The organism is Micromonospora sp. CPCC 206061 (genome assembly GCF_036906915.1).
Classification (GTDB): domain Bacteria; phylum Actinomycetota; class Actinomycetes; order Mycobacteriales; family Micromonosporaceae; genus Phytohabitans.
The window spans coordinates 1-43,440 of the sequence record NZ_JBAKHX010000072.1; the positions used below are offsets into that span (position 1 = coordinate 1).

Annotated in this window: 38 protein-coding genes and 1 tRNA gene; 17 read left to right on the forward strand and 22 right to left on the reverse strand. The window is 71.4% G+C overall.

Annotation, left to right across the window (positions count from 1 at the left end; genetic code table 11):
* Positions 1–67: 67 nt before the first annotated feature.
* A complete protein-coding gene (locus V6V89_RS32420; RefSeq protein WP_442935263.1) occupies positions 68–1,885 on the reverse strand; it encodes a metallophosphoesterase family protein in 1,818 nt (605 codons plus the stop codon).
* 4 nt (positions 1,886–1,889) lie between these two features.
* Here V6V89_RS32420 and V6V89_RS32425 point away from each other — a divergent pair.
* Both V6V89_RS32425 and V6V89_RS32430 read left to right on the forward strand, forming a co-directional pair.
* Positions 1,890–1,966, forward strand: a tRNA-Thr gene (locus V6V89_RS32425).
* A 132-nt stretch (positions 1,967–2,098) separates the two neighbouring features.
* Positions 2,099–2,593, forward strand: a complete 495-nt coding sequence (locus tag V6V89_RS32430; protein WP_334623351.1) for a DUF2231 domain-containing protein — start codon at positions 2,099–2,101, stop codon at positions 2,591–2,593.
* An 80-nt stretch (positions 2,594–2,673) separates the two neighbouring features.
* Here the strand turns inward: V6V89_RS32430 and V6V89_RS32435 are convergent, their stop codons facing one another.
* Entirely contained in the window at positions 2,674–3,099 is a 426-nt protein-coding gene (locus tag V6V89_RS32435; RefSeq protein WP_334623387.1) for an NUDIX domain-containing protein, read from the reverse strand.
* A gap of 124 nt (positions 3,100–3,223) precedes the next feature.
* Here V6V89_RS32435 and V6V89_RS32440 point away from each other — a divergent pair, with 124 nt between their 5' ends.
* A complete protein-coding gene (locus V6V89_RS32440) occupies positions 3,224–4,855 on the forward strand; it encodes a fatty acid--CoA ligase (protein WP_334623352.1) in 1,632 nt (543 codons plus the stop codon).
* Positions 4,856–4,866: 11 nt separating this feature from the next.
* Here the strand turns inward: V6V89_RS32440 and ku are convergent, their stop codons facing one another.
* Positions 4,867–5,904 carry a non-homologous end joining protein Ku gene (ku, locus tag V6V89_RS32445; protein WP_334623353.1) on the reverse strand — a complete coding sequence of 346 codons (1,038 nt, stop codon included), beginning with the start codon at positions 5,902–5,904 and terminating at the stop codon, positions 4,867–4,869.
* Between the two features lie 128 nt (positions 5,905–6,032).
* Here ku and ligD (V6V89_RS32450) point away from each other — a divergent pair, with 128 nt between their 5' ends.
* Both ligD (V6V89_RS32450) and ligD (V6V89_RS32455) read left to right on the forward strand, forming a co-directional pair.
* Positions 6,033–6,980, forward strand: a complete 948-nt coding sequence (gene ligD, locus V6V89_RS32450) for a non-homologous end-joining DNA ligase (protein ID WP_334623354.1) — start codon at positions 6,033–6,035, stop codon at positions 6,978–6,980.
* A complete protein-coding gene (gene ligD, locus V6V89_RS32455; RefSeq protein WP_334623355.1) occupies positions 6,970–7,869 on the forward strand; it encodes a non-homologous end-joining DNA ligase in 900 nt (299 codons plus the stop codon). Before ligD (V6V89_RS32450) ends, ligD (V6V89_RS32455) begins: the two co-directional genes overlap by 11 nt.
* 4 nt (positions 7,870–7,873) lie before the next feature.
* On the opposite strand, the gene V6V89_RS32460 is transcribed toward ligD (V6V89_RS32455), so the two are convergent.
* A complete protein-coding gene (locus tag V6V89_RS32460) occupies positions 7,874–9,514 on the reverse strand; it encodes a DNA repair helicase XPB (RefSeq protein ID WP_334623356.1) in 1,641 nt (546 codons plus the stop codon).
* A gap of 320 nt (positions 9,515–9,834) precedes the next feature.
* Here V6V89_RS32460 and V6V89_RS32465 point away from each other — a divergent pair, with 320 nt between their 5' ends.
* Positions 9,835–10,506, forward strand: coding sequence for a L,D-transpeptidase family protein (locus V6V89_RS32465; RefSeq protein ID WP_334623357.1), 672 nt, complete (start codon positions 9,835–9,837; stop codon positions 10,504–10,506).
* Here the strand turns inward: V6V89_RS32465 and V6V89_RS32470 are convergent.
* Positions 10,503–12,845 (reverse strand): helicase-associated domain-containing protein, encoded by a 2,343-nt coding sequence (locus V6V89_RS32470; RefSeq protein ID WP_334623358.1) that lies wholly within the window; start codon positions 12,843–12,845, stop codon positions 10,503–10,505. The two genes, V6V89_RS32465 and V6V89_RS32470, sit on opposite strands and share 4 nt — an antisense overlap.
* 61 nt (positions 12,846–12,906) lie before the next feature.
* Here V6V89_RS32470 and V6V89_RS32475 point away from each other — a divergent pair, with 61 nt between their 5' ends.
* Both V6V89_RS32475 and V6V89_RS32480 read left to right on the forward strand, forming a co-directional pair.
* On the forward strand, positions 12,907–13,527 hold the full coding sequence (locus V6V89_RS32475) for an HAD family hydrolase (protein ID WP_334623359.1): 621 nt from the start codon (positions 12,907–12,909) through the stop codon (positions 13,525–13,527).
* Between the two features lie 34 nt (positions 13,528–13,561).
* Positions 13,562–13,948, forward strand: coding sequence for a cold-shock protein (locus V6V89_RS32480; RefSeq protein ID WP_334623360.1), 387 nt, complete (start codon positions 13,562–13,564; stop codon positions 13,946–13,948).
* A gap of 1 nt (position 13,949) precedes the next feature.
* On the opposite strand, the gene V6V89_RS32485 is transcribed toward V6V89_RS32480, so the two are convergent.
* From V6V89_RS32485 to V6V89_RS32520, 8 genes are all read right to left on the reverse strand, one after another.
* Complete coding sequence (locus tag V6V89_RS32485) at positions 13,950–14,726, reverse strand: 1,4-dihydroxy-6-naphthoate synthase (RefSeq protein ID WP_334623361.1); 777 nt, start codon at positions 14,724–14,726, stop codon at positions 13,950–13,952.
* A 365-nt stretch (positions 14,727–15,091) separates the two neighbouring features.
* Positions 15,092–16,321 (reverse strand): CysS/YqeB C-terminal domain-containing protein, encoded by a 1,230-nt coding sequence (locus tag V6V89_RS32490; protein ID WP_334623362.1) that lies wholly within the window; start codon positions 16,319–16,321, stop codon positions 15,092–15,094.
* Positions 16,318–17,151 (reverse strand): alpha/beta fold hydrolase, encoded by an 834-nt coding sequence (locus V6V89_RS32495; RefSeq protein ID WP_334623363.1) that lies wholly within the window; start codon positions 17,149–17,151, stop codon positions 16,318–16,320. The genes V6V89_RS32490 and V6V89_RS32495 overlap by 4 nt, the downstream gene beginning before the upstream one ends.
* A gap of 10 nt (positions 17,152–17,161) precedes the next feature.
* Positions 17,162–18,226 carry a galactose-1-phosphate uridylyltransferase gene (gene galT / locus V6V89_RS32500; protein WP_334623364.1) on the reverse strand — a complete coding sequence of 355 codons (1,065 nt, stop codon included), beginning with the start codon at positions 18,224–18,226 and terminating at the stop codon, positions 17,162–17,164.
* On the reverse strand, positions 18,223–18,993 hold the full coding sequence (locus V6V89_RS32505) for a DeoR/GlpR family DNA-binding transcription regulator (protein ID WP_334623365.1): 771 nt from the start codon (positions 18,991–18,993) through the stop codon (positions 18,223–18,225). The genes galT and V6V89_RS32505 overlap by 4 nt, the downstream gene beginning before the upstream one ends.
* On the reverse strand, positions 18,993–20,960 hold the full coding sequence (locus V6V89_RS32510; protein WP_334623366.1) for a beta-galactosidase: 1,968 nt from the start codon (positions 20,958–20,960) through the stop codon (positions 18,993–18,995). The genes V6V89_RS32505 and V6V89_RS32510 overlap by 1 nt, the downstream gene beginning before the upstream one ends.
* A 60-nt stretch (positions 20,961–21,020) precedes the next feature.
* The gene (locus V6V89_RS32515; RefSeq protein ID WP_334623367.1) at positions 21,021–21,647 is read right to left on the reverse strand and encodes a response regulator transcription factor; all 627 of its coding nucleotides are present in this window, start codon (positions 21,645–21,647) and stop codon (positions 21,021–21,023) included.
* Positions 21,640–22,767, reverse strand: coding sequence for a GAF domain-containing sensor histidine kinase (locus V6V89_RS32520; protein WP_334623368.1), 1,128 nt, complete (start codon positions 22,765–22,767; stop codon positions 21,640–21,642). Before V6V89_RS32520 ends, V6V89_RS32515 begins: the two co-directional genes overlap by 8 nt.
* A gap of 124 nt (positions 22,768–22,891) precedes the next feature.
* Here V6V89_RS32520 and V6V89_RS32525 point away from each other — a divergent pair, with 124 nt between their 5' ends.
* Both V6V89_RS32525 and V6V89_RS32530 read left to right on the forward strand, forming a co-directional pair.
* On the forward strand, positions 22,892–23,566 hold the full coding sequence (locus tag V6V89_RS32525) for an SDR family NAD(P)-dependent oxidoreductase (protein ID WP_334623369.1): 675 nt from the start codon (positions 22,892–22,894) through the stop codon (positions 23,564–23,566).
* Entirely contained in the window at positions 23,563–24,579 is a 1,017-nt protein-coding gene (locus V6V89_RS32530) for an S-adenosylmethionine:tRNA ribosyltransferase-isomerase (RefSeq protein WP_334623370.1), read from the forward strand. The genes V6V89_RS32525 and V6V89_RS32530 overlap by 4 nt, the downstream gene beginning before the upstream one ends.
* On the opposite strand, the gene V6V89_RS32535 is transcribed toward V6V89_RS32530, so the two are convergent.
* Positions 24,576–25,481, reverse strand: coding sequence for a glycosyltransferase family 2 protein (locus V6V89_RS32535; protein WP_334623371.1), 906 nt, complete (start codon positions 25,479–25,481; stop codon positions 24,576–24,578). The genes V6V89_RS32530 and V6V89_RS32535 overlap by 4 nt on opposite strands.
* A complete protein-coding gene (locus tag V6V89_RS32540; protein ID WP_334623372.1) occupies positions 25,478–26,413 on the reverse strand; it encodes a sulfotransferase in 936 nt (311 codons plus the stop codon). Before V6V89_RS32540 ends, V6V89_RS32535 begins: the two co-directional genes overlap by 4 nt.
* 58 nt (positions 26,414–26,471) lie before the next feature.
* On the opposite strand from V6V89_RS32540, the gene V6V89_RS32545 reads away from it, so the two are divergent.
* Positions 26,472–27,242, forward strand: a complete 771-nt coding sequence (locus V6V89_RS32545) for a WecB/TagA/CpsF family glycosyltransferase (protein ID WP_334623373.1) — start codon at positions 26,472–26,474, stop codon at positions 27,240–27,242.
* Here V6V89_RS32545 and V6V89_RS32550 read toward each other — a convergent pair.
* From V6V89_RS32550 to V6V89_RS32575, 6 genes are all read right to left on the reverse strand, one after another.
* Complete coding sequence (locus tag V6V89_RS32550) at positions 27,239–28,210, reverse strand: glycosyl hydrolase (RefSeq protein ID WP_334623374.1); 972 nt, start codon at positions 28,208–28,210, stop codon at positions 27,239–27,241. The genes V6V89_RS32545 and V6V89_RS32550 overlap by 4 nt on opposite strands.
* Positions 28,207–29,655 carry a lipopolysaccharide biosynthesis protein gene (locus tag V6V89_RS32555; RefSeq protein WP_334623375.1) on the reverse strand — a complete coding sequence of 483 codons (1,449 nt, stop codon included), beginning with the start codon at positions 29,653–29,655 and terminating at the stop codon, positions 28,207–28,209. Before V6V89_RS32555 ends, V6V89_RS32550 begins: the two co-directional genes overlap by 4 nt.
* A 413-nt stretch (positions 29,656–30,068) precedes the next feature.
* On the reverse strand, positions 30,069–30,944 hold the full coding sequence (locus V6V89_RS32560) for a sulfotransferase (protein ID WP_442935262.1): 876 nt from the start codon (positions 30,942–30,944) through the stop codon (positions 30,069–30,071).
* The gene (locus V6V89_RS32565) at positions 30,941–32,179 is read right to left on the reverse strand and encodes a hypothetical protein (protein WP_334623376.1); all 1,239 of its coding nucleotides are present in this window, start codon (positions 32,177–32,179) and stop codon (positions 30,941–30,943) included. The genes V6V89_RS32560 and V6V89_RS32565 overlap by 4 nt, the downstream gene beginning before the upstream one ends.
* A 64-nt stretch (positions 32,180–32,243) precedes the next feature.
* A complete protein-coding gene (locus tag V6V89_RS32570) occupies positions 32,244–33,581 on the reverse strand; it encodes an O-antigen ligase family protein (protein ID WP_334623377.1) in 1,338 nt (445 codons plus the stop codon).
* A 5-nt stretch (positions 33,582–33,586) separates the two neighbouring features.
* A complete protein-coding gene (locus V6V89_RS32575; protein WP_334623378.1) occupies positions 33,587–35,287 on the reverse strand; it encodes a Wzz/FepE/Etk N-terminal domain-containing protein in 1,701 nt (566 codons plus the stop codon).
* Between the two features lie 180 nt (positions 35,288–35,467).
* Between V6V89_RS32575 and V6V89_RS32580 the strand changes: the two genes are divergently transcribed.
* Complete coding sequence (locus tag V6V89_RS32580) at positions 35,468–37,351, forward strand: CBM96 family carbohydrate-binding protein (RefSeq protein ID WP_334623380.1); 1,884 nt, start codon at positions 35,468–35,470, stop codon at positions 37,349–37,351.
* Here the strand turns inward: V6V89_RS32580 and cysC are convergent.
* The gene (cysC, locus tag V6V89_RS32585; protein ID WP_334623381.1) at positions 37,308–38,837 is read right to left on the reverse strand and encodes an adenylyl-sulfate kinase; all 1,530 of its coding nucleotides are present in this window, start codon (positions 38,835–38,837) and stop codon (positions 37,308–37,310) included. The genes V6V89_RS32580 and cysC overlap by 44 nt on opposite strands.
* A 174-nt stretch (positions 38,838–39,011) precedes the next feature.
* Here cysC and V6V89_RS32590 point away from each other — a divergent pair, with 174 nt between their 5' ends.
* From V6V89_RS32590 to V6V89_RS32610, 5 genes are all read left to right on the forward strand, one after another.
* A complete protein-coding gene (locus V6V89_RS32590; protein WP_334623382.1) occupies positions 39,012–39,707 on the forward strand; it encodes a B3/B4 domain-containing protein in 696 nt (231 codons plus the stop codon).
* Positions 39,708–39,749: 42 nt separating this feature from the next.
* A complete protein-coding gene (locus V6V89_RS32595; protein WP_334623383.1) occupies positions 39,750–40,664 on the forward strand; it encodes an ABC transporter ATP-binding protein in 915 nt (304 codons plus the stop codon).
* Positions 40,657–41,517 carry an ABC transporter permease gene (locus tag V6V89_RS32600; protein WP_334623384.1) on the forward strand — a complete coding sequence of 287 codons (861 nt, stop codon included), beginning with the start codon at positions 40,657–40,659 and terminating at the stop codon, positions 41,515–41,517. Before V6V89_RS32595 ends, V6V89_RS32600 begins: the two co-directional genes overlap by 8 nt.
* A gap of 175 nt (positions 41,518–41,692) precedes the next feature.
* A complete protein-coding gene (locus V6V89_RS32605; RefSeq protein ID WP_334623385.1) occupies positions 41,693–42,604 on the forward strand; it encodes an ABC transporter ATP-binding protein in 912 nt (303 codons plus the stop codon).
* 2 nt (positions 42,605–42,606) lie between these two features.
* Positions 42,607–43,323 (forward strand): ABC transporter permease subunit, encoded by a 717-nt coding sequence (locus tag V6V89_RS32610; RefSeq protein ID WP_334623386.1) that lies wholly within the window; start codon positions 42,607–42,609, stop codon positions 43,321–43,323.
* Positions 43,324–43,440: the final 117 nt, after the last annotated feature.

The window sequence follows — 43,440 nt, forward strand, 5'->3', positions numbered from 1 at the left end:
ACCGCAGTCGCTCCGGTCGCTGCGCTCCCTCCGCTTTGTGCGGTCTGCGGGCGGCGGCGCGCTCACACTACGGCGTGATGGTGATGGGCTCTTCCGCCAGACGCACGCGTAGGTCTTCGTTGGGCTCCAGCCAGGACGCGTCGGCTGGGGCGTCTGGGTTGGGGCGCCACGAACGGCAGATGCGGTCGACCGCGACCGGGTAGATCGTGACAGTGCGGTCGGCGCCGACGTGCAGCCGCAGGAACGCCTTGGAGTCTTCGATGCCCTGGCCGGCGAAGAGCTCGTTGAGGTTGACACCCATCGCTCCGGCCGTGACCAGGTATGCCGCCACCAGCTCACTCGCCACGAACCCCATGATCGGGCCATAGACGACCAGCGCGGCGACCACCGGCATCGGCCAGGGCCAGTCGACGAACGGGACCTGGAGCCACACCCACGTGCCCGCCGCGCCGAGGCCGATGTGCGTGAACCCGTGCGCCATGCCGAGCAACCAGTGCCGTGTAGAGCGTTTACCGCCCGCGGCGGGTGGCTTGGCGAAGAGGATGGCCCCCGCCATGACGAGCAGCAGCACGAGCGCCAGGGGGATGCTGAAGATGCGCTCTTCGAGGGCGCCGCTGCGGTAGGCCACGCCGGTCATCGCCAGCATCATCATGGAGTGCAGGATGCCGAGCATCACGGAGAAACCCGGGTTGCGGAACGGCAACCGCTGGAAGATCCCCCACCCGTACCGGCTGGACCGCGCCTCGCTCGGGTAGCAGCCGGCGAGGCGGTACGGCCGGCTGCGGCTGGCGCGGCGGGCCTTGGTGTCCGGCGGCGGCACCGTGATCTCTCCGGGCAGCTTGTGCGTCGGGTACAGGTAGGCACCGCCCCCGCCACACGTGACGAGCTGCCGATCGGCTCCCTCATATCGGGCGTAGTGGTGCAGGTCGCCAGCCACGATCAGTCGCACCTGGGCACCGGTCGGCGCGACGACCGTGCGGATGAAGTAGTCGACCGCGTCGTAGGACTCCGGGTTGTCGACGGCCTTGACCCACGTGGGCGCCGGCACGACCAGGATCACCCGGTGGTGGGGCCGCAGCTGCGTCGCCGCCTGCTCAAAGTAGATCAGCTGTGGGTCGTCGAGGTATGCCCCGAACTGCTCGTCGATGCCGTACAGCCACCAGTCGCCGGGCAGTTCGGTGGCGAAGTACGAGCGGTGTTGCGCGGTCTGCCAGCCGCCGATGGCGCCGTCCTTGCGGCGCGCGAAGAGCCGCAAGAAGGCGGTCAGCCCGTCGTACCAGTCGTGGTTGCCGGCGATGGCGAAGAGGGTCGGGCGCGGCCCTGACTCTGGCGGGCATGGCAGCGCCGCCTGGTAGGGCCCCTTGCAGCGGTCTTCGTACGCGGCGCCGCTCGCCGTCGGGTATACCTGGTCGCCACCCATGACGAGGATGTCGCCGCGCGGCAACCGGTGACCGTCGACGTCGAGCTCGCGTTGGGCGAGCAGGTAGGCGACCGAGTAGGTGGCGTTGAACCCGTCGCCCAGGTCGGCCACGTAGTCGAGCCACACCTCCTCGCCAGTGCCCGTGACCTTGTGGACGTTGCCCGGCAGTGCGTTTTGCAGCTCGCGCTTGTCCAGGTATGCCCCGAAGAGGATCGCCAGCAGCGTGCGCAATCCGGTGCTCAGCAGCAGGAGCGGGGCGAGCCAGGGCACGGGCGGGCGGGGGGTGAAGCCGAGCTCGAGCGGGTCGAGGGTGCGGGGGCGCGGCCGGCTGGTGGGTGCGGCTTCGACCGGGGCGGCAAGGTCTTCCGTCACGGGTGGCAGCGTAGTCGCGACCCCTGTCGATCTGTCGGGCTGGTCGGGTAACCGATTCGATCGGGGGAAGGTGGGTGCCGTACACTTGACGATCGTTGCCGCCTTAGCTCAGTCGGTCAGAGCGACGCACTCGTAATGCGTAGGTCGACGGTTCGATTCCGTCAGGCGGCTCCATGCCGAACAAGGCCTCGGGAAACCGGGGCCTTGTTCGCTTTCGGTGATGATCGTCGCGCTGGGCGTATGTTTGGTCGATAGCGACCCGGGTACCGCTGACCTTGGCAGCGGGCCAAGCAGGGAGCGATCGCCATGGAGACTCGGCTCAAGATTTCCGGACACCCGGTGCACCCGATGCTGATGACGCTGCCGTTAGGTCTCTTCGTGTGCGCCGCGCTGTTCGACTTCGCCGCGGTCACCGGCGGCCTCGCGTTCCTCGGCCAGGTCGGCTACTGGACGATCGTGGCCGGCCTCTTCGCGGCGGTGCTCGCCGCAGGTGCCGGCATGGTCGATCTCTGGGACGTGCCGGGTGGTGCCGGCAAGCGCCGCTCCGTGGCTTATTTGCTGGTCAATCTCGTGATGGTGGCGCTGTATGCGCTCGTCTGCATGGTGCGGGTGGAGACCCAGACCAGCGCGCCGGGAGTCGCCGCGTTCCTGCTTGAGCTGCTTGCGCTGGCCGCTGGCGGATACGGGGCCTGGCTGGGCGCCACGATGGTGCGCCAGTTCAGGATCGGCATCGAGACCGAGGCCGAGGCCGAACCCGAGTTCGATGCCCTCGAAGCGCTCGGTGAGGGCCGGACTTACTGACTGGTTTGCCCGCAAGCCCGCTGACCTGCCGGCCTTCTGCGCGAAGATGTTCGAGGAGATCGCCGAGGGCAAGCACTGAGCTACTTGAGGACCATCTGGCCGGTGCGTTCGTAGGCGGCCAGGTCGGCGAGCGTCTCCGTCACGGTCGACGAGAGCGGCGCGGGCAGGCTGTCCAGCGCGAAGAAGCCCGCGTCGGTCGTCTCGTCGGTGACCCGGACCAGCTCGCCGGCCCACTGGTCGATCCGGAAGGTGACCACGAAGAGCTGGTACGTGTCGGCGTACATGTTGGTGAAGGTGTATGCCGGGCCGGTGTAGAAGCCGAACGGGGTGACCGCGCCCGCCTGGAGGCCGGTCTCCTCGTAGACCTCGCGTACCGCGCAGTCGGCGATCGACTCACCCAGCTCCATGGCCCCCGCCGGCATTGCCCAGACGCCGTTGTCGGCGCGGCGGATCAGCAGCACCCGCCCCTCGTCGTCTCGGACGACGCCGCGCGCACCGACGAACATCAGCGTGCGGTCACCGGCGAGGGCGCGCAGTTGACCGAGGTACGACTCCGCCCAGGAAATGCTCGCCACGCACCGATCCTAGATCTCTTCCGGAGTGTGACGAGGGCCACTAGATTCGGTAACCATGCGCAGCACGATGATGGACGTCCCGTTGCTGGTCTCCCGGATTCTCGACCACGGCAGCACCGTGCACGGCGGCGCCGAGGTGGTCACCTGGACCGGCGCCGAGGGGCGCCGCATGACGTACCGCGAGGTGGGAGCGGCCGCGGCGCAGCTCGCTCACGGCCTTCGCGACGACCTCGGGGTGACCGGCGACCAGCGGGTCGCCACGTTCATGTGGAACAACGCCGAGCACCTCATCGCCTACTTCGCCGTGCCGAGCATGGGCGCCGTGCTGCACACGCTCAACCTGCGGCTCTTTCCCGACCAGCTCGCGTACATCGCCAACCACGCCGAGGACCGCGTGGTGATCGTCGACAGCACGCTGGTCCCGCTGCTGGCGAAGGTGCTGCCCCAGATGTCCACGGTGGAGCACGTCGTGGTGGTGGGCGGCGGCGATCCAGCGCCGCTCGGCGACCGGGTGGCCGTACACCGGTGGGACGACCTGCTGCGCGACAAGCCGACGCGGTACGACTGGCCGGAGGTCGACGAGCGCGACGCCGCCGCCCTCTGCTACACGTCCGGCACCACGGGAAACCCGAAGGGCGTCGCCTACTCGCACCGCTCCATCTGGCTGCACTCGATGCAGATCAACGCGCCGGAGGGGTTCGGTCTCGGGCCGGCCGAGCGCGAGCTGGCGATCGTGCCGATGTTCCACGCGATGTCGTGGGGCATCCCGTTTGCCGCGTTCATGTCGGGGGCGACTCTGATCATGCCGGACCGGTTCCTGCAGGGCGGCCCGATCGCGGAGATGATCGCCGCCGAGCGCCCGACCAAGGCGGGTGCGGTGCCCACTATCTGGACCGACCTGCTGGCATACCTCGACAGCCACGACGTCGACGTCTCCTCGCTCCACGAGGTGATCGTCGGTGGTTCGGCGTGCCCTCCGGCGCTGATGCACGCGTTCGCCGACCGGTACGGCATCCAGATCATCCACGCCTGGGGCATGACCGAGATGTCGCCGCTCGGCTCGGTGTCCCGCGAGCCGGCCGGCGCCACCGGCGACGACGCCTGGGCCTACCGGTACACGCAGGGGAGGGTGCCGGCGGGCGTCGCGGCGCGGATCGTCGGCCCGCTCGGCGAGATCATGCCCGCCGACGGCGCGTCCGTCGGCGAGTTGGAGGTCCGCGGTCCGTGGACGACGGCACGGTACCTGGGTGACGACGAGCCCGACCCCGAGAAGTTCCGCGACGGCTGGCTGCGCACGGGCGACGTGGGCACGCTGTCGCCCGATGGCTTCATCACGCTGACCGACCGGGCCAAGGATGTGATCAAGTCCGGCGGTGAGTGGATCTCCTCGGTCGAGCTGGAGAACGCCCTCATGGCGCACCCCTCGGTGCTGGAGGCATGCGTGGTGGGCGTGCCCGACGAGCGCTGGGGAGAGCGGCCGCTCGCCACGGTCGTGCTGCGCGAGGGCGCCACCGCCTCGGTCGACGACCTGCGTGACTTCCTCGGCACCCAGGTCGCGAAGTGGCAGCTGCCGGAGCGGTGGGCGTTCATCGAAGCGGTGCCCAAGACCAGCGTGGGCAAGTTCGACAAGAAGCGGGTGCGGTCGAACTACGCCGGTGGCGAGCTGGAGGTCACCGAGGTCGAGTAGCCGGGTGCTCGTCAGGCGGACTTGCGCGCGGTCTTCTTGGCGGGCGTGGCCTTCTTGGCGGTGGTCTTCTTCGCCGGCTCGGCCGACTTGGCGGCGGCCGCTGTCTTCTTGGCAGGTGCCTTCTTCGCCGGTTGCGCCTTCTTCGCCGGCGTCTTCTTCGCGGCGGCCGACTTCGTAGCCTTGGCGCCCTCCTTACCGGCATCGGCGGTGGTAGCCGATTTCTTGGCCGACCGGGCCGACGTGATCGGGGTCGGCTCGCCTGAGCCTTCGCCGCGTGCCGCCTTGGCACGCTCGACCGATGCGCGCAGCGCTGCCATCAGGTCGACCGCCGCGGCCGGCGCCTCCTCGACCTCCTCCGGCTGGACGACCTCGCGCCCCTCCACCTTGGCTTCGATGACCTCCTGCAGCGCCTCGCGGTAGTTGTCGGTGTAGTCGGTCGGCTCGAATTCGCCGGCCATCGAGTCGATCAGCGACCCGGCCATCGCGAGCTCGGGCGGCCGCACCTGGATGTCTTCGTCGAGGAACCCGAAGTCCGGCTTACGGATCTCGTCGGGCCACAGCATCGTGTTGAGCAGGAGCACGCCCTCACGCACCCGGAGCGTGGCGAGCTGCTCGCGCTGGCGCAGGGCGACCTTGACGATCGCCACCCGGTCGGTGTCGGTGAGCGCGTCGCGCAGCAGCACGTACGGCTTGGTGGCGGCGCCTTCGGGCTCCATGAAGTACGCCTTGTTGTACAGGATGGGGTCGACCTGGTCAGCCGGCACGAACTCCAGCACGTCGATCGCGTGCGAGGTGCTCAGGGGCAGCTCAGCGAAGTCTTCGTCGGTGAGGATGACCATCTCGCCGCCGCCGATGTCGTACCCCTTGGCGATGTCGTCGTAGGTGACCTCTTCGCCGCAGACCGAGCATGTGCGCTTGTACCGGATGCGCCCGCCGTCTTCGCGGTGCACCTGGTGGAATCGGATGTCTTTTTCTTCTGTGGCGGAATAGAGCTTGACCGCGATCGATACAAGACCGAAAGATACGGCGCCCTTCCAGATTGCCCGCATGTCGCTCCCCTACCCCGTGAGCTGGTCAGGAACCCCCGCCGCGCCTCGTGCAACAGCCCGTTGCTCACCAGCATCGCATCGGGTGGAACGGGACGCGAGAGTTTCCGTCGGCGATCTATGGTGAGGAAGTGCCAGGTGCACCGTTCCGGCCGATGCTTGCCACCACGAGCGAGCGGCTGCCGGGCGGGCAAGGCTGGACGTACGAGTTCAAATGGGACGGCGTGCGCGCCATTGCCGATATCCGTCAGGGGTCGGCGCGGTTCTGGGCCCGGTCCGGCGCGGAGGTGACGGCGGCGTATCCCGAGCTGGCGCCGCTCGCCCGGGTCCTCGACGACGCTGTGCTCGACGGCGAGGTCGTGCTCCTCGACGAAAAGGGCCGGCCGTCGTTCGTCGCGCTGGCCGAGCGGATGCACGTGCGCGACCATGCCCGTGCGGCCCGGCTCGCCGCGACCATTCCGGTGACGTACATGATCTTTGATCTGCTCCGCTGGCGCGGCGCCGACCTGACCGGATGGCCCTACCAGGACCGCCGCGCGGCGCTGGAGGCCCTCGGGCTTGCCGGATCGCGCTGGGCCGTGCCGCCCAGCTTCTCCGACGGGCCAGCGACCGAGGCGGCGGCGAAGGAAAACCAGCTCGAAGGCATCGTCGCGAAGCGACTCGACTCGGTGTACCGGCCCGGCGCCCGATCACCCGACTGGCTAAAGGTCAAGTCGGACGTCACGGTGGAGCTCGTGGTGGGCGGCTGGCGGCCCGGCGCACGCCGGATCGGCGGCCTGCTCGTCGGCGTACCGCGCCCCGATGGGCGGCTCGACTTTCGCGGACGGGTCGGCGGTGGCATCGGGGTCGCCGCCGAGCAGGCGCTCCTCGACGTGCTCGAACCCCGGCGCGCACCGACGTCACCCTTCGCGGCAGGAGACGTGCCGCGCGAGGATGCCCGCGGCGCGATCTGGGTAAGACCGGACATCGTGGTGGAGGTGAAGTACGGCCAGCGCACGCCGGACGGGCGGATGCGGTTTCCCCGCTTCCTGCGGCTGCGTCCCGACATGACCCCGGAGGATGTGACGGATGCCGCGTGAGCAGCGGATCAGGGTGGAGGTCGACGGCCGGAGCCTGGAGCTGTCCAACCTCGACAAGGTGCTCTTTCCGTCGGTCGGCTTCACCAAGGGCGAGGTCATCGACTACTACACACGGATCGCCCCTGTGCTGCTGCCGCACCTGCGAGACCGGGCGCTCACCCGCATCAGGTTCCCGAACGGCGTGGACGGGGCGTCGTTCTTCGAGAAGAACGCGCCCGGCGGCACGCCGGACTGGGTGCGGCTGGAACGGCTGCCCGTGCCCGGCTCCACGAAGTCCCGCGAAATGCTCGACTACGTCGTCGCGGACGACCTGCCCACGCTGGTCTGGCTCGCCAACCTCGCCGCTCTCGAACTGCACACTCCACAGTGGCGAGTCGGCGCAAACCCCGATCTGATGGTCGTCGACCTCGACCCTGGTGCGCCGGCCGGTTTACGGGAGTGCTGCGCGGTGGCCGTGCTCATGCGCGACCGGCTCGCCGACGACGGGCTCGACGCCTACCCGAAGACGTCCGGCAAGAAGGGCATGCAGCTCAGCTGCCCGATCGCGGGCACGCAGTCGGCGGAGGAGGTGTCGGGGTACGCGAAACGGATCGCCGAAGAGCTGGAGCGTGGCAACGCGAAATGGATCACCTCGAAGATGGCCAAGCGGCTCCGCCCGGGCAAGGTCTTCATCGACTGGAGTCAGAACAGCGCCACCAAGACCACCGTGGCGCCCTACTCCTTGCGCGCCCAGCCGACGCCGACCGTGTCGACGCCGTTGACCTGGGACGAGGTCGAGGCCAGCGCTGCCCGCGCCTTCACCTCCGACGAGGTCCTCGACCGCATCGACGAGTACGGCGACCTCCTCGAGCCCCTGCTGACCCCGGGCCCCGAACTGCCCGCTGGATAAGGCGTCAGGTGAGGACGTCGTCGGCGTCGACGATGGTGTACGCGTAGCCCTGCTCGGCCAGGAAGCGCTGCCGGTGCGCCGCGTACTCCGTGTCGATCGTGTCGCGGGACACGACCGTGTAGAAGTGCGCCTGGCGCCCGTCGGCCTTCGGTCGCAGCACCCGCCCGAGCCGCTGCGCCTCTTCCTGGCGTGACCCGAACGTCCCCGACACCTGGATCGCGACCGTCGCCTCGGGCAGGTCGATCGAGAAGTTGCCGACCCGCGAGATCACCAGCGTCTTGAGCGCCCCCGAGCGGAACTCGTCGAAGAGCCGCTCGCGCTCCTTGTTCGTGGTGGCGCCCTGCACGATCGGCGCGTCGAGGGCCTCGCCCAGTGAGTGGAGCTGGTCGATGTACGCGCCGATGACCAGGATCTGGTCGCCCTTGTGGCGCTCGACGAGGGCCTTGACGACGGGCAGCTTGCTGCGCGCGGTGGCGGCGAACCGGTACCGGTCTTCCTGGTCGGCGGTCGCGTACGCCATCCGCTCGTCGTCTGTGAGGGTGACGCGGACCTCGGTGCAGTCGGCCGGGGCGATCCAGCCCTGCGACTCGATGTCCTTCCAGGGCGCGTCGTACCGTTTCGGGCCGATCAGGGAGAAGACGTCGCCTTCCCGGCCGTCTTCCCGGACCAGGGTGGCGGTGAGGCCGAGCCGGCGGCGGGCCTGGAGGTCGGCGGTGAACCGGAAGATCGGCGCCGGCAGCAGGTGCACCTCGTCGTAGATGACGAGGCCCCAGTCGCGGGCGTTGAAGAGGTCGAGGTGGGTGAAGGCGCCGCCGCGCCGGGCGGTAAGCACCTGGTACGTCGCGATGGTGACCGGGCGGATCTCCTTGCGCTCACCGGAGTACTCGCCGATCTCCTCTTCGGTGAGGGAGGTGCGGGCGAGCAGTTCGCGCTTCCACTGGCGGCCGGCGACCGTGTTGGTGACCAGGATCAGCGTGGTGGCCTGCGCCTGGGCCATGGCGGCCGCCCCGACGAGGGTCTTGCCGGCGCCGCAGGGCAGGACGACGACGCCGGAGCCGCCGGCCCAGAAGCCGTCGACCGCTTCCTGCTGGTACGAGCGCAGTGTCCAGCCCTCGAACGACAGCTCGATCGTGTGGGACTCGCCGTCGACGTAACCGGCCAGGTCTTCCGCCGGCCAGCCCAGCTTGAGCAACGCCTGCTTGAGCCGTCCTCGCTCGGACGGGTGCACGACGATCGTGTCGTCGTCGACGCGAGCGCCCAGCATGCCGGCGAGCTTCTTGGACTTGCTCACCTCGGTCAGTACGGCCCGGTCGAGGCCGCGCAGCACCAGCCCGTCGGTGGGGTGGTTGAGCAACTGGAGCCGGCCGTACCGGTCCATGGTCTCCGCGACGTCGACGAGCAGGGCATGTGGCACGGGGTACCGCGAGTAGCGCAGTAGCGCGTCGACCACGCCCTCCGCGTCGTGCCCGGCGGCGCGCGCGTTCCAGAGGCCGAGCGGGGTCAGCCGGTACGTGTGCACGTGCTCCGGCGAGCGCTCCAACTCGGCGAAGGGTGCGATCGCCATCCGGCACGCTTGCGCGTCGGGGTGATCGACCTCCAGAAGCAGCGTCTTGTCCGACTGCACGATCAGTGGTCCACCAGTCACGCCCGGGCCCCTCCCAAAAAGACCCTCAAGTGTTGCACGGCCTTGTCACACTCCCGAAGAAACCTTTCAGTTGACGCAACCGGAGTGGTACCCCTGTGCGTCTACGAAGGGACAACTGCTCTGGGGAGGGCGCCGTGGTTGGGAGAGGCTCGCGGCTGGTCGCTGTGGCGGTTGTCACGTTGATCGGTGCCGGCGCGTGCGCGTTCGAGTCGCAGCCTGACCCGGGTGGAGCTGATCTCCAGCCGGTGAATGCGGCAGAAGGTACTACGGGGGCGAGCGCGACGCCCGGTCCGATCGAAACACCCACACCCAGCCCCAAAGTGACGACGAGCCCCAGCCCGAAGGCCACGACCAGCCCCAAGACCACCGCGTCGCCGACGCCGAGGAAGACCACCAAGCCGGGGTGCCCGCAGGGCGACAACCAACGCGAGGTCGAGACGGCGCTGGCCAAGCTGGGCGGATTCGGCGCGATCACCGTCGACGGCAGGCAGTCGGCCGCCGACTGCGCGGCGATCAAGAAGTTCCAGCAGCGGTACGGCATCTCGCCGGCCGCCGGACGTGCCGGCCCCACCACCGCGGACGTGGCGAAGCGACTCGCCGCGACCGACACCAGCAAATGCAAGGGCGGCAGCGGCACCACGTTCTGCGTCGACCTGACCCACCAGACGGTCTGGGCGATGAAGGGCGGCAAGGTGGTGTTGAAGCCGACCGTCACGCGCACCGGGATGTCCGGTTACGCCACCCCGACCGGTGTCTACAAGGTGCAGAACCGGGCGCTCAAGGAGTGGTCGAACCCGTACGAGGTGTGGCTGCCGTACTGGCAGCGGTTCAACGGCGGGATCGGGTTCCACGAGACCACGACGTACATCCACGTGAAGCCGATCGGCTCGCACGGCTGCATCAACCTGCTGGCGTCCGACGCCCGCGCGTTCTGGAACCTCGGCAAGGTCGGCACCCGGGTACACGTCTTCGGGCGCCGCCCAGGTACTTAGGAATCCAACACCGCGGCGGTGATGCGGTGAAGGGCGAACGTGTGAAGCATTTCGGTGCGTTCGTCCTCGGCCCGCAGGTACCCGGCGCCTATGGACACGGGCCGCACCAGCCGGGACGCGGTGGCCCCGTGCGCGTCGACGTATCCGACCCAGACCAGCGCCTTGTCGCGTACGGCCTGCTGAAGCACGGCGAGCGCCTGCGTGTGCGCCTGCACGGCGGTGAGTCCCTCGACGTCGTGGCCGTTGGCGGCGCGGACGGTGACCGGCGCGCGGCGAGCTGCCCGGGCGGCGGCGTCGCCACGCCGGATGTGTTCGACGATGCCCGCGAGCCGCGGCGGGGTGAGGCTGGGTGCCTCCGGTTGGAGGGCGGCGGTCGCGCGCATCGCGGCGCGGCGGGTCTTCGGCCGGGCAACGACGGCGGCGCCGCTCGCGTCTTCGTGCACGGGTGGGTACCCGGCGTCGCGCAGCGCGGTGAGCAGCCGGCCGACCTGGTACGGGGTGGCCAGCACGGTGGGTGCGAGCCGGCGCAGCCCGAGGGCGGCGAGCCGCCGGTCGGCGAGGAGCTGCACGAGTAGTGCTTCGTCGTCGCTGCGGATGTAGGCGCCGGCGCCCCCGACCCGCAGGCCGCCGTGTTTGCGCGCGACGTCGTCGACCAGATAGGTGAGGCCCTGCGGCACCGGGGTGCGCGACCGCCGGCGGAACAGGGCGTGTAGGTCCTCTGCCGTGTACCCGGCGTCGAGCGCGCGCCGAAGGCTCGCCTCGGTGACCCGATACACGCTGGCCCCGCCTGCGGACTCGTGCTCGGCGACAACCTCCAGCTCGTCCGCGAGCGTGGGCTCGGGCGGTCCGGGCACCACCACGGTCAGGTCGGCCTGGACGAGGACGTGGTCGACAGGCGCCGGAAGCAGCCCGTCGAGCTGCCGGGCCACCTCGGAGAACTCACTGTCGCCGCTGGCGCGTACACCAAGCGGGTCGTTGTCGGCCGCGCTGCCCTGACCGTCGGACGCTGCCAGCAGCCGGCCGTACGAGGTGACCGCACCCAGCCCGGTCACGCCCAGCGTGGCCGCGTCGGCGAGCACCGCGCGGTGTGCGTTCTCGCGGCCCTTGGCGCGGCGCGGCGCCCGCCACGCGAGCTGCGCCAGCACTTCCTCGGGCGTCGGGGCGGTGCCGGGCGGCAGTTCGCCCAGCATCTCCAGTACGGCCTGCCGCGCGGCCGGCGCGCCCGCGCGTTCCACCTCCATGGAGAGCGCGTTGATCGGGCGGTCGCGCTCGTCGCGCTGCCCGACGAGGCTGGCCTGCCTGGTCATCGCGAGCCACGCGGTGGCAAGCCGTTCCCAGCGCGGCGCGAGCGCTTGGCCCCGCCACGCGTCGTAGCCGATCGTGGGCAGGAACAGCGGCTCGCCGGCCGACCGCTCCGCCTCGCCGGCGAGCCCGGCGGCGTTCGCGACCTCCAGCAGCAGCGCCGCGACGGGTTCCTCGACCCCGATCGCCTTGGCGAGGCGGCGCAGGTCGCGCACGCCCATGCCGCCCGAGCGCAGCATCGCCGTGGGCTCGGCGTCCAGCGCCTCCAGCAACGTTTCGGCGAGCCGTACCACTTCCATCGCCTGCCCGGCTCCGGCGGAGTCGGCGGTCTTCGGGTCGCGGGTCGTGCCGGCCACCGCGGGCGGCTCGGGCCGCACCGCACCGAGCGGGCCCAAGTCGCGGCGCAACAGCATCCCGACCTCGCGCGGCATCTCCACCGCCTCGTCCGAGATCCGCACGAGCAGCGCGTTGTCGACCAGCCAGCCGACGGGCGCGTTGGCCGCGCCCGTCAAGGTGCCGACCGGCGGACCATCCGCGAGGCGGTCGAGCACCGCACGGGCCTGCGGCGGCGCCGCCAGCAGCGTCCGGCGTAGGCGGGCCGGGTCGGCGCACAGGGCCGCCGTCCGGGAGTCGAGATCCGCCGCCGGTCGGCCCAGGCCGGCGGGGTACGGGGACGAGACCTCGTCGACGGCGGGCACGACGTGGAGGGCGTCGTCGCGGCCGGTGATGAGGAACAGGGCACGCAGCCGGGCCAGCGCCGCGCGCGCCTCGGGCCGCGCCGCCATCGCGAGCACGGCGTCGATCGAGGTGGTGTGGTCGCCCGGGTCGCGGGTCAGCCGGGCGGCGTCGAGGATCTGGAGTGTGAACTGGTCGAGCCCGTCGAGCGCGCGGGCCACCGAGACCCGGGACTGGGCGCGCACAGCCAGCGCCGACAGGTCGGCCGGCACGGGCATGACCAGGTCGGGGCGGAGCCGGAGCAGCTCGCCCAGCGCGGCGTCGGTCAGTGACCGCAGGTGGTCGGCGAATGTGGTGGCCATCGTCGTTCAACGCTAGCCGTGCGACGATGATCGCGGTAACGGCTCTGGGGAGGAAGACCGGGTGACTGAACCGCTGGTGGTCGGATTCGACCTGGACATGACTCTGATCGACTCGCGGCCGGGCATCGCGGCCGCGTTCCGCGCGCTCAGCGCCCGCACCGGGGTGCACGTTGACGCCGACGCCGCGGTGGCACGGCTTGGCCCGCCGCTGCGCCACGAGATACGACTCTGGTTTCCGCCCGAGGAGGTGGAGGCGGCGGTCACCGAGTACCGCGGGCTCTACCCGGACTACGCGATCACGCCGTCGACCCTGCTACCCGGGGCGGAGGCGGCGGTGCGGACGGTGCGTGACCTGGGCGGTGGCGTGGTGGTCGTCACGTCGAAGCTCGGCCGGCTCGCCCAGCTGCACCTCGATCACGTCGGCCTGCGGGCCGACCACGTGGTGGGCGATCTATTCGCGGAGGGCAAGGCCACCGCGCTGACCGCGCACGGCGTGCGGCTCTACGTGGGCGATCACGTCGCCGACATGGTCGCCGCCCGCACGGCGGGCGTGCCATCGGTCGGGGTCACCACCGGTCCCTGTACTGAAGAGGAGCTGAAGGACGCCGGCGCGGACGTGGTCCTCACGGACCTGACCCGATTCCCAGCGGCGCTCTCCGCCCTACTCCAGTTAGCCTTGTGAGAATCAGCAAATCTCAACGAAGTAGAGGTCAACGGTGCCTACCGGTCGAGTGAAGTGGTACGACGCGCAGAAGGGCTACGGGTTCGTCACCAGCGACGAAGGTGGGGACGTGTTTCTGCCCAAGGGTGCGCTGCCCGGCGGCGTCACCGACCTCAAGAGCGGTCAGCGGATCGAGTTCGGTGTGGTCGACAGCCGAAAAGGTGCGCAGGCCATGGGCGTCAAGGTGCTCGATGCCCCGCCGTCGATGGCGGAGCTGCGGCGCCGCCCCGCTGAGGAGCTGCACGGCCTCATCGAAGACATGATCAAGGTACTGGAAGCGAAGATCATGCCCGACCTGCGGCGCGGCCGTTTCCCGGACAAGAAGACCGCCCAGACGGTCGCGCAGGCCGTGCACGCGGTCGCTAGTGAGCTCGAGCTCTAAGTCAGCTCGCGTTCGCACTGAGCAGGGCCTCGACCGCCGCGTGCCCCTCGTCTCCGAGGTCCGCGGTGAACTCGTTCACGTAGAGCGCGATGTGCTGGTCGACCACGTCGCGCTCCATCTCTTGCGCGTGTGACAGCACATAGTCGCGGCTGGCCTCCGGGTTGCCCCAGGCGTGCCGCACAGAGGCCCTGATCCATTCCGCCGCCGCGGCGGGGTCGACCACGCCGCGGCGGGCCAGGATCGCGCCCAGCGGGATCGGCAGCCCGGTTTTCGCCTCCCACCACTCGCCGAGGTCCGCCAGCGCGGTCAGCCCGTGCCGCTGGTACGTGAAGCGGGCTTCGTGGATCACCAGGCCGGCGTCGAAGCGGCCGGCCGCGACGCCCGGCATGATCTCGTGGAACGGCGCGACCTCTATCTTTGCTGACTTCTCCGCGGCCCAGTGCCGGAAGAGCAGGTACGCCGTGGTGCGTTCACCCGGGATGGCAACGGTCGCGCCCTCGATCGAGGTGCGGCCCGGCTGGGTGACCACGAGCGGTCCGCAGCCGCGGCCGAGCGCGCCGCCGCACGGCAGCAGCTCGTACTTGTCGAGCAGCCACGGCAGTGCCGCGTAGCTCACCTTCACCAGGTCGTACTCGCCCTTCTCGGCGGCGGTGTTGGTGACGTCCACATCGGCGTAGGTCACGTCGACCGGGGGCGCGCCGGGCACCAGCCCGTGCACCAGGGCGTGGAAGACGAACGTGTCGTTGGGGCAGGGCGAGATCGCCAGAGAGAGCGCCACGAAACAAACGGTAGCCCGGCCAACCGGCCGGGCTACCGTGCGCGGGTTTCTCTATGGGGTCAGAGGGTCCGGAGCACGTGCTCACCACCGCGCTGGGCCTGAGCATCGAGCAGGCGCGGCATCGTCCTGGAACGGGAGCGCGCGGGCGGGTTCGCCTCGGTGCGGGATCTGGCGACACGCGGGCTGTTGCAGCCAGCTGAGCTGCGCACGCTGTGGGACGTGCTGATCGTGGTCCGCTGAGGGGTGAGAGCCCGTCACCGCTGATCGGGGCGGTCGTTAGGAGAACTGGCTGTGCCGTACAGCCTGCCGTCCCTTCCCAGCGGGGGGCTCTGTCCCGGGCCCCCCGCACCCCCCCCGCAAGCGCTTCATGAAGCGGCGGCTGACCACTCCGGACCACCGGGCGTGTCACGGACCTCGACACCCGCCGCCGCAAGGCGGTCGCGGACACGATCTGAGGTCGCCCAGTCGCGCGCCTCACGGGCGCTCGCCCTGAACTCCAACAGCAAAGATACGAACGGCTCCAGCACGTCGCGCGGGTCGTGCGCCCCGGCCCGCGCCAACTCTCCAAGGCGTATCACCATCGAGCGGAGCGCCGCCCGAGCCTGCTCGCCCTCGTCGGAGACGTTGGTGTCGGCGCCCCAGTCGACGATGACCTGCTCCAGGTCGAGCAGCGCGGTGACGCAGCCGTCGACGTCGCGGGCGGCCAGGGCGGCGCCAAACCGGTCGTCGAGCGCGTCGGCGGCCGCCTTGAGCGAGGTCTCGGGGGTGACGACGGCGACCTCGGTGATGGCCTCGACCGGGCCAGCTGGCGCGGCCACACCGCCGGGAATCGCCCCGAACTCGATCGCCGAACCGCTCGGGTGCACCACGCTCTGCCCCTGCCTTCGCACGGTGAGGCAACCGTTGCCGGTAACCGTCGCCTTGCGTGTGGCCAGGTCGAACAGGACCGCCGTGTGCTCGTCGACCCCGAGGATCACCGTGTCGGCGGGCAACTCGGCCTCCATGGCCGCGAGCCGCTCCTCACCGAGGTAGCAGTAGCGGGTGTCGTGGTGGCCGCCTTCGGTGTTGTCGTAGTGCGGGATCACCACGGACGGGAAGCCGAGCAGCGGCGACACCAGGTCGAGCCCGGGCACCCAGTGCGGCTCGATGCCCGCCTTGTAGATCTCGTACACCGGCACGGTGTGGCTGCCGAGAGTCAGCGCGGCGGCGCTCGCGAAGCAAACCGTGCCGCTGCTGAGCTTGGCGGCGATCAGGTCGGGCACCGGCGTGTCGTGCCACTGCCGCAGGGTGTATGTCGGACTGCCTGGCCCCGCGAAGATCCAGCCAGCCTCTCGCAGCCCTGCCAGCGCGCGCTCGCGCACCAGCGTGTCGTTGGGCGGACGCCGCCACGATACGACGTCGACGTGGCGACCCACGCTGGTGGCGAAGTAGTTGACAGCGCGCGCCGAGATGTCGTCGGCGTTGGACTGGAAGCCGTACGGGGTGTCGAGGAGCACCGCCTTGCGGTCGCCGACCCGCTCCAGGATTGCCCGGTGCGGCTTGACCATCGTGGGCGCCGTCTCCCCGGAACCCATGATCACCAGCAGGCCACTCATGTGAGGCTCAGGAGATCGTCGGCCAGCCGCTTCGGGTGTTGCGCGTGCAGGTCGTGGTCGCTGTCCGGGTACTCCTTGATGCTGGCCCTGTGCAGGGCGTCGGCAGCGGCCCGGACCCGCGCGCGGGCCTGTGCCGCCCGCTCCGGCCTGCCGGCGGGCAGCGCCGGCAGCAGCAGGACCGGCATCGACAGCGCCGGGTAGAACCGCTGCGGCGGGTCGTCGTACATGCTCCGGACGATCTCCATGTGCTGCGGTATCGGCAGCCGCCGTGACACGGTGCCGTCGGGCTCCGCGCGCAGGTTTGCCGCGGTGGCCTCGATGGCGGTGGGCGACCAGTCCGGATGCGCGCGGCGCAGGTGCGCCCGCAGGTCGTCGCCGTGCAGCCCGTCGACGTCGGGCGGGCGCAGGGCGCGGGCGCACGCCTCCCACGAGTCGAACTCCGACGCCAGGTCGATCCACCCGCCGTCGACGAGGGCCAGCGCCGACACCAGGGCCGGGTGCTCGGCGGCGAACCGGACGGCGACGTTGCCGCCCCACGACTGGCCGGCCACGACCAGGTCGCGCAGCTCCAGGGCGGTGGCCACGGCGGCCAGATCGGACGCCGCGGTGGCGGTGTCGAAGCCGCGCTCCGGCAGGTCGGACTCGCCGTGCCCGCGCAGGTCGACCGCGTACGACGGGTGGCCGGCCGCGGTCAGGGCGGCGGCGACCTCATCCCACAGCAGGGCGTTGGAGGCGAGCCCGTGCACCAGCAGGAAAGCCGGTGCGCGCTCACCCTCGTGCCGGCGTATGCGCAGCGTGGCGCCATCATCGACGGGCACACGAAGGTCCATGCCGATGAATCTAGGCCCCGCGTACGACACCATCCAGCGAACGGAGCATCTCGGCGGCCTCTTCCGGCACGACGTCGTTGATGAAGACGCCCATCGCCGACTCGGAGCCCGCCAGGTACTTCAGCTTGTTCGCGGCCCGCCGGATGCTGAAGAGCTGGAGGTGCAGGTAGCTGACGTCGCGGCCGACTCGCACCGGCGCCTGGTGCCAGGCGGAGATGTACGGCATCGGGTTGCCGAAGAGCGCGTCGAAGCGGCGCAGCACGTCGAGGTAGAGGGGGCCGAAGGCGTCGCGCTCGGCGTCGTCGAGCGCTGGCAGGTCGGGCACCCGGCGGTTGGGCGCGATATGTACCTCGAACGGCCAGCGCGCGGCGACCGGCACGAACGCCGTCCAGTGCTCGTTGGCGGCGACCACCCGGGTGCCGGCGGCCCGTTCGGCGGCCAGCAGATCGGCGTACACACAGCGGTCGCCGGCCGCTGCCAGCATCGCGCGGGTCCGCGGGGTGACGAAGGGGTACGCGTAGATCTGGCCGTGCGGGTGGTGCAGGGTCACACCGATCTCCACGCCCCGATTTTCGAAGCAGAAGACCTGCTCGACGCCGGGCAGCGCCGACAGCTCCACCGTGCGGTCGACGAGCGCCTCCAGGACGGTGCGCACCCGCGACGGCGGGAGGGTGGTGAACGAGGCGTTGTGGTCGGAGGTGAAGCACACGACCTCGCAGCGGCCCTGTGCGGGCCGGGCCACGATGTCCGGCGGCAGATCGACGGGCCGGTCGCTGAACGACGGGAACCGGTTTTCGAAGACCACCACGTCGTACTCGGCAGCCGGGATCTCGGTCAGCCGGTCGCCCCGCGAAGGACACAGTGGACACTCGTCGCTCGGCGGCAGGTGAGTGCGGGTCTGCCGGTGTGCCGCGATCGCCACCCACTCGTCGACCAGCGCGTCGTATCGCAGCTGCGAGGCGGGCGGCGGCGGGGGCAGGTCGCGACGGTCGGGCGTGTCGCGTACCGCGTCGTCCCGCTCGTCGAAGTAGATGAGCTGGCGCCCGTCGGCCAGCGTGGTCGGCAGCCTCTTCATGAGACGATCACCAGTTCCGCGACGTGTTCGGTCAGGATTGCTTGGCCCGCGGCAGGCAGGCCGGCGTCGGTCACCACCGTGTGCGCCTCGTTCAATGCGGCCATCGAGGAGATGCCCACCGTGCCCCACTTGGTGTGGTCGGCCAGGACGACGAGGCGTTCGGCCGCGGCGACGAGGGCCCGGTTGGTGTCGGCCTCCATGAGGTTCGGTGTGGTGAAGCCGGTGCGTTCGCTCATGCCGTGCACGCCGAGGAAGAGCACGTCCAGGTGGAGTGTGCGGATGGCGTTGACAGCGACCGGGCCGACCAGCGCGTCGGATGGCGTGCGCACCCCGCCGGTCAGCACGACGATCTGATCCGGCCGGCCGGCTCGGTAGAAGATGTCGGCGACCGGGATCGAGTTCGTCACCACGGTCAGCCCTGGCACGTCGGTGAGCCGCCGAGCCAGCTCGGCCGTCGTGGTGCCAGCCGACAGCGCTATGGCGATGCCCGGGGTGACGATCTCGGCCGCCCGGGCGGCGATGCCGGCCTTCTCCGCCTGCTGCCGGATCGACTTGGCCGCGAAGCCCGGCTCGTCCGTCGAACCTGGCTGCATCGACGTGGCGCCGCCGTGCACCTTGGCGAGCAGGCCCCGGTCGGCGAGCGCCTCCAGGTCGCGGCGGATCGTCATGTCGGAGACGCCGAACTCGGTGGCCAGGTCGGTGACCCGCACGCCGCCGGTGGCTCGGACGCGGTCGAGGATGGCGGCTTGGCGCTGCGGTGCCAGCATCAGCCCTCCCGGAGGACGGCGACGGATCCGGCGTCGAGCCTGCCCGCCCAGGCGGCGCCGGTGAGCAGGTCGACGCCGGTCGCGTCGACTGTCGCGGGCGCGCTGCCGTGGTTGAAGAGGAAGAGGTACGAGCGGCCGTCGGCGTGCCGGCGGCGCACAGCCTCCACATCGGACGGTACCGGGTGCGTGGGTGCGGCGCCGGCCTCGGCCGCGACCGAGGCGAGCAGAGCGCCCAGTGCGGGATCGGTGAGGCGCGTGCTGAGGTACCAGGCGGTGCCGCGCCGGGTGAGGGCGGGGCCGCCGGCCACGGGACCGTCCGCGTAGCGCGCGACCACATCGGCGGCGTCGGCGTGCAGCGCCTCCGTCCAGACAGCTCCAGCGGTGCCGTCATCGAGCCGGACCTCGTCACCCGGGCGCAGCGGATAGAACTCCTCGACCCGCACGCCCAGCAGATCCGCGAACGCACCCGGCAGCGGCGCGGGCCGCACCCGGTCGTGCTCGTCCACCAGCCCGCTGTACGGGCCGACGACGAGAGCGCCGCCGTCCTCCACATAGGAGCGAACATTCGTGGCGTCCGCGTCGGTCACCGCGTACAGGGAGGGCGCCACCACGAGCCGGTAGCCGGACAGGTCTGCGCCGGGCGGTGCCAGGTCGGCTGTGAAGCCGGCGCGCCACAGCGCCGCGTGCCAGCGGGCGATCTCCTCGAACGCCACCATGGCGGTGCTGGGCTGGTTGGGTGCCTCCTGCGCCCACGCGCTGGAGTAGTCGAGCAGCACGGCGACGTCGGCGACCGTGCGCGAACCCTCCACTTCGGACAGCTTGGCCAGGTGGGCGCCGAGCGTCACCACCTCGCGCCAGACCTTGGAGTCGCGGCCGGCGTGCGGCACCATCGCCGAATGCCACTTCTCCGAGCCGGCCCGGCTGGCCCGCCACTGGAAGAACAGCGCACCCTCGGAGCCGCGCGCGACGTGCCCGAGGCTGTGCTGGACAAGCTGGCCGGGCGCCTTGGCGAGGTTGTACGGCTGCCAGTTGACCGCGCTCGTCGAGTGCTCCATCAGCAGCCACGGTGCGCCGCCGGCCAGCGAGCGGGTGAAGTCGGCGGCGAACGCCACCTGTGCGGGCGCCTCGCGGGGGTCGTCGGCGACGAGGTAGTGGTCGTTCGACACGAGCCGGTCGGGGCCGGTCAGCTCCCTTCCCCACGCCCAGTAGTCGAGGTTGAGGCAGGCGGTCGTCATGAGGTTGGTGGTGATGGGCACGCCGGGTGAGAGCTTCTGGAGCAGGTCGCGTTCGGCGACGAAGTTGGCCAGGTGCTCGTCGGAGCTGAACCGCTTGAAGTCCAGCGCCTGACCGGGGTTGGACGACGTGGTGGTGGCGCGCGGCGGCTGCACCTGGGCCCAGTCGGTGTAGGTCTGCGCCCAGAACGTCGTGCCCCACGCGGCGTTGAGCGCGTCGAGGCTCTGATACCGGGCGCGCAGCCAGCCGCGGAACGCCTCTGCGGTCACGTCGCAGTAGCAGTGCGCGTTGTGGCAGGCGTACTCGTTGTGCACATGCCAGATCGCGAGCGCCGGATGGTCGTGGTATCGCCGGGCGAGCTGCTCGGTCATCCGGATGGCGGCCTGCCGGTACACGGAAGAGCTGGGGCAGAACGTCTGGCGACTGCCGTACGTGAGCCGGCGCCCGTCGGCCTCGACCGGCATGGCCTCCGGATGGGCGTGTGAGAACCAGGCTGGCGGGGAGGCGGTGGGTGTGGCGAGGCTCACCCGTACGCCGGCGCCGTGCAGCCCGTCGAGGATGCGGTCGAGGCGGTCGAACTCGTAGCGGCCCTCGGCCGGCTCCAGCCACGCCCAGGCGAAGATGCCGACGCTGACCAGGTTGACCCCGGCCTCGCGCATGAGGGCGAGGTCGTCGGCCCAGACCTCTTCGGGCCACTGCTCGGGGTTGTAGTCCCCGCCGTAGTGGAGCGCCACCAGCCCACCTCACTCCGCACTAAATCCAACAGACCCGAACAGTACCGCACGTTGGGTCTTCTAGACGAGGCCGGCTCGGACCGCGTACAGGGCGGCCTGAGTGCGGTCCTGAACGTCCAGCTTGCCCAGGATCGCGCTCACGTGGGTCTTCACGGTCTTCTCGGAGAGCGACAGCGAGCGGGCGATCTCCCTGTTCGATCGGCCGAGCGCCACCTCGGCCAGCACCTCCCGCTCCCGCGGGGTCAGGGCCGGCTCGCGGGCAGGCACGTCCCCGGCGGCCAGCAGCCGGGCCACCTCGGGGTGCAGCAGCACATGCCCGGCGTGCACCGCCCGGATCGCGGCGGCCAGCGCCGACGGGTCGACGTCCTTGTAGACGTATCCCGCGGCGCCGGCGCGCACGGCCGGCAGTACGGCGGACGGCTCGGTGAAGCTGGTGACGACCAGAACCTTCGGCGGATCGGGGAGCGCCCGGACGCGTCGCAGTGCCTCGGTGCCGTCCACGCCCGGCATACGCAGGTCGAGGAGGACCACGTCGGGGCGCAGCCGTTCGACCTGTGACACGCAGGTGACGCCGTCGGACGCCTCACCCACCACCTGGATGCCGTCCTGCACGTCGAGGAACGTCCGCAGCCCCTGCCGGACGACGGGATGGTCGTCGACCACCAGTACCCGGATCGGTTCACTCACCGATGGGCACCTCCAGCCGCACGGTGGTACCCGCGCCAGGTGCGGAGGTCACCCGAAGGCTGCCGCCGGCGGCCGACGCGCGCTCGCGCATCGACGTGAGGCCGAGCCTGCGCGCGGCCTGCGCGCGGGCCGCCTGGTCGAAGCCCCGGCCGTCGTCGGTGACCGTCAGCACGACGCGCCCGTCCCGCGTCGCCAAGCCAACCGATACGTGAGAGGGTTCGCCGTGCCGCAGCGCGTTGTGCAGCGCCTCCTGCGCGATGCGGTACACGGTCTCCTCCCGTGCGGCGGTGAGCCTCGGCACCGGCGCGCCCGTGAACGTGACGCCCGCCTCGTGTACCCGATCCAGCAGATCCGCCTGCTTGCGCAGCGCCGCCTCGAGCCCGTCGCCGGCGAGATCGATCGGGCGTAGCCCGATCAGCACCGCGCGCAGCTCCTCCACGGCTTCGGCGGCGAGCTGGCGCACCGTCGCGAGCTGCACCGCCGCCCGCGCGGCATCGCGCTCCACGACTGTTGCCGCCGCTTCCGCCGTCAGCCGCAGGCTGAAAAGCTTCTGGGTGACCGCGTCGTGCAGCTCCCTCGCGAGCCGGTTGCGCTCCTCCATGATGGACAGTTCGCGACTGCGCTCGTACAGGCGCGCGTTGACGATCGCGATCGCCGCGTGCCCAGCCAGCAGCCGCAGCAGCTCCTCGTCCTCGGCGGTGAACCCGCCCGGCGCCTGCTTGTTGGCCAGGAAGATCTCGCCCAGGATCTCGTCGCCGTCCGCGATCGGCATGCCGAGGAAGTCGGTCAGCTCGGGGTGCGCCCGCGGCCACCAGCCGAACTGCGGATGCGTCCGGATGTCCGCCAGCCGCACCGCGTCCGGCGAGCACAGCATCTGCCCGAGCACCCCGTGCTGCTTCGGCGGCGGGCCGATCGCGCGCCACTGCTCGTCGGTGAGGCCGTCGGCGAGGAACTCACCGAACCCGCCGTTGCGGTCCGGCACGCCCAGCGCGGCGTACCGAGCGTCGACCAGCCTGCGCGCCGAGGTGAGGATGGTCTGAAGCACCTCGCGCACCGACAGGTGGGCGGTGACCGCTAGCACCGCCGCGCTGACCTCGCGCAACTCGTCCCGATCGCGCACGCTTCCACGCTACCCATCGTGAAGATCAGCGGGGCCTAGGTCTTTGGTCCTAAGGCCAAAGACCTAGGCGGTGCCCGCCCGCCGCCCGATGGCGACCTCTCCCGACCGCCATAGCGTCGGTCGCATGGCTGGAGCAATCATCACCGGGGCCTCCCGAGGGCTGGGGCTGGCGCTGGCACACGGGCTCGCGGCGCAGGGATGGCGCCTGGTCATCGACGGGCGCGACCCGGACGCGCTGGCCGAGGCGGCCGCTGGGATCCCGTACGACGTGACCGCGCTGGCCGGCGACGTCACCGACCCGGCGCATCAGGCCGCCCTGGTCGCCGCCGCCGACCGGCTGGGCGGCGCCGAACTGCTGGTCAACAACGCCGGCATCCTCGGGCCGAGCCCGCAGCCGGCGCTCGCCGACTACCCGCTCGACGTGCTGCGCGAGGTCTACGAGGTGAACGTGATCGCGCCGCTCGCTCTCACCCAGCTCGCCCTGCCGGGCCTGCGCGAGCGCAAGGGCGCCGTCGTCAACGTCACCTCCGACGCGGCGGTCGAGGGGTACACCGGTTGGGGCGGCTACGGCTCGGCGAAGGCTGCCGTCGAGCAGGCGAGCCGGGTACTGGCCGCCGAGGAACCGGCGCTGCGCGTCTGGTGGGTCGACCCGGGCGACCTGCGCACACGCATGCACCAGGAGGCGTTCCCCGGCGAGGACATCAGCGACCGCCCGGAGCCGGACACGGTCGTGCCGGCGTTTCTGCGGCTGCTCGCCGACCGGCCACCGTCCGGGCGGATGAAGCTGGCGGATCTATGAGGTTCACGCTGCCCGCCGATCTGGAGGCGCACGAGCCGCCGGAGGCGCGCGGGCTGGCCCGGGACGGCGTGCGGCTGCTGGTCGGCGAGGTGTCGACCGGTGCCATCAGCCATCACCGGTTCGCCGACCTCCCGGACGTGCTACGGGCCGGTGACGTGCTCGTGGTCAACACGTCGGGCACGCTCCCGGCGGCGGTGCCCGTCGTCGGGGCCGGGCTCGCCGTGCACTTCTCCACCGGGCTGGCGGACGGGCAGTGGCTGGTCGAGCTGCGCAGCACAGACGGCAAGGCCAGCGCGCCGTACCACGGGGGCGCCGCCGGGCAGCGACTGCCGTTGCCCGGCGGCGGGGCGGTCACCCTGCGGGAGCGGTACTCCCGGGACCGGTTGTGGCGGGCCACGGTAGACAATGGCGAGGGGTCGGTGACGGCGTTCCTGCGCCGGTACGGCCAGCCGATCCGGTACTCCTACGTGCCCCGCCCGTGGCCGCTGCCGTACTACCAGACGGTGTTCGCGACCGAGCCGGGCAGCGCGGAGATGCCCAGCGCGGCCCGTCCCTTCAGTGAGCACCTCGTGACCAGGCTGGTCGCGGCGGGCGTGCTGATCGCACCGGTGCTCCTGCACACCGGCGTCGCCTCACCCGAGGCGCACGAACGCCCGTACCCGGAGTGGTTCGACGTCTCCGCGACGACCGCGCGGCTGGTCGTCGAGGCCCGTACGGCTGGTCGCCGGATCATCGCGGTCGGCACAACCGCGGTGCGCGCGCTGGAGAGCGCGGTCGGGCCCGACGGGGTGCCGCGCGCGTCCAGCGGCTGGACCGACCTCGTGGTGACGCCCGAGCAGGGGGCGCAAGTGGTCGACGGCCTGCTGACCGGCTTTCACGAGCCGCGCGCCTCGCACCTGGACCTGCTGGAGACGATCGCCGGGGGAGCGTTGCTGGACGCGATGTACGAGGAGGCGCTCCGCTCTCGCTACCTGTGGCACGAGTTCGGCGACGTCAACCTCATCGTCCCCTAGATGCCGCGACCTCGCTTGTGCAGGGCGTTCAGCACGTTCTCCACCTTCACGGTGCCGGTCATGGCGGCGAGCGCGATGGCGGCCCGAGGCTCCCGCCAGTTGGCGCGCACCGCCTCCCGCGTCCAGCGCCAGGCTGCCCCGCGGTTGCCGGTGGCAGCCGACCAGCACGCGAGCTGGCCGTAGACCCGGGCGGCGCCGGGCGGGCAGCCGCGGATTTCCGGATGCCGGGCCATCATCCAGCGCAGCGACGAGATCTTCGTGGCGTACTCGTACGCGTAGTGCGAGGACCGGCCCCACAGCACGCGTACCAGCGGCTGGTCGACGTGCGCGATGGGCGACCGGCGCGCGGCGCGCAACAGCAGGTCCCAGTCTTCGTTCTGGCTGCCGGGCGCGTCCTCGGCGACCAGGCTGAGCCGCGCGGAGTCGATCAACGCGGCCCGCCGGATGAGGAAGCTCGACGAGTGCAGCATGGACATCCGCGAGCGGGCGAGGTGGTCCACGGTGACCGCTTCGCAGCCGGCGAGGCGCGGCGTGTGCCGTCCGTTGTACTCCACCTCGATCGCACAGGTCGCGAACTCGCCGTCGCCGAGCGCCGCGACCTGGTGCCGCAGCTTGTCAGGTGCCCACTGGTCGTCGTCGTCGCAGAACGCCACAAGGTCGGTGTCCAGCGCGAGGATGCCGGTGTTGCGGGCACCAGCGAGGCCGGGTGTACGCCAGTTCGCGGCCACGAGCACCGGCACGCCCTCGGTGGTGGCGAGCAGGTAGTCCGGCTCGGACTGATCGTGGACCACGACGACGCGCAGCCGTCCGGGGTAGTTCTGGGAGCGCACGCTCGAAAGGGCGCGACGCAGCAGCTTGGGGCGGTTGCGGGTCGGGATGACCACGCCCACGGACGGTGTCATCGGCTCGACCTCAACGGGTACCCGTAGGCGCGCAGCAGCGGCGCGCACACCGCGCCCACCAGCCGGCGCTGGGTCGGCGGCAGCGCGCTGCGCCAGGTGTCGTCGCGGCGCAGCGGCACCTGGCCGACGGTGAAGCGCATCGGGTTGCCGGCGGCGCTGTGCACCGGTTTGAGCTCGGCGCGCTCCTCGGTGACGAAGTCGAGGTCGGCGGCCGACACGTCCAGCCCGGCGAACCCGGCCAGCTCCCGCAGGCCGCGGCGCGGGTCGGCGAGGAACTGCTCGTACCGCACCCGGCGCACCGGCACGCCCCGCCGCGCGAGCAGGCCGAACGCCGCGTTGTGCGCGTTCCACAGCAGGGCCGAGCGCGTGGGGGAGTACCGGGTCATCTCGGCGCCGTCGCCGGCCTCGGGCCGCACCACGGTCTTGGTCCACGAGTACGCGACGCCCCGCGCGTCCCGGACCACGTGCACGACGCGCAGGTCGATCCCGGGGGCCCAGCGCAGGCAGTGCGCGAGCGCGCTGTGCTTGGACGAGTCGATGACCACGCTCGCGCCGGACACCATGGCCGCCGCCTCGTAGATCGCGGAGTAGTACCCGGCGTACTCCTCGATCAGCTCGACGTGGTCCTCGGGCAGCCGCGCTGCTGCCAGCCGGGGGATGTGGCGCGTGCGTTCCACCATCTCCCGCAGGGCGAGGACCCGGTACACGTCGACCTGGTGCCAGCCGCCGAACGCCCGCTCGCCGACCGCGTCCCAGAAGTCGCACGCCGAGAACGCCGCCCCGCAGCCGCAGCGCTCGTCGTCGCGGATGTCGCGTTGCCAGAGATGCACGACCTCGCCCAGCGCGCACATCCCGGGCAACTCGCCGAGCAGGCGTTCGATCAGCGTGGTCCCGCTGCGGCCCAACCCGCCGATATATAACACCCGTGCCACTTTTCTCCACCTTCGCTCGTTCTGTCCATATAACGAACGATCAAGAACTAGGACCGCTATGTCCGAGCGAATAGTGTTGGATGGCATCGAGATCGACGCCTTCACCGAAGAGGAGGTCGTCGCGCGGGTCCGGACGGCCCTGGACCGGGGTGAGGGTGGCCGCATCGTCACGCCCAACATCGACATCCTGCGCCAGGCGCGCACCGACCCGGAGGTGCGCGGCTACCTCGACGACGCCACTGTCGTGGTCGCCGACGGCGCGCCGCTGGTGTGGGCGAGCAAGCTCGCCGGCACCCCGCTGCCCGAACGCGTCGCCGGCTCCGACCTGATCTGGTCGCTCTCCGCCGGCCTCGGCGAGGACGGCCGCTCGGTCTACGTGCTGGGCGGCGAGCCTGCCGATCCCGGGTTCGTCGACGGCGCCGGCCGGGCCGCCGCCGAGCTGGCCGCCGCATCTCCCGGCCTGCGCATCGCCGGTTGGCGCAGCCCCGACTACGGGTTCGAGCGGGACTGGTACGCGCTCTCCTCGGTGTGCGGCGAGGTGATCGAGGCCAAGCCCGACCTCGTGTACGTGGGGATCGGCTTTCCCAAGCAGGAGTGGCTGATCTCGTTGCTGCGCCCGGAACTGCCGTTCACCTGGTTCCTCGGGTGCGGCGCGGCGGTCAACTTCGTGACCGGCGACAAGGAGCGGGCGCCGCGGTGGATGCAGCGTTCGGGGCTGGAGTGGGCACACCGGCTGAGCAACGAACCGCGCCGGCTGGCCGGCCGGTACCTGCGCCACGACGCCCCGTACGCCCTGCGCCTGCTGATGTCGAAGGCGGCGGGCCGTTAACCTCGCCGGAAGTACCGGTCTCGCGCGAGGTCGCGGAACGCCGCGAAGGCCGCCGGGTCGTCCGCAAGCCGAAACTGCTGCTTTGGCCCCTTGTTCCTCTCCGGGTCGGACTCGAAATAGGACACCGCCTTGATCTGTGGGTTCGCCTTGAAGAGCGCCGTCGCGTCGCGCAGCCACGCCGCCCGCGCCGCCGAACCCCACTCCCGCGCCACCCCGAACTCTCCGACGATGATCGGCTTGGGTCGCTGCGCCGCCCACCGCAGGAACGGCGCCATCAGCTCACGGAGCGGCCGGAAGTCGCTCGCCGCGTACACGTCGACGCAGGTCCAGTCGACGGCGTCGTCACCCGGGTAGAAGTCCGGCGCGTCCCCCCGCGCGAACCCCTCGGCGGTCGGGCACCACACCCACGAGGCGTTGCGCGCCTTCTCCTCGTCGAAGATCTGCCGGACGTGCCGCCAGGCCGCCACGAAGTCAGCCGCCGACCACATCGTCGCGCGCAGGTTCGGCCGGTCCATCTCCCACCGGAAGCGCAGCAGGATCGGCACTCCCGCCGCCCGCACCCGCCGCGCCTGCGCCCGGATCAGCTCGTCGTGCCGCCCGGACGTGATCGACCGGGTGTCTCCGGACGCCCAGCTCAACATGATCGTCTGACCCTGCCGGATGAACTCCTCGTCCGACTCCGTGCCGAACACCTGCTCGAACCGCCGGTACGTGTTGACGATGTCGAGCCGCCGCCCGAGGCGCTCCTGAAGCCGGTCCACCGCCACGATCCGGCCCGCCTGGCGGTAGCTCTCCGGCTGCACCCAGGCGCCCATCAGCGCACCCCGTTCCGGCGCGGCCACAGGGCCGGAGCGATACGGCCCGGGGTCCGTGGCAACGACCGACGGCGCCGGCTCGGGAGCGGGCGGCGGGTCACCGCCGCACCCCGCGAGCACCAGGGCGGCGGCCAACGCGACGAAACGCCTCACCGCTTGGCCCGCAGGGCGTCGAGCGCGAGGACGCCGCGCAGCCGATAGGCCCCACAGGCATAGAGCAGGATCGCCGCGGCCAGCGCGCCGAGCAGCGCCGCCGGGCCGGTGCCGGCTGCCGCCGCCACAGCACGTGGGAGTACGCCGAAACACCCGACCGCCAACCCGATGGCGGCCATCGTGCCCGTGCCGAACGGGTGCAGCCCCACCGACCGTCCCACCTGGACCAGCGGCACGATGTTGTTGAACAGCACCGCGACCGCGAGCCCGACGGCCGCGCCCACCGCACCGAAGTGCGGGATCAGCACAAGGTCCAGCGCCATCATGGCGGCGAGGGCGATGGTGACGTTGGCGAGGTTCCAGCGGGTGCGGCCGGCCATCGACAACACGATGTCGACCATGCCGCAGCCGGTGGCGACCAGCATCGCGCTGGCGAGCACCACGACGACCGGCCCGCCGGCCGCGTACTCGGGGCCGAACAGTCCAAGGTAGACCGGCGCGTAGGTGTTGACGAGCAGGTACAGGGGCCAGGTGAGCAGCACGAGCCAGCCGGTGGCGGTCTGGTACAGGGCGTTGGCGGCGTCCCGGTCGTTCCTGGCCAGCGCCTCGGCGAGCCGAGGCTGGATGCTCTGCGTGATGCCCTGATTGGCGAACTGTCCTAACACGACGAAGCGCCCCGCCACCGCGTACGTGGCCGCCGCGGCAAGCCCGCCAAGGCTGGCGACGAGCAGCACGTCTACCCGCTGCAACGCCTGCTGGGCGACGCTGGCGAGCGCCCGCGGCCCGGTGAACCGCCAGAACCGGGCCCGCAGCGCCATCATCGCCCGGTGCCCGGCCCGCTTCGTCGGCCCACTCAGGTACGCACCACGCAGGGCATACCCGGCCAGCAGGGCGACGGGTATGTAGGGCATCACCCAGGCGACCGCGTACGCGGCAGGTGACCGGACACCCGCGAAGGCGAGCCCGGCGACCGCCGCGAGTTGCAGCGCGGGCCGGCAGATCCGCTCCAGGATCACAGTCGGCCGGATCATCGTGTAGCCGCGCGTGGCCGCCAGCATCGTGTCGGAGAGCGTCGCGAGCGGGAGGAAGAGCGCGAGCCAGTCGAGCGGCGCCGGGGCGGCGAACCACAGCACCACGGCGAGCGCGGTGGCCGCGGCGGCGACCGGCGTGAGGCCGATACGCAGGCACGCCCCCAGCAGATGGCCTCTATCTTGTGCCCGCAGCGTGGCCACCCAGTACACGAGCCCGGTCTGGGTGCCGAGCTTCGCGACCGCCCCAGCCAGGACGAACCCGGCGGTGGCGGCGAAGAACGCCCCCGCGCCTTCCGCCCCCAGCATCCGCGCGACCACCCACGCCACGACGATCCCGGTAGCGCCCGCGGCACCGGCACCGACGATCCCCGCGATCCCGCCACGCGCCACCCGCCGCGTCACCGTGCTGGTCATGCGCCGCCTCCCGCAGCCGCCACAAAGCGGAAGGAGCGCAGCGACTGGAGCGACTGGCGGCTACAGGGAGGCACGAAAGGCGCATGACCCGCGCGAGCGGAGCGAGCGCCAGTTAGCAGGGTCATGCGCCGCCTCCCGCAGCCGCCACAAAGCGGAAGGAGCGCAGCGACTGGAGCGACTGGCGGCTACAGGGAGGCACGAAAGGCGCATGACCCGCGCGAGCGGAGCGAGCGCCAGTTAGCAGGGTCATGCGCCGCCTCCCGCAGCCGCCACAAAGCGGAAGGAGCTGTGAGGGCGCGCCGCCCGCAGCCGCCACAAAGCGCAGGGAGCGAAGCGACCGCAGCGACTGGCGGCTACAGGGCGGATTCCAGCGCCCGAGCCGCCCGCGCGGAGCGCGGGCCAGCATTGCAGCGTCATGTTCGCCAGCTCGGCTCGTGGCCCAGCCACTCGGCCAGGGCGGCGTCGTGGTCGGCGAAGTGGGCGGTCAGTTCGCGGCGGACGCAGGCGTCCATCGGGGCGCCGCGTGGGCGGGCGTTGTGCTTCAGATACGGCGGGTCGCCCAGGTGCGGCAGGCCCAGGAAGTCCAGCACGTCGGCGTAGACCGTGGCGGGCGCGGCGAAGAACCGCTCGCTCTCTACGACCAGGATGCGCTCGCGCCCCACGTGCGTCGCCATCTCGTCGAGGTAGCGGGCGTACTCGCCGCGCGCCCGGTAGCCGTGGTGCTGGTGGGCGAAGCTGTAGTGCCGGGGGTCGGCGCGCAGCCGTTCCTCCTGCCCGCGCAGCCGGGCCGGCTCCAGCGCCAGCGCCCGCCCGAACGACGTCTCCGACTCGAAGCCGCGTGCCAGCTCGTGGGCGTGCTGCGAGTACGCCCGCTCGACCGGATCGCGGACCAGGGCGATGAGGCGCACCCCCGGCAGGTCGCGGGCGATCCGGGCGGCCGCCTGTGGGTGGTACATGTAGTACGGGCTGGACTCGAACGTCTGTGCCGGCATCCCGTACCGCTGCGACACCTTCAGAGCCGTGCGCTGGAGCGGGAAGTGCGCCCGGTACCAGGCCATGCCCCGGTGGTACGAGGTGTCGAAGTAGTGCACGCCCTTGTGCAGCACGGCTTTGAGCACCACCGGGTGTGCGGCGAGCGCGCGGTACAGCGACGTGGTGCCGCAGCGCTGGCCGCCGCAGATGAGAAACGACGGCAGCATCCGTGCGGGTGCGGTGATCCGGCCGTACGAGCGGGATCCGAAGTGGACGGCGCGCTTGACGGGCGCCGGAACCCGACTAGAGCTGATCATGAAAGCGCCTCCACGCGGCGGATGAGAACCGGCAGCAGCCAGGTGCCGAGCACGCCCAGCCGGGCACCCGCCTCGGCCTGCCGGTCGGCGAGGTACCTGGTGGCCAGGTCGACCAGGTACAGCAGGGCGGTGATGCCGGCCGCGTGGCCGGTGACCTCGAACGGGCGCAGCAGCCCGGGCGCCAGCTTGAGCGTCGCCTCCACGGCCGCGCCGGCATCCGATGTGGACTGGATGCGCCGCTGTAGCTCGTAATGCACCGCGTCGAAGCCCAGCGGAACGCCAGTAGTGAACCGTTCCCAGTCCCAGACCAGCAGCGTGTCGGCGAGGGTGGCCATGTTCCACGGTGCCCAGTCGCCGTGCCAGGCGCCGTACCGCAGGTCGACGTCGCCGGCTCGCTCGATGAGCGACCGGGCCGCCGTGCGCAATGCGGCGCCCTCCGGCCGGTCCGATACGGCATCCAGCCGCTCGCGCAGCTCCGACCAGTACGGGCTGGTGGCCAGCCAGCTCCGGGCGGTGCCGCAGCAGCCGGAGACCTCGCGCATCGCGTCGACCAGCCGCTCGTTCGTGAGCGCGGCCCGGGGCCGCCACACCGGCAGCGCGGACTGCACCAGCACCTGGTGGCCGCGCCACTGACCGGCGTGCAGCACCTTGGGGACGGTCAGGTCACGCAACCCCACGTGCGACAGCGCGTTCAGTGCGGTGGTCTCGGCGCGCACCAGCCGGCGGGTCAGCGGCCCGGTGCCCAGCTTGGCGAAGCCGAGCGTCTCACCGTCCGGCGCGATGAGCTGGAGCACCGGCTTGCGGTTGGCGCGCGCCGGTCCGATATGGACGCTGATCGCCAGGTCGGTGCCGAGCGCGTCGCGCAAGTAGCCGTCGATCGCGTCGCCCGCCTCGCCACCCACGCGCACCCGATGCCGCAGCAGCACCGCCGAGGCGCCGGGCGTGCGCAGGGCGGCCACGACCGCGTCCCGCTTCCACCTGGCCACCCAGGACTGCGGCTCGGCGTACCGGCGGACCGCCGCCGCGGCGATCCGCCGGCTGCGGGTCGGCACGAGCAGGCGTGGCCGGCGCGCGTCGGGCACGACGACGTACTCGGTGACCAGCGGCGTGCGGGCGCCGCGCGTCGTCGTGCACGGCTCCGGATAGAGCAGGCCGAGCACCTCTTGCAGGTACTGGGCCCGCAGCGCGGCGTCGCCGGCCTTCAGGCTGGCCGGCGCGGTCTTAACTGGACTCATCGGTGCTTACCTTTCGCTCACGACTGCGGGGCTCGCATGCGGGCGTCCGTCGGGGGCCAGGCCGTCAAAGCTCACTCCTCGCGCTCGCAGCGTTCCTCCACAGGAGCGCATAAGCCAAGAACATGAAGGCGAGGGGTGTGACCAGCGCGTTGTACCAGAACATCGCGGCGAAGGTGCCGAACAGCGCGCACCCACCCGCGATGCCGATCGCGCTGCGATCCCGCCGGAACCGCCACAGCCCGTACCCGAAGAAGCCCAGATATCCGGCCGTGCCCACGATCCCGTGCGCGAAGATGAGCTGCCAGAACTGGCCGTTGCCGCCGATCGTGAAGTTGCCGCAGCGTTCGCACTCGGCGCTCTCGCCCACCGTGATGGAGTTCCGGCCGCCCATCGTGTCCCGTGTCGAGCCGAAGCCGATGACCGGCGACTCAGCCATCCCGCTGACTGCTCGCTCCATCAGGAACGACCGCACGCCGTTGGACTTGCCGTCGTCCAGGCGGGCGGAGACCACGTTGCCGAGCGGGGTGACCGCCAGCGCCCCGGCGACCGCGACACCGGCGAGGGCCATTGCCCCGATCGCCCAGACCCGGCCGGCGAGCGCGAGCCGTACCGCCACGTACACGGCCGCGACACCGAGGCCGATCCACAGTCCACGGTTGAGCGAGTGCACCACGGGCACGACCGACGCCGCTAGGCACGCCGCCGCCAGCACCCGCACGCGGCGGTCCTTGGCGTAGCCCCACGCCCACGCGGCGAACCACACGACCAGCAGGCAGAAGTTGTTGCCCCACGTGTTCGTGTACCCCCACGGCGCGGCGGGGCGCGGATGGGAATCGCGGACCAGGTCCATGATCTGCGCCGCGTACGGGTGCACCAGCGATCGCACGAACCCCTTCTGGCGTACCCCGTGCGGCAGCAGCAACTCGACCGGCGACGTGAACTCGAAGTGGCTCGCGAACACGCCCAGAAGTCCACCCGCGACGGTCACCGCGAACAGCCACGCCAGCAGCCGCACCAGGCGCTCCCGTGACAGCTCGGCCTCTGTGAGGTTGCCGGCGTACACCAGCATCACGGTCAGCGCGGCGTACCAGACGAGCCGGAACGCCACCCCGAAGAGCCGCCCACCGGCTCCTTCGTCGACCGCTCCGACCGGCTCGGCGTGCAGCACGGTGACCCCGACGACCACGGTCACCAGAAACACGACCCACAGCGCGAAGCCGGGCGGAAGCCGCACCGGCCGCCCCGCGACGTGCGCCCGCAGCAGCGTGGCCGCCATCGGCACTGCCACGATCGCGAACGCCAGCACCCCCAGCCCGAGCGCCCACCACAGTGGATAGAGCAGCAGCAGGCCGGTGAGCGGCCACGCGGGGAGGCTGGCGGTCCGCGGCCGGGCCGCGAGCACGGTCGTCACTTCCGGGGGCCGGTGCGCGGGGGTACCCGGATCACGGCGGTGGCGGTGGACAGGTCGACTTCGGCCAGCCCGGCCGAGCTGAGGTCGGCGGGTTCCGTCCCGTCGGGCGGGATCGGCGGCGGCGCGGGCAGGGCGCGGGCGGGCGTCCGGGCGATCGTGGGCGCGACCTGCTGGTGGTCGAGGTTGAGCCGGGGCAGCACGACGGCGCCCAGCAGTGGGGTGCCGACCCGCCGCAGCTGCTCGGCCGCGTCGGTCACCTCCGGCCGGCGGGTACGGCGCCGCTCGACGGCGATGATCGCGGCGTCGGCGAAGCTGGCGAGGCTCTGGGCGTCGGCGCTGCTGGCGGTGGAGGGTGCCTCGATCACCACATACCCGGGCCGCGCGCTGAGCAGGTCGAGCGCGTCCCGCAGCCCTTGCGACTGCATGAGCCCCGCCGCGCTGGCCGTACCGCCCGTGGTGACCACGCGCAGCGACGGGATGCGCGGCGCCGGCTGAACCGCCTCGGCGAGCCCGACCCGGCCGGCGAGCACGTCGGAGAGGCCGGGCGTCGGCGCGACCCCGAAGATCGAGGCGAGCGGTGCCGTGTCGGTCACGCTGTCGGGCTGGTGCGCGCCGACCAGGATCACGTCGCTGCCGGTGCGGGCGAGGGCCGCGGCGAGGTTCGCGGCGACCAGCGTCGACGCCATGCCACGGCTGGCGCCAGCCACGACGACCACCTTGTCGTCCGGCCCGAGGGACGCCACGACCTCGTTACGCAGCCGGTTGAAAGTACGGCCGCCGGCCGCGTACGGCTGGAACACGTCGTCGAACCGCGGTTCCTCCTCCTGGCCGAGCTCGGCGAGCACCGGCACCCGGCTGCCGCGTGCCACGTCGCCGGCGGTGCGCACCCGCCGGTCCAGCCGTTCCCGGGCCAGGGCGACGCCGAGCCCGAGGAGCAGGCCGAGCATGGCGCCCGTGGCGAGGTTGAGCACCCGGTCCGGCTTGCTGGGTACCTCGGGCAGGCGGGCGTCGCTGATGATCTTTCCGCCGGTGACGGTGGCGGTGGTGAGGTCGTTCAGTTTGCCGCTGAGGTTGTTGAGCTGGTTCTGCGTGGTCGAGCGCTGGCTCTCCAGGTTGGGGCGCTGCGGGCTGCTGTCGGGCAGCTGGGCGAGCCGGCTGTTGACCTGGGTCAGGGCGCTGCTGAGCTGCTTGACCTTGGCGTTGAGGGCCGCGATCTGGGCGTCGATGTCGGCCTTCGCGCTCTCCTCGCGGTTGCGCAGGTACGCCTCGGCGAACGCGTGCGAGCCCGCGCGGGCGGCGGCAGGGCCGCTGGCGCCGTACGTGATCACCAGGACGGCGGTGTTGGCCGGTACCTCGACGGTGACGTTGCGGGCCAGCTCGTCGGGGGCGGTGGTGGCGCGCATCAGCTCGGCGGCGCCGGCAGCCACGGCGGTGGACCGGACGAGCTGGGCCTCGGTGTCGAGGTTGATGTCCCCCTTGGTCCGCCCGCCGACCACGTTGGTGTCTTGTCCGGCTGGATGGACGAGGACCGACGTGGACGACTCGTAGAGCTTCGGCTGGGCGGTGGTGTAGAGAAGCGCGCCAACGATGCCGATGGCTACGAGTAGGAGTACCACCCACCAGTGCCGCCGCAGCATCACGAAGTAGTCGGAGATGTCGGTCGAAGCCGGGCGCGGTGCCACTTGGCTGGCGTCCATGGGCAGGGCAGGACCTTTCGCGAGGCTGGGATCTGAAGGGGTCAACGGGTGGCCGGGTCGGTACGTAACTCCCAAACAAGGTCCCGCAAAACGGACTTAAGCTTTATAGTGCATATTCAGTACCAACTAGCACTAGTGCATCGGCAGTAACGAGGCGGTCGCAAGAAGGGCGGCACTGCCATGGCCAGAGCACGCGTTCTTACCGGCGTCGGCATCGCGGCCGGCGCCACGGCGCTCGCCGTCCTGCTCGGCTACCTCGGTGGCCGGCTCGGCACCGCACCCGATCAGCGGATCGCGGCTGCCGAGGACACGTATGCGGCCACCGCCGACCCGCACCGCGCAGGTGGCGGGCGCCCCGAGCTGATGGCCGGGGGCATGGGTGGCGGCGCCGCGATCACCTACCTCAAGTTCACGGTGCGCGGACTCAGCGGCGGCAAGCGGCCGGTCCGAGCCGAGGTGCGCCTCAGCCGCCGCGCGGGCGCCCTGCCCTCGCACATCGAGCTGACCCGGGTACCGTCGATCGGTTGGCGGGAAGCGAGCCTGAACGCCCGCTCGGCGCCCCCGCTCGGCGCGGTGGTGGCCAGCGCCCGTCCCCGCGCGCACGACCGCATGGTGATCTTCGACGTGACCCGCGAGATCCGCGGTCCCGGCAGGTACTCGTTCGCCGTGACCGCACCCATGGGGTTCGCGATGTTCTTCGCATCGGACGGCACCCTGGACGCCTTCTTCAAGCCGACGCTTTGGCTGTCGTGGCTGGGTAAGGCGCCGGAGCCGTCCGCTTCGCCCTCCGGCTCCGCTTCGCCCTCGGACTCACCGTCGCCATCCGACTCACCGTCGCCTTCGGACTCGGCGTCCCCGTCCGACTCGGCGTCTCCATCCCACTCGGCCTCGCCGTCGGAGTCGCCCTCGGGAGAACCGGCGCCGTCCCCATCCGAGTCGCCGTCGGAGTCACCCTCTGCGTCGCCCTCTGCGTCGCCCGCCGCCTCGCCGTCGGACTCACCGTCTCCCTCGGACTCGCCGTCGGAGTCGCCATCCGAGACGCCCGCTGCCTCGCCGTCGGACTCGCCGGCTCCGTCGCCGTCTGACGATCCGGATCCGGAGTGCGTGACCGGCGAGAAGCTGGTGCCCACCTGCGGCGCCCTCTGGGGCGTGGCCCCGGGCGCCCACACCACCACCCCACGCCACCTCGCGCTGCACGACTTCGAGTCCAAGACCGGCCGCCCGCAGGCCGTCTACCACGCCTACCACCGGGGCACCGAACTCTTCCCGACGCCCGAAGAGGTGGTCATCGCCCGCGAGCGCATCCTCTTCCTCAACTGGAAGCCGCGCGGCGCGTCCTGGGCCCGGATCGCCGCCGGCCACCCCGCCACCGAGCGGTACCTGGACAGGCTCGCCATGCACATCCGGTACACCCTGACGGCGCCGTTCTTCCTGACCGTGCACCACGAGCCGGAAAACGACGTCCAGCCGCGGCAGGGCTCCGGCTACACCGCGAAGGACTACGCGGCCATGTTCCGGCACGTCATCAGCGGGCTGCGAGAGCGCGGCGTAGACAACATGGTGTCCGTCATGGTGCACATGGCGTACATCAAATGGACCACCCAATCGTGGTTCGAAGACCTGTACCCGGGCGACGACGTGGTCGACTGGGTGGGGTGGGACGTGTACGCGTACAGCGAGCCCGGGCACGGCTACGGCGACTTCGCCGAGATGATGAACCGCCGCTCCGACGACAAGCCGTCATGGCCGGGCTTCTACAACTGGGCCGCCGCACGGCACCCCGACAAGCCGCTGATGCTCGGCGAATGGGGCGTCTGGCACTCCCCGAAGAACCCCAGCCACCAGGCGTACTTCTTCGACACGGTGGCGATGCAGATGGCGCTCTTCCCGCGAGTCAAGGCGCTCGTGTACTTCGACACCCCGGGCGATCAGCGCGGCAACGACTCCAGGGTGGACCGTACGCGGCAGGGGCTCGACGCCTATCGCCAGCTCGGGCAGGAGCGGATGTTTCAGGTGCGGGTCACGCCGGCTGAAGGCGCGGCTCGACCCAGCCCGTCTCCGTGAGGTGATCGAGCACCGTCCGCACGGCCTCGTCGATCGAGACCTCGCTCGCGTCGATCACCAGGTCGGCGTCGGTGGGCTCCTCGTACGGATCGTCGACGCCGGTCATGCCGGTTAGCTGGCCGGCCCGCGCCTTGGCGTAGAGGCCCTTGCGGTCGCGCTGCTCACAAACGGCCAGCGGCGTGCTGACGTACACGAGGACGAAGCCGGCGCCGGCGGTCTGCGCCATCGCCCGCGCGGTCGCCCGCGCCCTGCGGTAGGGCGCGATGGGGCAGCACAGCGCCATCCCGCGGTGCCGGGCCACCTCGGCCGCGACCCAGCCGATCCGGCGGACGTTGATGTCGCGGTCTTCCTTGCTGAAGCTGAGGCCCTTGGACAGCTCACGCCGGACGACGTCGCCGTCGAGCAGGGTGACCGTGCGGTCGCCGCTCTCCCGAAGCGCGTCGGCGACGCCCCGCGCGATGGTCGACTTGCCGGAGCCGGACAGCCCCGTGAAGAACACCACGAGGCCGCGGTGGCGGCGCGGCGGGCGGGCCCGGGTCAGCTCCTTGGCGACTGCGGGCGGCGTGTGCCACTCGGGCAGCGGGAAGCCGCGGTCGAGCAGGTCGTCGATCTCCTCGGGGCTGAGCGCGAGGCGGCGGTTGCGCGGCGGGATGTCGTCGCGCCAGCGCCACTGACCGTCACGGTTGTCATAGGCCAGCTCGCGGGGCACCAGCACGCGCGGGCCGCCGCCGGAGAGCATTTCGCCGGTGGAGAGCAGGTGGGTCACGCCGTACGCGGCGGCGACCTTGGCGCGCAGCAGCGCGTCGCGGATCTCGTCGCCGCGCCGGGTCAGCGGCACCGCCACCAAGGTGGCCGGCGGCATCCGGTCGCGGGCCGCGAAGACCGCACGCACCAGCACCTCGGGCGGTAGCCCGTCGGGCCCGGGCTCGGCGACCGGGATGAGCACCAGCAGGTGGGCGGCGAGGGTGCGGGCCGCGTGGGCGATCTGGGCGAGCTGCGGCCGGTGCAGCGGCCGGTCGGCCACCACGCCGAGGACGCGGCCGGGCGGCAGCAGCGACGTGACCTCGTCCGGGGTGCGGCGCAGCCGCTGGAACGGGCCGTGCCCCCCGTCGCCGAGCCGGCGCACGCTGCCGCCCACGCCCTGGCGCCCATCGCGGGTCGGCCAGGTGTCGGTCACGTCGACCGCGGCGACCGGGGCGCCCTCCGGGTCGGTGATCACGAGCACCCGGTGCAGCGGGTTGTCGAGCTGCAGGCCGGCGACCAGGTCACCAGGCACCTCGAGGGTCACCGGCACCGGCCAGGGCGTGCCGTCGACCAGGCGTCCGCGCCGGGCAAGGCTCGCGAGATCGGCCCGGCTGAGGAAGCCGGTCAGCGGGGCGTACGCCCCGGCGAGCAGCAACTCGAGGTCGGCTAGTTCGTACGAGCGAGGCGTGTACGCCGGCGCGTCACGCAGCACCTCGTCGGGCAGCACCCACCCGTTGCTCATTGCACCCCCAAATGCACCCCACCAAAACGCTCGCTTCGCTCAGCGTTTCCGCGGGGGCCCCGCACAGCGAACCGGACCACAGTTTCGCAGCCGGCCGTCCATCGGTCGAGAGTGCCACGGCTCGACGTTGTCGGCTACCGGACCCGAAGGAGATGCGGTCGGTATACTGACCGTATGGCACAAGATGATGACCGGTGGCTCGCGACTGCTTACGTGGAGCCGGCCGTCTTCGCGCTGCGACCGGACTACCGCGCGCTGCTCATTCTCGCCGATGGCCTCCAGCCCGGCCCAAGCGACGGTACGACCGAGAAGATATTGCGCTCGGCCGAGGAGGGTGCGGTCGCCGAACACGCCCACCTGGACGCCTGGCGAGACGCGTTCCGCGGGTTCGGCGCCAAGCCACAGCGCACCCGCCCGAGCGTCGACGCGCTCATCCGGCGGGCCCCCCAGGGGTTGCCGCGGATCGACCGGCTCACCGACGCGTACAACGCGGTGTCGGTGGCGCACGTGGTGCCGATCGGCGGTGAAGACGTCGACCGTTATCAGGGGCCGCTGCGGCTGGTGCGCGCCACCGGAGACGAGCCGTTCGACACCACGGCCGACGGCGCGCCGGCGGTCGAGCATCCCAGCCCCGGCGAGGTGGTCTGGAGAGACGACCTCGGTGTCACGTGCCGCCGCTGGAACTGGCGGCAGTGCGTGCGTACCCGCATCACCAACACCACGACGCGGGCTGTCTTCATCCTCGACGCCCTCGGGCCGATGAGCGACCCCGACCTGGCCTCGGCCGGCGACGCCCTCGCGGCCGCGCTACGGGCCACCAGCCCGAACGCCACTCTGGTCAGCCGAAAACTAGGGGCGCCGCCAGGGTAACGCCGGATAGAAACCGGGGGACCCGATCCATACGCTGACCCCGTGACCCTCATCGCGACCCAAGCGCTCACCAAGACGTACGGCGGCCGGGTGACCGCGCTTGCCGATCTCACGGTCAGCGTCGAGCCGGGCATCGTGGGGCTGGTCGGCGCGAACGGCGCCGGCAAGTCCACCCTGATCAAGATTCTGCTGGGGCTGCTCCCTCCAACGAGCGGCTCGGTACGCGTACTGGATCTGGACCCCACGACCGACGCCGCCGCCGTACGCGCGCGGGTCGGATACATGCCCGAGCACGACAGCCTGTCACCCGACCTGTCCGCCGCCGAGTTCGTCACCCATCTCGGGCGGATGAGCGGGCTGCCGCGCACAGCCGCGCGCGAGCGCGCCTCCGAGGCGCTGCGCCACGTTGGCCTCTACGAGGAGCGGTACCGCCAGATAGGCGGCTACTCCACCGGCATGAAGCAGCGGGTCAAGCTGGCCCAGGCGCTCGTGCACGACCCCGACCTACTGCTGCTCGACGAGCCCACCAACGGCCTCGACCCTGCCGGACGCGACGCGATGCTGGCGTTGATCCACCGCATCGGCACCGAGTTCGGCATCTCGGTCGTCGTGTGCTCGCACCTGCTCGGCGAGGTGGAGCGGATCTGCGACTCGCTGATCGCGATCGACGCCGGCCGGCTCCTGCGCTCCGACAACATCTCGGCGATGACCACGGTCACTGACGTGCTGGCGGTCGAGGTGAGCGAGGGTACCGACGAGCTGGCCACCCGGCTCGACATGCTCGGCCTGACCGTCCGCAGAGACGGCCGGCTGCTACTGGTACCCCTCGAAGACGACGAGACCTACGACCGCATCCTGAGCGCGGTGGCCGACCTGGACCTGCCGCTGCACCGCCTCGACCAGCGACGCCACCGCGTCGCGGAACTCTTCGCGACCCGGGAGGTGACCCATGTCTGACCTGACGGGTGTCATCCATGACATCGGATACCAGCGCTACACCGGTCCCCGCCTCGGGCGCCGGTACGTGTTCGGCTCGCTCTACACGCACGGCCTGCGCACCGCCTTCGGGCTCGGGCGCAGCGCCAAAGCCAAGATCTTCCCGTGGTTCGTCCTCGGCATCGTGGCACTGACCGGCCTGATCCTCGCCGCGGTGCGGGCGCAGGTCGGCGAGGTCGTCGTCACGTACAGCTCGTTCGCCGACACCATGGCCTGGCTGGTGATCTTCTTCGTGGCGGTGGTCGCACCCGAACTGGTCTCGCGCGACCTGCGCTCGGGCGTGCTGCCGCTGTACTTCTCCCGGCCGCTGCCTCGCGCCGACTACGTGTACGCGAAATTCGCGGCCCTGGCCACGGCGGTGTGGCTGCTGCTCGGCGGACCGCAGCTGCTGATGTTCCTGGTGGCCGCCTTCTCGGCCGACAGCCTCAAGGCCGTGTGGACCGAGGTGGGCGACCTCGTGCCCGGCCTGATCTACGCGGTGCTGTGGGCGACGGTCTTCGCCGGCCTGGGCCTGCTGATCGCCTCGCTGACCGGCAAGCGGGCGTTCGCCGCAGGCGGGATCGTCGCGGTGTTCCTCATGACCACGCCGATCGTCGGGGTCTTCGCCGTGCTGCCGTCCCAAACGCTCAACGACCTGGCGTTGATGTTCAGCCCGTCCAGCCTCGTGTACGGCGTGGGCGTGTGGCTCTTCGGCTCGGAGGGTGGCGACGACGTCGGCTCGTTCGGCCCCCTCTACGCGGCGGTCGCGGTCGGGCTCGTCGCCGGCTGCATCGCCCTCCTGATGGCCCGTTACCGGAAGGTCGCATCGTCATGACAGAGCTAGTAGGCGCTCGCTCCGCTCACGCGGGTCATGCGCCCCTTGTGCCTCCCGGTAGCCGCCAGTCGCTGCGGTCGCTGCAAACCTGGCGCGCGCTGCGCGCGGGCGGTTCGGGTGCTGTAGGCCGGCCTCACGGCTCCGTTCGCTTTGTGTCGGCTGCGGGAGGCGGCGCATGACCGACGTCGTGCTTGACGGGGTTTCGAAGTGGTACGGCAATGTGGTCGCGGTCAATGACGTGACCATGACGCTCGGCCCTGGCGTGACCGGCCTGCTCGGCCCGAACGGCGCAGGCAAGACCACCGTGCTGCACATGATGGCCGGGTTCCTCGCACCCTCGCGCGGCGCCGTCACGGTCGGCGGCGTATCCGCCTGGCGCAACCCGTCCGTGTACGAGCGGCTCGGGCTGGTCAGCGAGCGTGAAGCGGTGCACGACTTCCTGACCGCGCGCGAGTTCCTGGTCGTGAGCGCTCGGTTGCACAAGCTGCCCGACCCCGAGGCCGCCGCGCGGCGCGCCCTGGAACTGGTCGAGATGACCGACGCCCAGGACCGCCGCATCGGCACGTACTCCAAGGGCATGCGGCAGCGCACCCGGGTGGCGGCCGCGCTGGTGCACGACCCGCAGGTGTTGCTGCTCGACGAGCCGTTCAACGGGATGGACCCGCGGCAACGGCTGCACATGATGGATTTGCTGCACAACCTGGGCGCCGCCGGGCGCACCATTCTCTTCAGCTCGCACATTCTGGAAGAGGTCGAGCAGGTCTCCGGCACGGTACAGGTGATCGTGGCGGGCCGGCTCGCGGCGTCCGGCGACTACCGGGCGATCCGGCGGCTGATGTCGAACAGGCCGCACGTCTTCGCGGTGCAGTCCACCGACGACAGGCGGCTCGCCGTCGCCCTGATCGGCCAGGCATCCGTCAGCGGCGTCGAGATCGACCGAGCGGGGCTGACCGTACGGGCCGGCGACTACGGCAGCTTCACCCGCGCGCTGCCCAAGATCGCGCTCGCCGAGGGCATCCGGGTGCGCCGGCTCCTACCTTCCGACGAGTCCCTGGAGAGCGTCTTCTCCTACCTGGTGGAGGCATAACGATGGTCACCCAGACGATCACCTGGATCACCGCGCGGGGACTCTTCGGCCGGCGCCGGTTCCTGCTGCTCCTGCCGCTGCCGCTGCTCGTGATCGGGCTCGCCGTGCTGAGCCGGGCCTTCGGGGTCGCGCCCGAGCACTGGGGCGAGCCTGTGCTGGTGGGCCTCGGGCTGGCCGTGGTGCTACCCGTGATCGCCCTGATCGCGGGCACCGGCGTGCTCGGCTCCGAGATCGACGACGGCACGATCGTGCACGTCCTCACCAAGCCGCTGCCGCGCTGGCAGATCGTGCTGCCGAAGCTGGCAGTGGCCACCGCGGCGACCGCCGTGTCCGTGGCGGTGCCGATGTACGTGGCCGGGGTGCTCGCCGACTCGGTCGGTCTCGGGCTGGCGCTCGCCGCCGCCGGGACTTTGGGCGCGCTGGCGTACTCGGCGCTGTTCATGGCGCTGAGCCTGGTGACGCGGCGACCCGTGCTTCTCGGGCTCGTGTACGTGCTTGTGTGGGAAGGGCTGCTCGGCAACTTCGTCTCCGGCACGCGCGTGCTGTCGATCCAGCAGTACGTGATCACGATCGCCGACAAGATCGCACCGACGCCGCTGCTGGAGGCGAAGGTGTCGCTGCCGGTGGCGCTGGTCATGTCGGCGCTGTTCGCGGTCGGCTTCACGGTGCTGGCAATCGACCGCTTGCGCTCCTTCTCCGTGGCCGGCGAAACCAGCTAACCCGCCCCGCCCCCTCGCCCCGCCCCCTCGCCCCGCCGCCCAGCGCGCTGCCGTGCGCCCCCCGCGCGCCGCCACGCGCCGTCCCCTCGCCTCGCCGCGGGCGCGCCCTGCCCCTCG

Excerpts from the sequence above, each read along its gene's own strand:
- V6V89_RS32430 (WP_334623351.1), top strand. The coding sequence starts at position 2,099 with ATGGAGACTCGGCTCAAGATTTCCGGACACCCGGTGCACCCGATGCTG.
- V6V89_RS32435 (WP_334623387.1), bottom strand. The coding sequence starts at position 3,099 with ATGTTCGTCGGTGCGCGCGGCGTCGTCCGAGACGACGAGGGGCGGGTG.
- V6V89_RS32440 (WP_334623352.1), top strand. The coding sequence starts at position 3,224 with ATGCGCAGCACGATGATGGACGTCCCGTTGCTGGTCTCCCGGATTCTC.
- ku (WP_334623353.1), bottom strand. The coding sequence starts at position 5,904 with ATGCGGGCAATCTGGAAGGGCGCCGTATCTTTCGGTCTTGTATCGATC.
- ligD (WP_334623355.1), top strand. The coding sequence starts at position 6,970 with ATGCCGCGTGAGCAGCGGATCAGGGTGGAGGTCGACGGCCGGAGCCTG.
- V6V89_RS32470 (WP_334623358.1), bottom strand. The coding sequence starts at position 12,845 with ATGGCCACCACATTCGCCGACCACCTGCGGTCACTGACCGACGCCGCG.
- V6V89_RS32490 (WP_334623362.1), bottom strand. The coding sequence starts at position 16,321 with ATGAGTGGCCTGCTGGTGATCATGGGTTCCGGGGAGACGGCGCCCACG.
- V6V89_RS32495 (WP_334623363.1), bottom strand. The coding sequence starts at position 17,151 with ATGGACCTTCGTGTGCCCGTCGATGATGGCGCCACGCTGCGCATACGC.
- galT (WP_334623364.1), bottom strand. The coding sequence starts at position 18,226 with ATGAAGAGGCTGCCGACCACGCTGGCCGACGGGCGCCAGCTCATCTAC.
- V6V89_RS32505 (WP_334623365.1), bottom strand. The coding sequence starts at position 18,993 with ATGCTGGCACCGCAGCGCCAAGCCGCCATCCTCGACCGCGTCCGAGCC.
- V6V89_RS32525 (WP_334623369.1), top strand. The coding sequence starts at position 22,892 with ATGGCTGGAGCAATCATCACCGGGGCCTCCCGAGGGCTGGGGCTGGCG.
- V6V89_RS32530 (WP_334623370.1), top strand. The coding sequence starts at position 23,563 with ATGAGGTTCACGCTGCCCGCCGATCTGGAGGCGCACGAGCCGCCGGAG.
- V6V89_RS32535 (WP_334623371.1), bottom strand. The coding sequence starts at position 25,481 with ATGACACCGTCCGTGGGCGTGGTCATCCCGACCCGCAACCGCCCCAAG.
- V6V89_RS32545 (WP_334623373.1), top strand. The coding sequence starts at position 26,472 with ATGTCCGAGCGAATAGTGTTGGATGGCATCGAGATCGACGCCTTCACC.
- V6V89_RS32555 (WP_334623375.1), bottom strand. The coding sequence starts at position 29,655 with ATGACCAGCACGGTGACGCGGCGGGTGGCGCGTGGCGGGATCGCGGGG.
- V6V89_RS32560 (WP_442935262.1), bottom strand. The coding sequence starts at position 30,944 with ATGATCAGCTCTAGTCGGGTTCCGGCGCCCGTCAAGCGCGCCGTCCAC.
- V6V89_RS32565 (WP_334623376.1), bottom strand. The coding sequence starts at position 32,179 with ATGAGTCCAGTTAAGACCGCGCCGGCCAGCCTGAAGGCCGGCGACGCC.
- V6V89_RS32575 (WP_334623378.1), bottom strand. The coding sequence starts at position 35,287 with ATGGACGCCAGCCAAGTGGCACCGCGCCCGGCTTCGACCGACATCTCC.
- V6V89_RS32580 (WP_334623380.1), top strand. The coding sequence starts at position 35,468 with ATGGCCAGAGCACGCGTTCTTACCGGCGTCGGCATCGCGGCCGGCGCC.
- cysC (WP_334623381.1), bottom strand. The coding sequence starts at position 38,837 with ATGAGCAACGGGTGGGTGCTGCCCGACGAGGTGCTGCGTGACGCGCCG.
- V6V89_RS32590 (WP_334623382.1), top strand. The coding sequence starts at position 39,012 with ATGGCACAAGATGATGACCGGTGGCTCGCGACTGCTTACGTGGAGCCG.
- V6V89_RS32600 (WP_334623384.1), top strand. The coding sequence starts at position 40,657 with ATGTCTGACCTGACGGGTGTCATCCATGACATCGGATACCAGCGCTAC.
- V6V89_RS32605 (WP_334623385.1), top strand. The coding sequence starts at position 41,693 with ATGACCGACGTCGTGCTTGACGGGGTTTCGAAGTGGTACGGCAATGTG.
- V6V89_RS32610 (WP_334623386.1), top strand. The coding sequence starts at position 42,607 with ATGGTCACCCAGACGATCACCTGGATCACCGCGCGGGGACTCTTCGGC.